Here is a 54,109-nt window from a genome sequence, read left to right as displayed (position 1 = left end):
ACGCCTGTGTCGGTTGCTGAACGGGCGCCAGCTGGTCGTGGAGGGGTCGCGTCACCTCATGATGCTGGATCGTCCGGACGCGGTGGTGTCAGCAGTCGGTGGGATCGCTGGCGCCGATGACGCCCACCACTCAGGATGTGCCGATTGAACCCTCGAAAAGCTCCCCTATTGGGGGCGCAGGACATTGGCGACGCCGGCGAGCAGTTCCCGCTCTGCAGCGGCCCACACGATGGCGTCCATGCCGACAATCCCGGTGCGGCGCAATGGACGTCAACCCCTCGTGCAATGGACGTCAACGCATGTTGACCGACTGCTGCACGTCCCGCGGTGACCGGGAGTCCTCCCATTGCCCGATCACATCCCGGGCGATCGCCTGGCCGGTGAGCCCCAGGCTCTCCAGCAGCTGGCCGCGCGAGGCATGGGGCAGGAACTCCTGCGGGATGCCGAAGTGGTGCACCGGCACGCCCACCCTGGCTTTCGCGAGCGCCTCGGCCAGATGGGAACCCGCCCCGCCGACGACCATCGAGTCCTCGATGGTGACCACGAGTGCGTGCCGGCTGGCCATCTCGACCAAGGCGTCGCTGACCGGTAGCGTCCAGACCGGGTCCACGACATTCGCGTCGATGCCTTGCTGATGGAGCCGTTCGGCCACGTCGAGGGCCAGGCCCATGAACTGCCCATAGCCGACCACGAGCACCTCGGGACGCTCGGCGACCCGGAGCAGGTCGAGCCCGTCCTGGGTGCGGACTGCCGCGATCGGGTCGGGCAGCTTCTCCTTGGAGTAGCGCACCACGGTTGGGGCGTCGTGAACGGTGACGGCGACGTCGAGTGCTTCGGCGAGGCGCTGCCGGTCCCGGGGCGAGGCGAGCCGCAGCCCCGGCACCAGACCCAGCATCGAGACATCCCACATGCCGTTGTGGCTGGCACCGTCCGGGCCCGTGACCCCAGAACGGTCGAGGGCGAAGGTGACCCCCTGACGATGCAGCGCCACATCCATCAACACCTGGTCGAAGGCGCGGTTCAGGAAGGTCGAGTAGACGGCGAAGACAGGGTGCAGACCACCGGCGGACAGGCCAGCGCAGGAGGTGACCGCGTGCTGTTCTGCGATGCCGACGTCAAACACGCGGTCGGGGAAGACATTCGCGAAGCGGGCCAGGCCGACCGGGTGCAGCATGGCGGCCGTGACAGCGACCACCTCGGGATGCTCGGTGCCTATCCGGATCATCTCGTCGCCAAAGGCGTCGGTCCAGGTGCTCTGCAGCTGCGCGGACAGCGGCTCGCCGGTGAACTCGTTGATGGGAACGACCGCGTGGAAACGGTCCTCCTCGTGCTTCTCGGCCGCCTCGAAACCGCGTCCCTTGCGGGTCAGGGCGTGGACGATCACCGGCCCGCCGAAGTTCTTGGCCGACTCCAGCGCACGCTCCACAGCGCCCAGGTCATGGCCGTCGATCGGGCCGACGTACTTGAGGCCAAGGTCAGCGAACAGGCCCTGGGGGGCCAGGACATCCTTCAAGCCTGCCTTCATTCCATGCAGGACGTCGTAGGCGCCGCGTCCGAGCAGCGGGGTCTTGTTGATCTGTCGCTTCGCGACGTCGAGGATCTGCTCGTAGCGACGATCGGTGCGCAGCGCAGCCAGGTGCGTGGCCAGACCACCGACGGTTGGCGTGTAGGAGCGCCCGTTGTCGTTGACGACGATCACCATCCGCAGGTCCTCCTGGACCGCGATGTTGTTCAGGGCCTCCCACGACATGCCACCGGTCAGGGCACCGTCGCCGACGAAGACGACGACCGTGCGGCGCTCCCCCTTCAGCCGGAAGGCCTTCGCCAGGCCCTCACCCCAGCTCAGCGAAGTGGACGCGTGCGAGTTCTCGACCCAGTCGTGCTCCGACTCGGCGCGTGATGGGTAGCCCGACAGACCGTCTCGCTGACGTAGGCCGTCGAAGGCGTCGGCCCGTCCCGTCAGGATCTTGTGCACATAGCTCTGGTGGCCGGTGTCGAAGACGATCGGGTCGGTCGGAGAGTCGAAGACCCGATGCAGCGCGATCGTGAGCTCCACCACGCCGAGGTTCGGGCCGAGGTGTCCGCCGGTGCGAGAGACATTCGTGATCAGGAAACGCCGGATCTCGTCGGCCAGCTGTTCCAGCTCGGCGCGCGACAGACCACGTAGGTCACTGGGCTGCTTGATCGAGCCCAGCAGGGTGCTCCCGTCCGAAAGGGTCATGAGGGATATCGTAGTGCGGCAAACCTCACAGTCGCCCCAACCTCGCGGGGGGCTCCGGCCCCACGGGTGTCCACAGTCACCCGTCCCGCACTCACAGGCGACGCAGGAAGACCCGTCCACGCAAGGACTCCTCCACCAGCATCACGGCCCGGCGCACCCGGACCAAGCGAGCCCCCTCGGCCTGGACCACCTCCGTGGCCCGGTCGAGCACATCATGGTCGACAAAGTCGGACAGGCTCGCCCGAGTGGTGGCGAGCGCCTCCCGCGAGGACCGGATCTGGCCCTCCACGAACTCCGCTGCATAGCGGGCCAGCACCACCGGATGGTTCCGCAACACCGGGTAGGCCCGGTAGTCGGCCGGGCACTGGTCGAGCAACCAGGCAACCGCGGACTGCTCCCAGTCGCTGGCACCGGCCGGCAACACCTCCTCGGGCCAGCCGGGCGGGGTATAGATCGCATCGCTGGGCGCACCGCCACCCTGGAGGGAGTTGCTCAGTGCCGACCTGAGCCCTCCCCCGGCATGGAACTGTTGCTGACCGTTCGCGCGTCCGTGCTGCTTGAAGGCCACCGCCGCCATAGCACCCTCCTCGAATTATTTCAGTTCGATTATAGGTCGATGCAGATGCCCCGGCAAGAGGTCCTTCCAAGCACCGACACCCAGACCATCGCAGCGCCCTCCGACAGTTCTGGGGCGACGGTCCGCCCCGGCGTTCGAATGCGGCACACTGCCCACATGAGCCAGAACCAGGACCTGTTCTGCCGGATCGCCGCCGGCGAGGAGCCTGCGCACGTCGTCCACAGCGACGAGCTGCTGGTGGCCTTCCTCGACATACGTCCGGTGTTCAAGGGGCACGTCCTGCTCTGCCCGCGCACGCACGTCAGCACCTTGCTGGACCTGCCGGACGACATGACCACTCCCCTGCTGAGCACCGCACGCACCATAGCGGCGGCCATGGGTCCGGCGCTCGGCGCCGAAGGCACCTTCGTGGCCATGAACAATGTGGTGAGCCAGTCGGTACCGCACCTCCACGTCCACGTGGTGCCGCGCAGCAAGGGTGACGGCCTGCGGGGCTTCTTCTGGCCTCGGACGAAGTACGCCGACGAGGCCGAGGCTGCCGACTACGCAGACCGGTTGCGCGCACAGATGCTCAGCGGTTTGCGCTGATCGTCCTCGCTACCGACTCCAGGGCAGTGGACAGCTGTTCTGCCGTGGCGGTGCCGCCCATGTCGGTGATCTGGATGCCGACATTGCCCACAGTGCCCAGTGCGGTGACGGTCGAGGAGGTCTTGGAGTCGGTGGTGGCACTGGCGACCTGCCCCACCTCGACACCCGAGCTGGCTGCACTGACCTCGATGACCTTGGCAGTGCCCTTCATCGTCGAGCCATTGATCTCGGCGCTGTAGCTGGCGCACGCGACCGCAGCGGCGCGGTTGGCGGCGACCAGCTGCTCGGCCTGGTCGCTGGACCCAAAGGTGCGCAGCAGCACCAGGTAGTCGTCCGTGCCGGCCAGACTCACGCCACCCGAGTCGGGCAGCAGGTGCGCTGCCGCCAGCGTCGCCTGCTTGCAGGCAGCCGGGGAGTAGGTGACCTGCTCCAGGCTCGCGGCCAGCTGGTTGCCATAGGCACCCTGCTTGGCCTTGGTCTGATACTCGCTCGAGGCGACCTCCACGGACTGGCCGTTGATGGTCGCACCCTTCAGCAGGCCTGCCAGTTGGGCGTCGGTGTAGGCCTGCTCGGAGATGGCCGCGGTGCTCGCGTCATTGGTGGACGCCGAAGGCTTCTCGGTGGCCCGATAGGTGGCCTGGCCGGATGTGGTTGCTGCCGGAGCAGTGGAAGCGGGGACGCTGGAGGCGGAAGCGCTCGAGGACGTGGGTGCCGAAGTGTCGTCGTCCGTGCCACCGCAGGCGCCGAGGGCAAGCACGAGCACTGGCAGCAGAGCCAGGACGGGACGACGGGTGGCAACCATGCGGCACTCCTCAGTTCGGCGTTGGGACGACTCTACTTGCCGGCATGAAACAGGGGCCGCACCGGATTGGTGCGGCCCCTGTCGGGCCCTGTCGGGCGGCTACCGAGGCTGGTGGCTCAGTTCGCCATCAGCTGGCGCAGCACGTACTGCATGATGCCGCCGTTGGTGTAGTAGCCGCGCTCCCCGGGGGTGTCGATGCGCACGACCGCGTCGAACTCCACGACGGAGCCGTCGGCCTTGGCGGCAGTGACCTTCATCGTCTTCGGCGTGCGGCCCTCGTTGAGCTCCGTGACACCGACGACCTCGAAGGTCTCCGAGCCGTCGAGGCCCAGCGAGTCGGCATTCTGGCCCTCGGGGAACTGCAGCGGGAGGACGCCCATGCCGATCAGGTTCGAGCGGTGGATGCGCTCGTAGCTCTCGGCGATGACGACACGAACACCCAGCAGCGCGGTGCCCTTGGCGGCCCAGTCACGCGAGGAGCCCGAGCCGTACTCCTTGCCAGCCAGCACGACCAGCGGGATGCCGGCTTCCTGGTAGGCGACGGAAGCGTCGAAGACCGTGGTGACGGGGGCGTCGGGCTTGGTGAAGTCCTTGGTGAAGCCACCCTCGGTGCCGGGCGCGATCTGGTTGCGCAGGCGGATGTTGGCGAAGGTGCCGCGGATCATCACCTCGTGGTTGCCGCGACGCGAACCCAAGGAGTTGTAGTCCTGGCGCTCGACGCCGTGTTCGGTCAGGTAGCGGCCCGCAGGCGAGTCGGACTTGATCGAACCGGCCGGGGAGATGTGGTCGGTGGTCACCGAGTCGCCCAGCTTCAGCAGCACGCGCGCGGCATGGATGTCCTCGACGGGGGTCGGCTCGGCCGGCATACCGTCGAAGTAGGGCGCGCGACGGATGTAGGTCGACGCGTCATCCCAACTGAACAGCGCCCCCTCGGGGGTGTCGAGGTTCTTCCAGCGGTCGTCACCGGCGAACACGTCCGCGTAGCGGGACTTGTACATGTCGGAGCTGATGGACGAGTTGATGACCTCGTCGATCTCCTCGGTGGTCGGCCAGATGTCGCGCATGAACACGTCCTCGCCCTCGGGCGTGGTGCCCAGGGGCTCGTTGTCCAGGTCGATGTCCATGGTGCCGGCGAGCGCGTAGACGATCACCAGCGGCGGGGAAGCCAGGTAGTTCATCTTTACGTCGGGGCTGATGCGGCCCTCGAAGTTGCGGTTGCCCGACAGGACGGCGGTGACGGCCAGGTCGTTCTCGTTGACCGCGGCGGAAACCTCGGGGATCAGCGGGCCAGTGTTGCCGATGCAGGTGACGCAGCCGTACCCGACCGTGTTGAAGCGCAGCAGGTCGAGGTAGGTCTGCAGGCCCGACTTCTCGTAGTAGTCGGTGACGACCTGCGAGCCGGGGGCGACGGTGGTCTTGACCCACGGCTTGGGCATCAGGCCCTTCTCGATGGCCTTCTTGGCGACCAGCGCAGCGCCGATCATCACCGAGGGGTTCGAGGTGTTGGTGCACGAGGTGATCGAGGCGACGGTCACCGCACCATTGGCGAGCTCGAAGGAGGTGCCATCGGCCAGGGTCACAGGAACCTTGGTGGTGGGGTTCGACGAGTAGGTCGGAAGGACCTCGTTGAACTTCTCCTTCGACTCGGCCAGAACGATGCGGTCCTGCGGACGCTTCGGGCCGGCGATCGAGGGGACGACCGTGGTGAGATCGAGCTCGATGTACTCGGAGTAGACCGGCTCGCGCTCGTCGTCGTGCCACAGGCCCTGGGCCTTGGAGTAGGCCTCGACCAGCGCGATCTGTTGCTCGTCACGACCGGTCAGGCGCAGGTAGTCGGTGGTCTTGTCGTCGATCGGCCAGATCGCGATCGTCGAGCCGTACTCGGGCGACATGTTGCCGATGGTGGCGCGGTTGGCCAACGGCACCTGGGAGACGCCGGGGCCGTAGAACTCCACGAACTTGCCGACGACCTTGTGCTCACGCAGCATCTCGGTGATGGTGAGCACCATGTCGGTGGCGGTCACGCCGTCGTTGAGCTTGCCCGACAGCTTGAAGCCGACAACCTTGGGGATGAGCATCGAGATGGGCTGGCCAAGCATGGCCGCCTCGGCCTCGATGCCGCCCACGCCCCAGCCCACGACGCCCAGGCCGTTGACCATGGTGGTGTGCGAGTCGGTGCCGACGCAGCTGTCGGGGTAGGCCTGCAGCACGCCGTCGACGGTGCGCGGGAAGATCACCCGGGCCAGGTTCTCGATGTTGACCTGGTGGACGATCCCGGTGCCCGGGGGGACGACCTTGAACTCGTCGAAGGCGCTCTGTGCCCAGCGGAGCAGCTTGTAGCGCTCGTTGTTGCGCTGGTACTCGACGTCCACGTTCAGGTTCAGGGCGTCCGGGGTGCCGAAGTACTCGGCGATGACGGAGTGGTCGATGACCATCTCGGCTGGGGCCAGCGGGTTGACCTTGTCGGCGTCGCCACCGAGGTCGGCAACGGCCTGGCGCATGGTGGCGAGGTCGACGACGCACGCGACGCCGGTGAAGTCCTGCATGATCACGCGGGCGGGGGTGAACTGGATCTCCTTGTCCGGCTCACCCTGCGGGGCTCCGGCGGCGAGCGCCCTGATGTCGTCCGCGGTGATGTTGGCACCATCTTCGGTGCGCAGCAGGTTCTCGAGCAGCACCTTCAGGCTGAAGGGCAGCTTGTCGTGCCCGTCGACCGCGTCCAGGCGGAAGATCTCGTAGTTCTGGCCGTTCACCTCGAGGGTGGACTTGGCCCCAAAGCTGTTGACGCTCATGCATCACTCCTGATCGGGCTCTGCTCGGCATCGCCGCCGAGGTGTCTTGACATCAAGATATCACCGAAACAGCCACCACGGAAGGCGACCGGGCCGACAACTCGTCACCAGTCTGCTACACCACATCCAGCCTTGCCAGCGCGCCCACCCCGTCCGCAAATAGGCGCACGGATCGTGCCGTAAATGCCCGCCTCGGAACCGAGATCAGGAGGCCTTGGGGTGCCCCTCGGAAGTCTGACGACGCTGCTCGTCGTAGAGCTCGCGAAGTTCCGGGTCGCCCATCACCAGGTAGACGAGGCCGCAGTCCTGCGGCCCGGTGACGCCCATGTGGCACAGGGTGCAGGGCTCTCCGGCACGGATCGGGCACTTTGGCGTGGGCTTGGACACGCCCTACATTCTGCTCCCCCGGCAATCCTTCCTCGCGGGCGGGGTGGCCGGGCTCAGCGGGGCTCGAGGATCGCGACGCACTCCACGTGGTGGGTCATCGGGAACAGGTCGAAGGCCCGGATGGAGCTGTGCCGGTATCCCACGTCTGCAAAGGTGGCCAGGTCACGGGCCAGCGCTGCTGGGTCGCAGGCAACGTAGGCAATGGCCCGCGGCGTGAGACCGGCCACGTGGCGCACCACCTGCTCCCCCGCCCCATTCCTGGGCGGGTCAAGGACGACGATGTCGGCGCGGTCGAGCTGCTTGAGCGCCTTCGCCAGGGGGGAGGCGATGAATCGGGCCTTGGGGACGTTCTGGCGGGCCAGCCGGATCGCCGAGCGCACCGACTCCACGCCGGTCACCCGCACCCCGCGGTCGGCCATCGCACCCGCGAAGAGGCCGACGCCGCAGTAGAGATCGAGCCCGAATTCTCCCTCGCGGGGTTGCAGTCCGGCCAGGGCGACGTCGACCAGCAGCGCGGCCGCAGCCGGATGGACCTGCCAGAAACCGTCCGCCCGAACGCGGAAGTCGCGGCCACCAGAGCTCTCCAGGACCAGGTCATCACAATGCCGTTCGTCCCCGACGAGGGCCAGCGGTGCGCCTTTGGCCGGCACCACGACGCGGATCTCATCGCCGGCCCGCTGCGCCAACTCGTCCAGCTCGCTGCGCGAGGGGCCCCGGTCAGAGGCGATCAGGCAGCCCTGCTCGGGCAGTTCCACCACCTCGTGCGAGCGATGGGCCCGCATTCCGACTCTCGCGCGCCCCTCGCCGTGGTCGACGGCGTAGCGGGCGCGGGTGCGCCAGCCCCGCAGGGGGTCCACCTGTTCGACCGTTCCGGTCCACTCGATGTCGGCGAGGCGATGCAACTGTTCGGCGACGACCTGGCGCTTGAGCTCGAGCTGCCTGGCGGCGCTGACATGCTGGAAGTCACAGCCACCGCAAACCCCGGCAATCGGGCACGGTGGGGTGACCCGGTCGGGCGAAGGGACGATGACCTCGACCGCGTCACCACGCCAGAAGTTCTTCTTGGAGTCATCGCTGACCCGCACCATCACCGTCTCGCCGGGGATGGCCTGGCGGACGAAGATGACCCGTCCGTCATGACGCGCGACGCAGTGGCCGCCGTGGGCGACGGGGCCCACTTCGAGCGGGCCGACCAGTGCCCCGGAGGGAGGCTGCACCGACTCCGCGCTCACTCCTGGGCTCCGGTACCGGCCAGCCGCCAGGCGGTCGGGTCGTCGCGCTGGAACTTCTCGTCGGCACCGGTGGAGCTGCGTAGCTGGTAGGGCACGGAGGTGACCATCACGCCCGGCACGAAGTGCAACCGGGTACGCACGATCAGGGCTGTCTGGTTGTGCAGGAACTGCTCCCACCAGTGGCCGACCACGTACTCGGGGATGTACACACAGACGACGTCGCGGGGGTTGTCGGAGCGCATCTTCTTGACGAAGTCGACGAAGGGTCCGGTGACCTCGCGGTAGGGCGACGCGATGACCTTGAGCGGGAAGTCGACGTCCTCGACCTGCCACTGGTCGATCATCTGCTGCGACTCCTCATCGTCCACGGCGACCATCACTGCGTCGATGCTGGAGGGGTTCGTCGCCCGGGCGTACGCGATGGCGCGCATCGTCGGCTTGTTGATCCCCTCGGTGACGAAGACCACCGCCCGCACGCGGGAGGGCAGCACCTTGTCCATGGAACCGGTCAGCGCGACCTCGCGGGAGACGCGGTCGTAGTGGCGGCGGATGGCCTTCATCATCAAGAAGACGCCGATCATCGCCAGGATCGCCAGGTAGGCGCCGTGCAGGAACTTGCTGAGCAGGACGATGACCAGCACGACGCCGGTCATGGTGAGACCGATCGCGTTGATCAGGCGGGAGCGCTGCATCCGCTGACGACGGTTGGCATTGGTCTCGGTCTTGAGGTGTCGGGTCCAGTGGCGCAGCATGCCGAACTGGCTGACGGTGAAGGAGACGAACACACCGACCACGTACATCTGGATCAGCGCCGTGACCGAGGCGTTGAAGATGAGCACCAGGAGCACGGCACCGAGGGCGAGGGTGACGATGCCGTTGGAGTAGGCCAGGCGGTCGCCGCGGGTGTGCAACTGACGCGGCAGGTAGCCGTCCCGGGCGAGGATGGAGCCGAGCGTCGGGAAGCCGTTGAAGGCCGTGTTCGCTGCCAGGAACAGGATGATCATCGTGAACACGACGATGAAGTAGAAGCCCGGCCGGAAGGAGTCGTAGAAGACCGCACGGGCCAGCTGGCCGACGACGGTGGTGGCCTCGGAGTGGATCTCCCGGCCGTCGGGGGTGACGAAGTAGGCGCCGCCCTTGATGTCGAGCATCCGGACGTGGGTCAGGTTCGCCAGCGCGATGATCCCGCCGAGCATGGTGATCGCGATCAGGCCGAGCAGGCCGAGGGTGGCGGCCGCATTGCGGCTCTTGGGCTTCTTGAAGGCGGGGACGCCATTGCTGATGGCCTCGACACCGGTCAGCGCCGCACACCCGGATGAGAAGGCGCGGGCCAGCAGCGCGATCATCAACATTCCGGTGAAGTTCTGGGCATAGGTGGCGGTGGAAACGACGGTGTAGTCGGACGTCTCGGCGCGCACGGTGTCGCCGAGCACGAAGATGCGGAACAGACCCCACAGGGTCATGCTCATGATGCCGAACATGAACAGGTACGTGGGGATGGCGAAGATCGTCCCGGACTCGCGGACACCGCGCAGGTTCAGCACCATCAGACCCAGGATGACCAGCGCCGCCACGGTGCCCTCATGCCCCTCGAGCATCGGGATCATCGCCTTCGCGTTCTGCACTCCGGAGCTCACCGAAACCGCCACCGTCAAGACGTAGTCCACCAGCAGGGCGGAGGCCACGGTCAGGCCAGCGGTGGGCCCGACGTTGACGGAGGCGACCTCGTAGTCACCGCCGCCGGAAGGGTAGGCGTGCACGGTCTGGCGGTAGCTGAGGACGACCACCAGCATCACCAGGGCGACCGCCACGCCGACCCACCAGCTGAAGACGAAGCCGGCCATACCCGCCAGTGAGAGGGTGAGCAGGATCTCGTCCGGGGCGTAGGCCACGGAGCTCAGCGCGTCGGACGCGAACACCGGCAACGCGATGCGCTTGGGGAGCAGCGTCTCGCCGAGCTGGGCACTGGCCAACTTTTCGCCGACCAACAACCGCTTGACGGTCTGGGAGAAACTCACGACCGAACTGTAGTCGCAGCCATCGGCAAACCAGCTCATCGCACCGATCACGCGGTGCGATAGCGTCGGGCAGTACACAACCTGCTGGAGACCAGCGGCTGAATGGAGGGTCGGGCGTGCACATCGTGATCATGGGCTGCGGCCGCGTGGGGTCCAGCCTCGCGCGGAGCCTGGAGAGGCGGGGTCACAGCGTCGCAGTGATCGACGTCGACGTGGACGCCTTCCGGCGTCTGGGGCCGGAGTTCCGGGGCCGCACCGTCAAGGGCGTCGGCTTCGACCGGGACGTCCTGGAGCAGGCCGGCATTCGAGAGGCGGATGGTTTCGCCGCCGTCTCGTCCGGCGACAACTCGAACATCCTGGCCGCGCGCGTGGTGCGCGAGGAGTTCGGTGTGCACAATGTCATCGCCCGCATCTACGACCAGGGTCGCGCCGAGGTCTACGAACGGCTGGGCATCCCGACGGTCGCGACCGTGCGTTGGGCAGCGAACCAGGTGCTGCGCGGCCTGCTGCCCGAAGGCAGTGAGCCGGTCTGGCGGGATCCGTCCGGCAATGCCCGTCTGGTGCAGGTCCACACCCACAAGGGCTGGGTCGGTGAGCCGGTAGGGTTCATCCGTCGCCAGCTGGACACGCCCGTGCCGTTCATCGTCCGATTCGGGATCGGTCTGGTTCCCCATGACGAGACCGTTCTGCAGGACGGGGACCTGCTCTACCTGGCCATCGAGAACGATCGGACCGACGAGGTGGAGCAAATCCTCGCCGAGCCACCCGTCAAGCACTGAGGAATCCACCATGCGCGTAGTCATTGCCGGGGCCGGAAATGTCGGCCGTTCCATTGCCCGCGAGCTGATCGTCAATGGTCACCATGTGCTCCTGATCGACCGTAATCCAAAGGCGATCAAGCCCGACTCGGTCCCGCAGGCCGAGTGGCTGCTCGCCGACTGCTGCGAGATGGACACCCTCAAGGAGGCCCGCCTCGACACCTGCGATGTCTGCATCGCCGCCACCGGTGATGACAAGGCCAACCTGGTGCACTCGCTGCTCGCGAAGACCGAGTTCGGCGTCCCGCGCACCGTCGGACGCGTGAACCACCCGGGCAATGAGTGGATGTTCGACGACGTGTGGGGCGTGGACGTTGCCGTCTCCACACCCCGCCTGATGTCGGCGCTGGTCGAGGAGGCTGTCAGCATCGGCGAATTGGTGCGGATCTTCACCTTCCAGCAGGGCTCGGCCAACCTGGTCGAGATGACCCTGCCGATGGAGAGCCCCGTGGTGGGTCTGCCATTGCGCGACCTGGAGATGCCCGGGGACGCGGTGCTGGTCGCCATCCTGCGCGACGGCAAGGCCCGTGCGCCGCTGAAGGATGGCGCGCTGGAGGGCGGGGATGAGCTGCTGCTCATCGTGTCCCCTGACCACGAGGCGGAGCTGTCGAAGCTGCTGGCCCCGAAGGCCTTCGACGCGCAGGGTTGAGCCCGCGCCCAAGGCGTGCGGCAGCAGTCGTCAGGGCCCGAGCAGTTCGTACTTCGGGTTGTAGATCACCCGGCGTCCCTTGTCGATGGTGATCACGCCATCCACCCGGACGCGCCGGCCCGCGTCGATCCCTGCGAGGGTGCGCCGACCCATCCAGACCAGCAGCACCTGACCTGTGCCGTCGTCGAGCTCAGCCTCGAGCCAGCGGTGGGAACCGGCCGGATTGACCGTGACCATCGAGAGGGTCCCGATGACCCGGACCGGGCATCGAAGGGGGCACTGGTCAAGGTTCCGGACGTCCGGAACCTCTTCTTCGCCCTCCTTCACCTGCTCCGGTTCAAGGCGATTCAGCAGCCGCTGCAGGCCGCGCAGCAGACCGGGCGCCATGGTCAGAGTGTCTGCTCGTCGATCGGGGGCACGGTGCCCTCGGGCATCGTGGGCACCATGTCGGCCGGCATCTGCATCGGGATCAGGTCACCGGGGACGCGCGGCGAGGCATCACGACGCACGACGATGTTGCGGAAGAACTCCAGCAACACCTCGGCCGGTCCGTCGATCCCGTCGTACATGCCGGCCTCTCCCATCAGCACGCCCCGCAGCAGCCAGCGGGGGCCCTGCGCGAACCACGTGCGGGAGACGTGGTACATCGTCTCACCGTCGGGGCCCTCCATCGGGATCACCCGGCGGATCTCGGTGCCGAAGGGGCCCTCGGCCAGCGAGGGGGTGCCGCCCTGCTGAGCGGTGACCTGGACCATTTCGGTGCGGATCTCGCCGGACATCGGGCTGGACGCGGGTGCGGCGAACAGGGCCACCTCGAGCGCGGAGTTCTGGTGCATGACCAGCGCGGCATTCACCTGCTGGGTGTTCTCGTCGATCTGAAGCTGGAGTTGCATCTCGTCAAAGGGGGTCATGATGACCGATCCGAAGTCGAGGCGGTCGATGTCGTCGGCATCCAGGTCGACCTCGTTCAGGTCAAAGGGGCCGTCGTCGCGGAAGTCGGTGCGCTCGTCGAGGGCGACCCAGCGCTCGGCATTGGGGTCGAGCTCCTCGGGAAGCTGGTCGGGCAGCTGCTCGCCGGAGGCCTCGTCGCTCGCCCGCTCGTCAGTGGTCTCGACCTCGGCCTGCTCGTCGACCTCGTCGCGATTCATGTCGCTCACGGTGTGTGCCTTTCCGGGTGCCCGGACGACCCTCGTCCGCGCCGGATGCGAGCCTACCAATCCCCCACGCTCGGGCCACACCGGCACGGGGGATCGCACTGGACCGCGGCCCAGCAACGAGAACGGTAACGACCTGATCCGCGATTTCCACACAGGTTCCACGAGCTGGGGCGACACTTCCAGCATCGGGGTCAGGATGTCGGCGGCTGACCCCAGGCGGCGACGCCGCCGCTGGAACCGTGGCCGCGATCACCGCGGCTGGTCTGGTCCAGTTCGTCGACGGCCACAAAATCGACCTGTTCAACCCGCTGGATGACCAATTGTGCGATCTTGTCCCCACGGGCCAGCTGCACCGACGTGGTTGCATCCGTGTTCAGCAGGCAGACCTTGATCTCGCCACGGTAACCGGCGTCGACGGTGCCCGGCGTGTTGACGATCGTGAGCCCGTGCCGCGCTGCCAGTCCCGAGCGTGGGTGGACGAAGCCCGCGTAGCCCTCGGGCAGAGCGATCGCGATCCCGGTGCCCACCAGCACCCGCTCCCCCGGTTCGATGACGACGTGGGACGTCGTGCAGAGGTCGGCTCCGGCGTCGCCCGGGTGGGCGAAGCGCGGTAGCTCCATTCCCGGGTCGAGCAGCTTGACGCGCAGTTCCATCACGCCTCCCGGCGGGCGTTGACCAGCTCGGCAACCCGTTGCGGGTGCCGGGTGCTGATCAGCCAGTAGGGGTGCGGGTCGGCGGCATCCTCAACGTCGATCCGCACCGCGCCCCGGGTGTAGGAGCGGGTGAGGAAGTAGGCGGCGGCATTGGCCTGCGGACCGAGGGCACGGGCTGCCGCGTCCGCGTCGAGCGCCTCGGCGGCGCCGACATAGGGCCACTCCAGCACGGCGCTTCCGGCCGTCACGCCGCGATCGTCGATCCGCACCGGCGTGCGGCCCCAGGGCACGAAGACGACTGCAGCCAGCACGACCGTCGCCAGGGCAGTGGCCAGGCCCCAGCCCATTCCCAGGTAGGCCCAGACTGCGACGACGAGGCTTCCCGCGAAGGTGAGCACCATCAGCCACCAGATGATCGGGATGGACAGGTGCTCTTCGTACTGATCATCGGTTGTGGGCATGGCGCCAAAGCTACCAATGGCATCGCCACGAGCGGAAAGCTCCCCCGCGTCTCGTGCGGCGCGTTCCCGAGTGCCTAGCATGGCTTTCGTTCGAGCAGACGAGAGGACTACCCATGGCTGCACCTGCAACCCAGAAGATCACGTTCAAGGTCTACGCCCTGGCCCTGGGCGCCGTGGCCACCTTCGCGAGCCGCAAGCTCGTCGAAGCTGGCTGGCGCGTGGCCACCGGACGTCCGGCACCCACCAAGGACGACCAGGAGACGAGCTCCACCCAGGCCGCGATGTGGGCCGTTGCCAGTGGCGTCGGCATCGCCGTGAGCCAGGCCTTCGTCAACAAGTACCTGGCCGAGCGCTTCGAGACGCTCACCGGCGAGCCAGCCCCGGAGAAGATGCGTCAGGTCAAGATCAAGGCCTGACCCCTCGACAGGCTCGGAGGACCTTTCCAGTTCGGGGGCGTACTCGACCTCGGGGGGACGATCTCCAGCCGGAGCGAACATGGCACGAGGGCGACCCCCGATGGGGTCGCCCTCGTCGTGCGTGCTGGATTGCTGCTCAGACGCAGTCGACGCAGTAGTCCTTGCCGCCTCGGGTCTCGGCGACCTGCGTCCGGTTCTTGACGAGGAAACAGGACGCGCAGGTGAACTCGTTCGCCTGGCGCGGCAGCACCCGAACGGTGAGCTCCTCGTGCGAGAGGTCAGCGCCGGGCAGCTCGAAGGCTTCGGCAGCCTCGACCTCGTCCTCGTCGACCTTGCCCGAGTTCTCGTCGTTGCGGCGAGTCTTGAGCTCCTCGATGGAGTCCTCGCTCATCTCCTCGTCGGTCTTGCGCGGGGCGTCGTAATCGGTCGCCATGACTTCCTTCCACAGATGATGATCCCCGGACCGTCAGGAACCGGTCGGGCTGACTGGTCCGGCGAGGGCTGAACACCGGTGGCCCGGCGGACATTCCCGCAGTTGGGGGCTGGCCCCCGCCGCTGTTCGGCCTAATGTTTAGCACACCTGTCAAGTGGGCCCCCGGCACGGGGTGGCTTTGGCCGACCATCCCCGCCGGAACGGCTCACAGCAGGCTGGAACGGATGAAGGCCAGACCCTCCGCGTGGGTCTCCAGGAAGGCCCGGACGGTCTCGTACCAGACCATCGCGTGCTGGGGCGTGAGCACCCAGTGGTTCTCGTCCGGGAAGTACAAGAACTTGTGCGGCATGTCCGCCGGATCGCCCGACCAGTGCGAGTTGAGCTCCCACCACAGGCCCAACCCCTCGCCGATCGGGACGCGGTAGTCCCGATCGCCATGGATGACGAGCATGGGGGTGGTGATCTGGTGTGCGAACTGGTGCGGCGAGTTCTCGGCGGCCATCTGCGGGCTGAGCTCGCGCGCCCAGTACCACGACGCGTCGGTGGTCGGACCAAAGCTCGTCAGGTTCCACAGCGAGGCATGGGTGACGATCGCCGCGAAGCGGTCGGTGTGCCCGGCCACCCAGTTGGCCATGTAGCCGCCGAAGGAGCCGCCCATCGCGACCGTCCTGCTGGCGTCAATGTCGTCGCGAGACTCGATCGAGTCGGTCATCGTCATCAGGTCGGTGTAGGGCTCCGCGCCCCAGCGCCCCCAGCCGCGCTGGACCATCTGCTGGCCATAGCCGGTCGACAGTGCGGGGTCGGGCAGCAGCACCGCCCAACCCTGGCTGACCAGCAGCCACGGGCACCAGCGCCAGCTCCACGCATTCCACGAGCCCAGCGGCCCACCATGGATCCACAGGGCAAGGCGGGAGGGGTTCTGGGCGCTCGTCCCCGCGGGCAGACAGAGCCAGCCAGCCACCCGAGTGCCGTCCGCGGCGGTGGTCTCGACCCTCTCCAGGGTGCCCGGCAAGGCGGTACGCTCCCCCGGGACCCGCAGTTCGGTCAGCTCACCGGATGCGACGTCGATGCGGACGACACTGCCCTGGTCGTCGTAGGCGCTGCGGATGGCGAACAGGGTGCCGCCGTCACGGCTCACCCGTACGGAGGAGAAGGCCCCATGCCCGGTGAGCCGACGCACCTGACCGCTTGCGACGTCCACGGCGAAGATGGGCGACTCGCCGTCCTCGTCCGCGACGCAGTACAGGACGTCCGCGCTCGGCGACCAGGCGACCGGGTGCGGCCAGCGATCCCAGTCGGCTGCCAGGTCGCGGCCCTGGCCGGTGCCCAGGTCGAGCAGGTGAAGGAACTCACGTGGAGCCTGCTCGGTCGTCGAGTTCTCCGACCGGACGCACGCCAGCCAGCCACCGTCGGTGGACAGCACCGGCGAGCCGAACTCCTGGCCCGCAGCGTCCAGCAGGACGGTGCGCCCACCGCTCTCGACGTCGATGCGCACGAGCGTCTCGCGGGAGGACCCATGCGGTTCGGCCACATTCTCGCCAACCACCAGAAAGGTGCCGTCGTCGCTGAGGACGCCGTGCGAGGTGAGGCCGCGGCCGAGGTCGTCGTGCAGGTAGCGGATGTCGTCGCTGCTGACGCTCGGCTCTCCTTCGGCGGGAAGGTCGACGCGGACGAAGCGGGTGGTCTGTGAGTCGAGGTCGTGGTCCCAGTAGCGCACCGGGTAACCCTCGTGCAGGATCGCGCGGACCTTCTTCTTGGTGCGCTCGGCGCGCAGCTTGGCGTCCTGTTCGGGATCGTCGATGCCTCCGCGCAGCCCCACTGCGCAGACGAGACGGTCGGCCTCCCGGGCAGCCCAGACCTGGTCCCAGCCGCCGTCGCGGCGAGCCAGCACGTAGGCCTCGCCGCCGACCGCAGGCAGGCACCACAGTGCCTGCTCCGACTCCTTGGGCGCCTCACCGGCCGGCGGCAGCGGACGCTTGGCGCTGAACACCACCGATCCGTCGCGCAGGAAGGCGTTGGCGCTCTCCCCCTCCACACCGCGGGTGAGACGTCGCGGGGCACCACCCTCCAGGTCGATGCGCCACAAAGCGGTCTTCCAGGCGGTCTGGTCGGCGTCCAGTTGCTGCACCCCGGCCAGCAGCCAACTGCCGTCCGGAGCCAGGTCGAGGCTCGCGAGCCGCGGCAGGGCGATGTAGGCGCGCAGGTCTTCCCAGGGGCTGCCGAGGGCTTCGTCGACCTCGTCCGGGACGGTGATGTCGGTCATCAGGAATCCATTCGGTGTGGGGAAAGCGGAGTCTGCGAAGGGGCAGGTGTCAGTCGATGGCGGGCTTGGTGGGCACCCGCAGGTTGGGGCAGCAGGTGGCCCCGGGGCAGGCCATGCACTCACCGCCGCAGCCCGGGTCGGTGATTTCCCCCCGGGCCAGCGCGGCGCGGCGAGCCATCCGCTCGACCAGGGCGGAGACGAAGGCGTGGTGGGTGCCGACGGTGGCCGCTCGGACCATCTGGATGCCGAGCCGGTCGCAGGTCTCGCGGGCCTGGGTGTCGAGGTCGTAGATGACCTCCATATGGTCGCTGATGAAACCGATGGGTGCGAGCACGACGCGGTCGATGCCGGCGGCCTTGAGTTCCTCGAGGTGGTCATTCACGTCGGGTTCCAGCCAAGGGTCGCTTGGGCGCCCGGAACGGGAGCAGAAGACCAGGTCATGGTCGTCTTCGTGGCCCGCCTCGGCCAGCACCCGGGTGGCGACCTGGCGGTGCCAGTCCAGGTAGGCATTGCCGCTCGGCCCGGAGTTGTCGTTCATCGGGGTCGGGATGGAGTGGGTGACGAAGACGACGCGCGCGCCCGGGAGCTCGTCCAATGCCGCGCGCAGGGACTCGGCATTGGCGGCGACGAAGCCCTCGTCCAAGGCGTAGTTGCCGATGCGGTCGACGCTGACGCGTCCCTCGGCGACTGCGGGTTCGGCGGCGAGGTTCTCGCGGTACTGGCGGCATCCGGAGTAGGAGGGATAGGCGGACGTCGTCACCATCAGCAGGCGCTGCTCCCCCGCGGCGGTGGCCTCGGCCAGGGCGTCGGCGATGAAGGGACGCCAGTTGCGGTTGCCCCAGTGAATCGGCAACTCACAGCCGCGCGCGCGCAGTTCGTCGGTGAGCGCACCCAGCAGCAGCTGGTTCTGGTCGTTGATGGGGCTCTTGCCGCCGAAACCGAAGTAGTGCTCCCCCACCTGTTCCAGGCGCTCGACCGGGATCCCGGAACCGCGGGTGACGTTCTGCAGGAAGGGGACGACCTCGTCGGGGGCCTCGGGCCCCCCGAAGGAGATCAGCAGGACGGACTCGTAGGGGGACAGGTCCAGGGTCTGGTCGGCAGCGCACATACTGCCGATCAAACCACGTCCTCCCGCACCCTTCCAGCCACCGCCGCGGGCGGTGAGGCGCGTTGCCAGATGAGCTCTTGCATGTCGCACGGTAGATTGCCGACTAGCATCCTTCGTCCCTTGGAGAACCGCCGATGACCAGTGCCTTGAGCCCCCGCGACATCCAGAGCCGCATCCGCGCCGGCGCCACGCTGGAGGACGTCGCCGCCGAGGCCGGGGTGGAGGCCGACAAGGTTGAGCCCTTCGCCGCCCCGGTGCTGGCGGAGCGGGAGCACGTGGCCGGCACCGCGCTGCAGTGCCCGGTGCGTCGTCGCGGCGAATCGAGCTCGGCACGCTCGCTGCGCGCCACGGTCGAGGAGAACCTGCTGGAGCAGGGCGTTGACGCCGAGGCCGTCGCGTGGGATGCCTGGCGCGAGGAGGACCGCTCCTGGACCGTCAAGGGAACCTGGCGCCAGGATGAGCAGCACGAGGCGCTGTTCAAGTTCGACCAGAAGGCGCGGTTCTCGCTGGCCCGCAATGACGATGCTCGTCGGCTGATCGGCGAGGCGCTGCCGGGTGAGGTGCGCCCTCGCGACGTGGACGCCGAGCCCACGATCGACCTGAACGACGAGCTGGCGCTCGTTCGCGCCGTGCAGGGCGATGCCCCGATCGTGGACGAGGAATTGGCGATGCAGATGCTCGCCGATGCCGATGCCGATGCCGGTGCCGATGCCGATGCCGAGACCATCCGCTTGCCGCGACCGACGCCGCAGCAAGTGGCCGAGCGCGACGAGCCGGTGACGGCGCCGACCGCCGAGGTCGATAGCCCCATTGCCGCCCCGAAGCCGGCGGTCGAGCTGGAGGACGTCGACGACTACTCCGAGGTCGAGCTGGAGCAGGTGGACGGCGTCTACGACATCGTCCCCAAGAGCATCGGCGAGATGGACGTTCTCTACGAGATGCTCAGCTCATTCAACGAGGACTCGGTCAACATCTACGCGGGCCTGACCGATCCGATCGCCCCGCAGGCGCAGGAGCTCAGGGGCGCAGCCGTCGACATCGACGAGGCGGTCGAGGCGTCTGGGGCCGGGGAGCCTGCTGCCGAAGTTGTCGAGGAGCCCGTGGCGGGTTCGTCCGCCGCGCAGGGGTCCGCTGCCGAGCCGCTCGACGTTGTCGAGGACGAGCACATCGAGGCTGTCGACCCCGAGTTGGGTGATGCCGATGAACAGGACCTCGACGAGGATTCCACGGGAGACCTTCCGGATCTCACCGCGGTCGTGCTGCCCGGGGCCAGCCAGGATGCGGACTCCCCCGATTCGCCGGACTCGCCTGATTCGCCGGATTCCCCCGATTCGCCGAACTCCCCCGCGTCCCCCAACTCGCCCACCGAGGACGACGAGGAAACCGCTGCCGATCCAGAGGGCAGCGCACCCGCCGCCATCGCAGCGCAGGCCAGCGACCTGGAGGCCGATCTCGAACAGGACCACCTCGAGGGCATGACCGATGCCGAGGTGGCCGTCGAGCACAAGATCGAGGACGAGGACGTGGAGACTTCAGCCCCCGAGCCGGCCGAGGCCCCCGACCCCCTGGAGCAGGACCCCCTGGAGCAGGACGCCCTGATCGATTCGCCAGAACCACTCAAGCCCGCTGCCAAGAAGCGCTCGCGCAGCAAGCGTGCGTCGGTCCCGAGCTGGGACGAGATCATGTTCGGCTCACCCATGCCCGGCCAGAAGGGCTGACCCCTCGGCTGGTTCGGATCGTCGGGCCGCGCGGGGACCGCTGGGCACTCGCTCAGCGACACCACTCGAGCAGTTCGTCCACCGGCCAGGTGGTGATGATCCTGGCCGGGTCGATCCCAGCAGCCTCGGCCCGGGCGCATCCCAGCGCGAGGAAGTCCAACTGGCCCGGGGCATGCGCGTCCGTGTCGATGCTGAACAGGCAGCCGACGTCGCGGGCCAGCGCGAGCAGGTCGTCCGGCGGGTCCTGACGCTCCGGACGAGAGTTGATCTCGACCGCGACCTCGAACTGACGGCAGGCCTCGAAGAGCACTTCCGCGTCGAAGTCCGATTGCGGACGCGTCCCGCGGTTGCCCTCGACGAGACGTCCGGTGCAGTGGCCCAGCACATTCGTGTGCCGGTTCGCGACGGCCGCCACCATACGCGTCGTCATGGTCTCGCTGTCGGACCGCAGCTTGGAGTGCACCGAGGCGACGACGACGTCCATCCGGTCTAGCAGGTCATCGGCCTGGTCGAGCGCCCCGTCGTACAGGATGTCCACCTCAATGCCCTTGAGGATGCGGATCTGGTTGGTGGCCTGCACCTCGTCGATCAGCTCCCACTGGGCCAGCAGCCGTTCGCGATTGAGGCCGTTGGCCACCTTGAGCCGCGGTGAGTGGTCGGTGATGGCCAGGTACTCATGCCCCACCCGCTGCGCTGTGGCCACCATCTCCCCCAACGGCGAACCCCCGTCCGACCAAGTGGTGTGGGAGTGCAGGTCGCCACGCACCAGCGACCGCAAGGAGGACGCTGCGAGCGGTTCGTCTGAGGTCAACCTGGCAATCTCGGCGACCTCGTCACCGGCCAGGGCCTGCCGGATCACGGTGGCGGTCTTGGGCCCGAGCCCCGGAACGGAGGTCCACGCGTCGGCATCGGCGAGCGCATCCACCTCGTCGGGCTCCAGCCCGGCCAGGGCGTCCGCCGCCTTGCGGTAGGCCTGGACGCGATAGGTGTCGGCGCGGGCACGCTCGAGCCAGAAGCCCACCTCACGCAACGCATCCACTGCCGGACGCACCCGCTCACACCCCAGGTGGAATCGCTGGTCTGCCACCCGGACACCCTAGCCCGCGACCACTAGGCTGAGGCCCCTAGGAGGCAACAGATGGCTACACCCGATCGCGGCTCGGCAGTCACCGGACGAGTTCTCGTCCCGTCCGACCGCACCCGGGCCGGCATCGTGAAGCGGCTGGGGCAGGCGACCGCGAAGATGACAACGGCGACGCTGGCGGCCATGGAGGAACGCCATCCCTGGTTCAGCGACCTTGATGCCGAGCACCGCTCGTGGATCACCGTCGTCGCCCGGTCGGGCATCGACGGCTTCGTCCAGTGGTTCGCGGACGACCCCGAGAACCCCTTCGACCCCCTCACGGTGTTCAACGTGGCCCCGCGCGCCCTGGCCCGCAACATCACCCTGCACCAGACCGTCGACCTGGTGCGCACCACCATCGACGTGGTCGAGGAACAGATCGCCCTGCTGGCCGCGCGCGGCGACCGTCCCGTCCTCGAGACGGCCATCGTCCACTATTCCCGCGAGGTCGCCTTCGGCGCCGCCGAGGTCTACGCACAGGCCGCCGAGGTGCGCGGCGCCTGGGACGCCCGCCTCGAGGCGCTGGTCGTCGACTCGATCATGCGCGCCGAGGCGGACGAGGCGATGGTCTCGCGCGCGTCCACACTGGGCTGGACCTCTGGACAGAAGGTCTTCGTCGCGGTCGGGCACGTCTCCAGTGAGGCGGGCGACCCGACCCAGGCCGTGCGGCACCGGGCGGGGAAGTTGGGTGTGGACGTGCTGACGGCGATCCAGGGCGACCGGCTGGTGCTGGTCGCCAGCTCGCCCGGGATCACCGAGGAACACGCAGCAGTCGGTCTGGTCGACCAGTTGCAGGACTTCTTCGGGCCCGGACACATCGTCGTCGGTGAACTGGTGGACGACCTGGTGGAGGCGCCCCGTTCGGCTCGTTCCGCGTCCAGCGGTTTGAAGGCCTCCCGGGCCTGGCCCGAGGGTGCCCGCGCGCTGGCCGCGGCTGAACTGCTCCCGGAACGGGCGCTGTCGGGTGATGGCCACGCACGTCGGATGCTCGCCAACGACATCTACCTCCCGCTGCAGGCGGCGGGTGGTGACCTGTTGGAGACCGTGGTGGCCTTCCTCGACCACTCGGGTTCGGTTGAGGCCACCGGCAGAGCGCTCTACGTTCACGCCAACACCGTGCGTTACCGCCTCAAGCGCATCCAGGATGTGACGGGTTACTCCCCCACGGACGCACGCGACGCCTACGCGCTGCGGCTGGCGATCACCCTCGGACGACTCCTCTGACCCGGGCCGCGACGCTCAGCTCCGTGTGGTGAACCGACGAATCGCATGCGTGTGATTCAGCTGCTCCGACAATCGGGGCAGGGATCGCCGCTGGACGACCTGGGCGCCGGTTGTGGGGACCCGACAAATGCGCTGCGGTTGATTTCGTGGTGTCCGCCCGCGCCCACGGGCCGTGCAGCCGCAAGAGTTGGACCGTGCTTGCAATCGTTGCCCCCGGACAGGGCGCCCAGACCCCCGGCTTCCTCGCGCCCTGGCTTGAGCTGCCCAGCTTCGCCGAGCGCCTTGCAGCGTTCAGCGCGGTGACTGGTCTCGACCTCGCCCACTACGGCACCACCGCCGACGCCGACACGATCCGGGACACCGCCATCGCCCAGCCGCTGCTGGTCGCCGCAGCCATCACCACCGCCAAGGAACTTCTCCTGGGCGCCGAGGGTGCTGCCGGCGTCGTCGCCGGCCACTCCGTCGGCGAGTTCGCCGCCGCCGCCATCGCCGGTGCCCTGCGCGACGAGGACGCACTCGTGCTGGTCCGCGAGCGGGGACGCGCCATGGCAGAGGCCTCGGCGATCCGTCCGACCTCGATGACCGCCGTCGTCGCCGGCGACGCTGCCGAGGTGCAGGAAAAGATCGCCGCCGCCGGCCTGACCCCTGCCAACAACAACGGCTCCGGCCAGATCGTCGCCGCCGGCACGGTCGAGCAACTCGCTGCCTTCGCCGAGAACCCGCCCGCCCGTGCCCGGCTGGTGCCGCTGAGCGTCGCGGGTGCGTTCCACACCGTCCACATGGAGCCCGCGGTCGCGCACCTCACCGAGGTTGCCTCATCCGTCGCCCCCACCGATCCCAGCGTCGCCCTGATCAGCAATCGGGATGGCCAGGTCGTCCCCGGCGGTACGGATTACCTGCAGCGCCTGATCAGCCAGGTCGCCAACCCAGTGCGCTGGGACCTGTGCATGGAGACCATGCGTTCTCTGGGCATCAGCGGGCTGCTGGAGCTCACCCCCGCCGGGACGCTGACCGGCATCGCCAAGCGCAACCTCAAGGGTGTCCAGGTGTTCAACCTGAACACCCCCGACCAGTTGGACGAGGCCCGCGAGTTCGTCGCCGAGCACGCCAACGCCAACCAGGCGTCCACCAACCAAGAGTCCACCAACCAGGAGTCCACCAACCAGGACGGGACCAACGCATGAGCGGCCAGATCAAGACCCTCCAGGAGAACCGCTTCGCCCGGATCCTCAGCGTCGGCTCCGAGCGTGGCAACCGCGTGGTGACCAACGAAGAGATGTGCACCATGATCGATTCCACCCCGGAGTGGATCGAGCAGCGCACCGGCATCACCGAGCGTCGCTGGATCGACGAGACCCAGACCCCGCTGTCGATGGCCGTCGGTGCGTCCCGCACGGCGCTGGAGCGCGCGGGCATCACGCCGGAGCAGGTCAGCGCGATCGTCGTCGCCACCGTTTCACACTTCCAGCAGACCCCGGCCCTGGCCTGCCACATCGCCTTCGAGCTCGGTTGCCCTGACCCGGCAGCCTTCGACCTCTCTGCTGCCTGCGCGGGCTTCGGCTTCGGCCTGGCCACAGCCGAGACGCTGGTGCGTGGCGGGACGAGCGAGTACGTGCTGGTGGTCGGCGTCGAGGCGCTGTCGCTGATGCTCGACAAGTCCGACCGCTCGACGGCCTTCATCTTCTCCGACGGCGCCGGTGCCGTCGTGGTCGGCCCGTCCGAGACCCCCGGTATGGGACCGGTTGTCTGGGGCACCGACCCCAAGGCCACCGACGTCATCATGACCGACGACTGGACGATGACGATGCCCAAGGGCGAGTTCCCCTTCCTCAAGATGGAGGGCCGTCAGGTCTTCCGCTGGGCGACCACCTTCATCGCCGAGAAGTCCGCCGAGGCGATCGCGGTGGCGGGGCTGACCCCCGACCAGTTGGACGTCTTCATCCCGCACCAGGCCAACAACCGCATCACCGACTCGATGCTGCGCCACCTGAAACTGCCCGAGAACGTCGTGGTCAGCCGTGACATCTGCACGATGGGCAACTCTTCGGCGGCGTCGATCCCGGTCGCCATGGACGCGTTGCTCGAGCAGGGCCAGGCCAAGTCGGGCGACACCGCGCTGGTGATCGGCTTCGGCGCGGGCCTGTCGTTCGCCGGGCAGGTCATCACCCTTCCCTGACCGACCACCCCCAGAACTCCCGTCGGCTCCCCGCCGGGAAACACCACGAGAAAGAGAGGCCACCATGGCCAGCACCGAAGAGATCCGCACCCAGCTCGCCGAGATCGTCAACGACGTCGCCGGCGTGGCCGCCGAGGACGTGCAGCTCGACAAGTCCTTCTCCGACGACCTCGACGTCGACAGCCTGTCGATGGTCGAGATCATCTACGCCTGCGAGGAGAAGTTCGGCGTGTCCATCCCCGACGAGGACGCCAAGAACCTGAAGACCGTCGGCGACGCCGTCGCCTTCATCGAGCGCGCCCAGGCCTGAGCCACGCACGTGCCCACCGGCCCTGACCACTGACTGGCCCTGACCACTGACTGGCCCTGACCGGTGACTGGCGGGGGCTGACGCTCCGGCTCGGCCCCCGCCCACCCACACACCACCACCGCACACCCTGGAGAATCATGACCACCGTCGTCATCACCGGCATCGGCGCCTACACCCCCCTGGGCGAGGACGCCCCGAGCACCTGGCAGGCGATGCTCGATGGCGTCTCGGGCGTCCACACGCTCCAGCATGACTGGGCAGCCGACCTGCCCGTCACCTTCGCCGCCGAGTGCGCCGGCGACCCCAGCGAGCGCATCGACCGCGTCCAGGCGCGTCGCCTCGACCGCTCCACCCAGCTCTCCCTGATCAGCGCAGAGGAGGCCTGGACCGACGCCGGTTTCGACTTCCACGGCGAGACCGAGGGCCTCGACGGCGAGCGCGTCGGCGTGGCACTGGCGTCCGGCATCGGCGGTCTGCAGACCCTGCTGGGCCAGTGGGACGTCCAGAAGGACAAGGGCCTTCGTCGCGTCTCCCCCTTCACCATCCCGATGCTGATGGCCAACGCCCCCGCCGCGAATGTCGGCCTGCGCGTCGGTGCCCGCGCTGGCATCCACACCCCCATCTCCGCCTGCGCATCGTCCAACGAGGCCATCTCGATCGGTCTGGACATGATCCGGCTGAACCGCGCGGACGTCGTCATCGCCGGCGGCACCGAGGCCGTGCTGCACCCACTGCCGATCAACGCCTTCGCGCAGATGCAGGCGCTCTCGCGTCGCAACGACGATCCCGAGCACGCCTCGCGTCCGTGGGACACCGCCCGCGACGGCTTCGTGATGGGCGAGGGTTCGGTCTGCTTGGTGCTGGAGCGTCTGGAGCATGCCCAGGCCCGTGGCGCGAAGATCTACGGCACGCTCGCGGGTACCGGAATCAGCGCCGACAACCATGACATCGTCGAGCCCGACCCCTCGGGCCACGGTCAGTCGTCTGCCATGGGACGCGCGTTGTCCGATTCCGGTTTGTCCGCCAGCGACATCAAGCACATCAACGCCCACGGCACCTCGACCCCGAAGGGCGACGTGACCGAGGCCGGCTCGATCCGCAAGGCATTGGGTGACGCGACCGATGGCATCGTCGTCACCTCGACCAAGTCGATGACCGGCCACCTCCTCGGTGGTGCCGGTGCGCTGGAGACCTTCGCGGCGCTGATGGCGATCAACACCCGCCAGGTGCCCGCGACGATCAACATCGAGAACCTGGAGCCGGGCCTGCCGATCGACGTCGCCACCACCCAGCGGGAGCTGCCGGCCGGTGACCTCGCCGCGTTGAACAACTCCTTCGGTTTCGGTGGCCACAACGTGGCGCTGGCGCTGACCAACCAGAACCAGACCAACTGATCCACAGTTCCCCGAGTCTGTCGAGGGGCCGCCCCACACCGAAAATGGGTGTGGGGCGGCTTTGTTGTTGTGGCAGGGTCTTCGCCATGCCCATCGCATTGATCGCCCCCGACCCCACCTACCGTGTGAGCCTCCTGGAGGCCTGGGACGAGTTCGACGCCGCCGAGGGCGAGGGCGGTGACTGGACCGGATCCTTTGGCTTCGACCGGGGCACCTGCGCCACCCCCGAGGGCTTCGAGGACATGTGCGCACACCGCGTCCAGGAGGAGACCATCGCCTCCCCCGGTTTCGTCACCGCTACGATGCGCTGGGCCGTCGAGGACGACCAGTGGCTGGGCCGGGTGTCGGTACGGCATGACCTCAACGACCACCTGCTGAACAAGGGCGGACACATCGGCTACGGCGTTCGTCCGAGCGCTCGTCGCCGCGGGATCGCCACCCAGCTGATGCGCGCCGGCCTGGACGTCCTGCGTGATCGCGGCGTGGCGCAGGCTCTGGTGACCTGTGACGACGGCAACCTCGGGTCGGCGACGATCATCGAGCGTGCCGGTGGTGTGCTCGAGGACGTCCGTGATGGCACCCGTCGTTACTGGGTGCCGACGGCATGAGCATCCCCGCCGATCCCGGGACAGTTCCTGAGTTGGTCACGCACCTGGCCGCGGGCCGACCCCTGCAGTGCGTGTGGCGCAACCAGATCGGCGGCACCACCTGGCGAATCGGCACCCGGTCCGCGGACGACGAGTATGTGAAGGTCGGGCCGCCCCATCCCGAGTCCGATCCGGCGGGCGACGCCGAACGGATGGCCTGGGCGGCGCGCTGGCTGCCCGTCCCGAACGTCCTCGGGCACGGTGCGCATGCCGGGCTGCTGTTCCTGCACACCAGGGCTCTGCCCGGGACGAATGCCATCCAGCTGACGGACGACCCTCGCGCCACCGCCCGCGCGCTGGGCGCGGCGTTGAGGCGCTGGCACGATGCGCTGCCGGTCCAGGAATGTCCCTGGCAGTGGTCCGCGGACGTCCGTCTGGCAGCGCTCGATGACGAAGCCAGGGTCGCGCTGGGCGGACCGCCCGCGATCCCGCGCGACGACCTGGTCGTCTGCCACGGGGACGCCTGCAACCCCAACTTCCTGCTGGACGACGACCTGGAGCCGTCCGGCTACGTGGACGTCGGCCTGATGGGGCTCGCCGACCGGCACGCCGACCTCGCGCCCGCCCTGCTGAGCCTTGGCTGGAACTTCGCCGGGGTGCCCTTCGACGACCCGGCAGCCGGTTATGTCCACAAGCCACTGGACGATGACTTCCTCGCCGGCTACGGAAACCCGGTCGATGTGCAGCGGTTGGACTGGTACACCCGCCTGTGGAATGCGGGCTGAGGCGAGATCAGGGTCCTGATCGCTCCAGACGACAGCAGTTCGCGTCGGTCAGCCGATCTTCTCCGTGTCGAGGCGGTCAAGGATCCACGAGCGCACCAGCGTCGATGCAGGCAGGTGCCGTGCGGCCGCCACTGCTTCGACGCGGGCCTGCTCCTCTTCGCTGAGCCTCACGGAGTAGACCTTGGCCCGGTTTGGACGCGCCACCCGGGTGCCAGGGGCATAGGCATCAGTGCGGGTCGTCTCGGACTCGGCACGCAGTCGCGCCGCAAGCTCAGGATCCATCGTCTTCGCCATGGCTGATTCCCTCTCGGTAGAGCCTCAGGTCGGCGCCGGTGGCCGGCCAGGCATTGATCAGGTGGAGGTCGCCGTCCCCGTCCCGGAAGGCGATGACGGTGAGTACACGGCCCGCAGCGGGTGAGCGTCCGATGAATCGCGATGCGCCCATGCGGGACTTGGGATCAGGTTCCAGAGCGGCGAGGTCGGGGTCATCCAGGACCTCTTGTGCCCACTCTGGTTCGACGCTCATTCCACTGGGATATCGCTCCGGTCGAGACCGCACATAGCGCGCAACCACCTCATCCCAGTTGAGGACTTCGCCCATGACCCAAGTGTACTACATCGTCTGACGTGAGGGGTGCGCGCAAGCGCTGACGGGGCCCCGACGGCGGCAGTTGAGTGCGTCCGGCGGGGCGGCCTCTGGCAGGCTGCTGCCCATGAGTGTTGACCCCTCCTTGGTGCCTGAGCTGGCTGTCACCGACTGCGTCGTATCGCTTCGGTTCTGGCGAGACCTGCTCGGGTTCGAGGTCCTCTACGGCCGGCCCGAGGAGGGCTTCGCCTACCTGGTCTTGGGCAGTGCCCACGTCATGCTGGACCAGGCCGACATCGGCCGCACGTGGAGAACGGCCCCCCTCGACCTGCCGCTGGGGCGAGGGATCAACTTCCAGATCTCAGTGTCTGACGTGGCCGTGCAGCTCGACCGACTCACTCGGGCTGGGTGGCCGCTGTTCATGGAGCCAGAGGAGAAGTGGTACCGCGTCGGCCCGCATGAAGAGGCAGGCGTTCGGCAGTTCTTGGTGCAGGATCCGGACGGATACCTCGTCCGCCTCCAGACGCCCTCGGGGCACCGGACGCTGGACCAGTAGCCCAACGCGACATGAGCGAGCGTCGCCTACGGTTCGCGCGGAAGAGCGGCGCGAGTGTCCTCCACGATGGATGCAGCCCTGGCGACGAGCTCGCTGAGGCCCACGTGCTCGCGTGGGTGCAAGGCGACGTGGGCCCTGGCTGCGAAGTCGTGGGTGTCCAGATCGAGCCGGGCCACGTCGACCACGATGCCCTTCTCGTTGGTTACCCATGAACCAGCAGTGGCATGCCAAGCGTGGGCGCAGAGCATGAGTGCGGCCGAGCAGCACAGCATCACGTACGCGCTGTCGTCCTTGGGCAGGCCCTTGCGGGCGGCATCTACCAGGAAGCCGGCCTGCCACAGGTTGTCGACGAACGCGACGCGCAAGGGTTCGGGGTACGGGTCGAGACCGGTGGCCAGGCCGGCGGCGGCGCCGTCGGGGTCGGCGAGCGGACGGCACGTGGCGACCTCGCCGGCGTAGCTGACGTCGAGGAAGCCCAGCGGGTGACCGGGCTGGGGGTGGAAGGCGAACTCGCCGCGGCGGGCGCGGTCGGCCTGTTCGCGCACGCGGTCGAGGTCCCGCAGGATCCAGTCGACAGGGGTGCCGTCGACGGTGAGCCAGCCGCCACCGTTCACCCAGGGGCCCCAGCCGCCTGGCCCGACGATCTCGACCTGCCCGGTGTCACTGAAAGCGCGTGACGCGCGGGTCAGGGCGTCGAGGTCGAGGTCTTTGGCTCGGTAGTACAGGCCGAGGTCGACGTCCGAGCCCGCGTGATGGGTGCCGCGAGCTCGGCTGCCTCCCAGGGCGACGGCCAAGATGCCGGGAACTGATGCGAGCGCATCGGCCATCTGCTGGAGTCGCTCGTCGGTGATCACGCACCAGAGTCTTGCGTTGCCCGTGCGGACCTGCAATGCCATCGCGGCATGAGAGTGCCTTGCGGGATCCGGTCAGTACGGTTTCGGGGTGACGTCTCGTAGCTCGCGAGGGATGCCGTGCGGAAACATTTCCGACCAGCGGTCGAGTGGGCTGTTCCAGTTCTCGGCCTGTGTCTCGTTGCGGAACCCGGACCAGGGCGAGTCGAGCAGGCGCCGAGACCGCTCAATGAACTCGTCTGCGCTGAGACGCACGTAGTGCTCGGTGGCGCCCACACCCAAGGTGTGGTGCATCCCCTTGCGTGACATGTAGCAGGCGATGACGCAGACGGTGTCGGCCGATTCGACGATGCAGGGATGGCCCAGGGCGAACTCGGAGTCCGACGGGCACCAGTCGTGCTGCACGGCGGCGAAGAACGGTGTGCGCATCGTCCATCCGTCTGAGGGCTCAGCTGTGGCGTTCGGGTTGGCGTCCAGCTCCGGGGCCCAATCGAACAGGCGCGGCGCATCCGATCCGATGTCGGTGAGGTCGACCAAGGGTTCGATGCCATAAGGCCAACCGTGCTCGCGGGGCGGAAGCTCGGCCACCACCGTGGCCTGCATGATCCAGCCGCTGAACACCGTGATGATGGTCTTGGGGGTGGCGAGACCGTCGGCGTCGCTGATGGCCTCAGGCGTCGTGAAGTCCATGCCATCGACGGGAACGATGTCGCCACCGTGTGGCGACACCCGCCAGCCGCCACACGGATCGAGTTCCAGCTGCGCGTGGGCCTCCCATAGTCGGTCCACTTGCACGCGCACATGCCGCACATCGGTGCCGGGGGCATGTCGTCCGGCCCGCAGCAGGATGGGCGCACCGACCGCTTGCTCCCACGGTGAGGAGAGGACGTGATCGTCGCCCAGGGTGAGGTCGACGATGTCGTTGAGGTTGACCGGGCTCCCGAAACGCACGAACTCCCGGTGGTCGAACCAGACCAAGACGGTGCGGGGGGCAACATGTTTCATCGCGAGGACGCCTTTATGCGGCAGCGCCGAGCCATCGACGAGGGCATCCAAAGCGCCCCATTGAGCCCAGCATGGCATGGCGGCGAGTTCGGTACAACGCACGCCTCTCGGCATTATGCGGGTGATCGATGTCAAGAGTGCTGGTCGGTCAGTGCGTCCTCTGCTTCCGGTTCTTGACGGCAAGGAGGATGCCGACCAGCATGAGGCACCCAGAGGCAACCGCGAAGAACCAGCGCGCTGAGCTTCCTTGACCGCGAGCGATTGGCAGGGCTTGACCCAGCATGGTGAAGAACTGGGAGAGGGCGATCAGGACGCCCAAGATGAAGTTGCGGCGGCGGGCACTGACATCCATTTCGCGGTCCTTCACGAGGCTTGGGTCGTGTCAATCTCGGTGATGAGTTGATCGTAGATGGCCATGCGTCGGGTCTGTCCTTTGGCGCAGGCGTCGTTGTGTTGGGCCAGCAGGATGGGGCGGAACTCGATACCGGTCTGGAAGAAGGTGCAGGTCTCGCAGATGTTCTCGAACTCGCAGTCCATGACCTTGGGGCGGATGCAGTAGCCGTTGCCGAGTAGGCGGTGGTGTTCGCGGTTGAGGCGGGCCATGTTGGGTCCGAGGTCGTCGGCGGGCAGGACGGGCGGGCTGGTGTAGAGGGCGTCGACCTTCTCGGCGATCTGGAAGTACTCCTCGGCGACGGTGCGGTTGGCGATCTTCGCGTAGACCAGTGTCATGTCGAGGCTCTTGTGGCCGAGCATCGCGGCGATGGCCTCGATGCTCATGCCCCGGTTGATCGCCTGGGTCGCGAGGGCGTGGCGCAGCTGGTGCGGGTGGACGTGCCCGATGCCGGCGGCGGTGGCGGACTTCTGAACCATCCGGGTGATCGAGAACCTGTCCTGCGGGGTGCCGTTCTCACGGGGAAGCAGCAGCGGGTGGTCGCCGGGAACGTAGCGGTCGCGGTAGGCGGTGACGAGCTCGACCAGGTGAGGGTGGAGGGGCAGGTAGCGGTCCTCGTGGAGTTTCCCGACCGGGACGTGGAGCCAGTGGGTGTCCCCGATCAGGACGATCGCGTCGCTGGTCAGCGACATGTATTCACCGATCCGTAGGCCGGTGCGCAGCAGGAACTCGACGGTGAGGCCGACCAGCATCCGCTTGTCAGCCTGGGCGGCGCGCAGCAGTTTCGCGGCAGATGGGTCGTCGAGGGCCTTGGGCAGGGCGTGGTGTTGTTTGGGGACGTCGCCGTGGAACATCGGGACTCGGGCGGGCGCCTCGGGCCAGCCCCATTCGTCGATGCGCAGGAAGAACATGCGCAGGTTCCCCAAGCGGTGGGCCATGGTGGCTGGATTCGTGAGCTGGCCGTTCTTGCCCTTGCGGCTGGCCAGCCATGTCTTGAATCCTTCGATCTCGGGTCGGCCGATCTGGTCAAGTCGGGTCGTGTCGGGGTGATGCGCGATCAGGTAGGTCGCAAAGACCCGCAGCGCCAAGCCGGACTCGGCGGCGGTGCGGGGGCGCAGGACCACGGCGATCTGCTCGACGTAGCGTTCCATGGGGTCGGCGATGTCGGGGATGGTGGCTTCGATATGGGGCCATTTTGCGGTGAAGTCCATGCCGTTGAACCCGCGGGGATTGCCTTGGCTTCGGGGTTTCCTCATCGCAGTCTCCTGAATCCGGGGATGATCGGCCGTTCTGGTGCGGGTGTGGGTGGGATGGGGACGCCGACGAAGACCTGGGCGTCGATGACCTCGGAGGCCTTGCGGTACTGGGTCGCGAGCCAGTCGTCGGCCAGGTGGAGATAGATCCGGGTCGTCTCGATCGACGCGTGCCCGGCCTGCGCTTGGACGGCCTCCAGCGGCATCCCGGCCTCGCGCAGGCGGGTCAAGCAGGTGTGTCGCAGCTGGTGGCAGGTCGCGTGGCGTAGCCCGGCGCGGCGTCTGGCGGAGTCGAGGACCTCGTCGAGTCCGGCCGGGGTGAGGGGTTGGCCGCGTTGCGGTCGTTTCAGGCTGACGAACACGACATCGGTGGTGGTGTCGGCGGGTCGTTCGGTGTCGAGGTAGGCGGCCAGGTGCTCGAAGAACACCGGCGAGATCGGGACCAGGCGCTGGTGTCCGCCCTTGCCGGCGCGGACGAAGATGCGCCTCGTGCCGGGATGCAGGTCCTCGAGGCGGAGGCCGAGGACTTCGCAGCGTCGCAGCCCGCCGAGCAGCATCGCGGAGACCATGGCGCGGTCGCGGTGGGTGCGCAGCGCAGCCGTGAGGGCGTCGACCTCGGTGGCGGTCAGGATCGTCGGCAACGTTCGCGGTGGCCGGACCAGCGGGACGCCCTGGCGGGGGCGGTTGCGTTCCCGCCGGGTCGGCAGGCCGCGTGGGACCGGGTTGGTGGTGATGTCGCCGCGGACGGTCAGGAAGGCGTAGAACCCGCTGATCGTGGACAGCCGGCGGTGTATCGTGCGGGCCGAGACCGGCTTGAGCGGGCCGGTGGTGACCGGTCGGGCTGGGAGGTGGTCCTGGCCGGTGCGCTGGGCGGTGATGAACGCCATCACGTCGCGGGGCGTGACCTCGACCACGGACTTGTCGACGAGGCGGGTGAACACGAGCAGGTCGTACCAGGCCGCCAGCACCGAGTTCGGGCTCACACGGACAGCGAGGAAGGCCAAGTAGTCGTCGACCAGCGGGTCACCGAACCGACCCGGCGGATGGCCTGGGGCGCGTTGCACGACAGGGAACAGGCGGGGCGTGGCAGCGGCCATGGGACACCTCCATTGGAGCCCGGGATGCCAGCCAGCCTCGACACCCCGGTGATCCGAAGATCACCCACATATCAAGCAGTTGAGGATGCTCACGCACCTGGTCGATTGCAGTGACAACTGCAACGAGGACACTGACGGCGCCACAACAAACCTCTGTTCACAGCCTCTCGGATATCGGGGGATCTGGCCGGAGGCCCCTCGACAGGCTCGGGGAACGTGATTGCTGGCTCGGGGAACTCAGACCACCTGGTGCAGCCACCGGACGGGGGCACCCTCGCCTGCGTGGCGGAAGGCCTCGAGCTCGTCGTCCCACGGGCGCCCGAGCAGTTCGTCAAGCGCCAATGACAGGGGCTTGCCCCCCAGCGCCTCGCCGACGACTGCGGCCTTGAGTCGTTCCTCGGGCACCAGCACGTCCCCGTGGACGCCGATCACCGCCTGGAAGATGCCGAGCGACGGCGTGTAGCTCCAGCGCTGCCCGTCCGAGCCGGTGCTGGGTTCCTCGGTGACCTCGAAGCGCAGCCGTTCCCAGGCCCTGAAGGCCGACGCAATCTTGGCGCCGGTGCCCGTGGCGCCCGCCCAGGACAGCTCGGCTCGCCACGCCCCGCGCTGGGCGGGCTGGGGTGTCCAGTCGAAGTGCGTGGGCACGCCAAGGGCACCACCCGCGGCCCACTCGATGTGCGGGCGCAGCGCGGACGGCGCGGAGTGGATGAAGACGACTCCACGGGTCGATGCCATCTCGGTTCCTCCTGACCAGGCCCAGTCGTGCCTTCCCCAGCAGCTGGACGATCATCCGGATTCACCCGATACGGCGTTGAGTTGTTGGCGCCATTGTGCCCCACGCTGGACGCCCGGCCAAGTGCCCGGACGGGGCGAAGCTCCCGCGCCCGGCGGCGGCTAGGGTCGGACCATGACCACAGCCCCCCATGGTTCCTGGAAGTCCCCGATCGGCGTCGATGAGGTGCTCGGGTCAGCCGTCGGGCTCTCATGCCTCGGCCGCCTCGGCGAGGGCGTCGGCTGGTTGGAGTCCCGTCCGGGGCAGAACGGACGCCTCACCCTCGTCCAGGACGGTGACGAGATCACGCCCGCACCCATCAACGTCCGCTCCCGGGTGATGGAGTACGGCGGTGGCGCCTGGCATGCCGACGGCGATGTCGTGGCTTGGTGCAATGACGACGACGGACGCGTCTGGGTCCGCGACGAGACTGGCGACCGCCCCGTCACTCCCGAGACCCGCGACCTGCGCTACGGCGACCTGCGGGTACATGCCGACCTCGGCGTCCTGCTGGCTGTCCGCGAGGACCATCGAGACGACGAAGAAGAGGCCGAGACGACGATCGTCTCGCTGGACCTCGCCACCGAGAACTCCGACGGCGGCACCGTGCTCGTCGCGGGCGCCACCTTCTACGCCCACCCCGCTCTGGCGCACGGCCAGCTGGCCTGGGTCGAGTGGAACCACCCCGACATGCCATGGGACGCCACGCGCCTGCTCGTCGGCCCCTGTGACGGGCACGACGTCGGCGACGTGACGGTGGTGGCCGGCGGCGAGGACATGTCGGTCGTCCACCCGCAGTGGTCGCCCGACGGGACGCTCTACTTCCTCAGCGACACGAACGGCTACTGGACGCCGTGGGTGTGGGACGGCAGCGAATGCCGCGAGGTGTTCAGCGCCGAGGGCGACTTCGCCCGTCCGACCTGGGTGCTGGGATCGGACCGCTTCGCCGTCGTGGACGACGATCGTCTGCTGGTCACCTGGTACGAGGACGGGTACGCGCGTCTCGGCGTGCTCGGCACCGACGGAACCATGCGCGAGGTGCCCGGTCGCTTCGCGGACGTGGATGGCCTCGCCGTGGCTTTCGGGACCGGCTGGGCGCTGCTCGCGCACGCGGATCGTCCCGCTGAACTGGCCCGGCTGGACCTGGAGACGCTGCAACTAACCACCGTCCGGTCCGGGGGTGAGGCGCCCGACCCGGCCTGGGTATCGGTGCCGGAGTCGATCTGGTTCGACGGAGACCACGGCCCGACGCAGGCGTGGTGGTACCCGCCGACCAACCCCGACTTCACCGCCCCCGCAGGCGAACTGCCGCCGGTCATCGTCAACACCCACGGCGGACCCACCGGGATGGCGCCGTGCGACTACTCCCCCGCCTTCGCCTACTGGACCAGCCGTGGCTTCGGCATCATCGACGTCAACTACTCCGGCTCGGCCGGTTTCGGACGCGCCTACCGCAACCGCCTGTACGGCAACTGGGGCGTGGCCGACGTAGCCGACTGCGTCGACGCCGTCGAGGAACTGGTCGAGCGAGGGCTCGTCGATCCCGACCGGGTCGTCATCCGGGGCGGATCGGCTGGCGGCTACACGACCCTGCAGTCGCTGGTCAGCTCAGACGCCTTCGCGGCCGGCGTCAGCTCTTACGGGATCGGCGACCTGGAGATGTTGGCCACCGACACCCACAAGTTCGAGTCCCGCTACCTCGACCGGATCGTCGGGCCCTACCCGGAGGCGCAGGAGGTCTACCTGCAGCGCTCACCCATCCACCACGTCGAGCGGCTCAGCAGCCCGATGCTCATCCTGCAGGGGCTGGAGGACAAGGTGGTCCCGCCGAACCAGGCCGAGGCGATGGCGCAGGCAGTCCGGGAGAAGGGGCTGCCGGTGGCGCTGGTGATGTTCCCCGGTGAGGGGCATGGGTTCCGGCAGGAGGCCACGCGGCGCACGGTGCTGGAGGCGCAGCAAAGCTTCTTCGCGCAGTTGTTCGGCTACACGCCAGCGGACGAGGTTCCGGTGCTCGAGGTGGAGAACCTGGACTGATTTGTGGTGCGGCTGGCCGGAGGGACCCCTCGACAAGCTCGGGGAACGTCCTTGGCGGCTCGGGGAACATGATTCGCGGCTCGGGGAACGTTGGGGGGCACAGGCTCGGGGAACGTGGGTGCGGCTGGCCGGAGGGACCCCTCGACAAGCTCGGGGAGCGGGCGTCTCCGCAGATGCGGTTGAATGACCGCATGGACTACCGCATTCGCGAAGCCGCTGCCCTGATCGGGGTCAGCGACGACACCTTGCGTCGGTGGGTCGATTCCGGACGGGTGGACAGCTCGACGGACGAGTCCGGCCGTCGGGTCGTGGCCGGGAGCGCGCTCGCCGAGCTGGCGGTCGAGCTGGCCGAGCCGGTCGAGTTGCCCGGGCACGCCGCGCCGACGCCCCGCAGCGCCCGCAACTCCTTTACCGGGATCGTCACCCGGGTGGTGCGGGACACCGTGATGGCGCAGGTCGAGATGCAGGCGGGTCCGCACCGCGTCGTCAGCCTGATCAGCCGGGAGGCGGCCGACGAACTGGGCCTCGAACCCGGCGTGCTGGCCGTGGCCAGCATCAAGGCCACCAATGTCGTCGTCGAGACCCCTCGCCGCGCATGAGCCGCAGAGCCCTAGCCGGTGTGGCAGCGCTCGCGTTGGCCCTCACCAGCGTGCTCACCGGGTGCAGCGGCAGCGCGTCCCCCAACTCCACCATCACCGTCCTGGCTGCGGCCAGCCTCAGCGACACCTTCGACACCTTGGCCGCCGACTACGAACAGGCCCATCCCAGCGTCGACGTCCAGGTCTCCTATGGCGGGTCGTCCGCCTTGGCCCAGCAGGTCAACGACGGCTACCCGGCTGACGTGCTCGCCAGCGCTTCGACCAAGACCATGGACACGGTCGTGGCCTCTGGCAAGGCCACCACGCCAACCACCTTCGCCACCAATGTGCTCGAGGTCGCGGTGCCCAAGGACAATCCGGGAGGCGTCCGAGCTCTGGCAGACCTGACCAAGCCCGACTTGCAGATCGCGTTGTGCCAGTCGAGCGTCCCCTGCGGTGCGGCCAGCGCGACCCTGCTCACCCGACAGAACTTGACGGTGCGCGCCGCGACCGAGGAGGCGGACGTCCGCTCCGTGCTCACCAAGGTCAGGCTCGGCGAGGTGGACGCCGGTCTGGTCTACGCCACCGATGTCCGTGCCGCGGGCGACGACGTGATCGGCATCGAGATCCCCCCCAACCAGAACGTCTCCACGAGCTACCCGATCGCCACGCTGACCGGTGCGCAGAACCCGGACGGCGCGGCGGCCTTCATGGGCGAAGTCCTGTCCGACCACGGACGCGCGGTGTTGCGCGAGGCAGGTTTCACGCTCCCGTGAGCAGCCGTCCCCGCCCCCGGTCCAGCTTCCCGCTGGGTGCCCTGGCACTCGTCGCAGCGCTGTTGCTGGCGCTCCCGCTGGTCAGCCTGTTGCTTCGCGCACCGTGGGCATCATTCGCCCACCTGTTGCGCGGGACCACCGTCGTGTCTGCCCTCGCCCTCTCGCTCGGCACCGCCACTGCCGCCACGCTCGTTGCGCTCGTGCTGGGCGTCCCGCTGGCGTGGTGGCTGGCGGCTCCCCACTCCCGAGCCTGGGCGAGCATCGCGGGAATCGTCCGGGCGTTGGTGACCCTGCCGCTGGTGCTACCGCCGGTGGTTGGTGGCGTCGCGCTGCTGATGGCCTTCGGACGGATGGGGGTGTTAGGACGTCCGCTGGGAGCCCTCGGACTCTCGCTCCCCTTCACCACCGCGGCCGTCGTGCTGAGCCAGGTCTTCGTCGCGATGCCCTTCCTGGTCGTCGGTGTGGAGGGCGCGCTGGCGCAACGGGACGTCGAACTGGAGGAGGCCGCCGAAACGATGGGGGCCAGCGCCTGGCAGGTGTTCCGCCACGTCACGCTCCCCCTCGCGGCACCGGCCGTCGCCGCCGGAACCGTGCTGTGCTGGGCCCGGGCATTGGGCGAGTTCGGCGCCACCATCACCTTCGCGGGCAATGTCCCCGGACGGACGCAGACGACGCCGCTCGCGGTCTACCTGGCGATGCAGGACGACCCGGACGCCGCGGTTGCCCTGTCGGTGGTGCTGTTGGCCGTGTGCACGCTCGTCCTGGTGGTGCTGCGGGGTCGCTGGCTGGGCCAGCTGGCACGGCTGCGGGGCTGATGCGCTAGCGTGCTCGAAGGACGCGGGGTGCCACCGATTGGTGGCTGAGAACAGACCCGTTGAACCTGATCTAGTTCGGACTAGCGAAGGGACGTTCTCGTCATGAGCACACCCATACCCACTGCCCCTGCAACCATCACGCCCGCCGCGCTCGCGGACGCCCTGCGCCAACTGCGCGAACACACTCCCCTGGTGCAGTGCCTCACCAACATCGTCGTCGCCCAGTGGACGGCCAATGTGCTGCTCGCCGCCGGTGCAGCTCCCGCCATGGTCGACAACCCCGAGGAGGCGGGCGGCTTCGCCCAGTTCGCCTCCGGCGTGCTCGTCAACACCGGCACCCCCTACCGCGAGACCTATGAGGCGATGCGGGTCGCCGCCCGATCCGCACAGGAGGCGGGGACGCCGTGGGTGCTGGACCCGGTCGCCGCGGGTGGGTTGCCCGTCCGGACGGCCTTCGCGGTCGAGGTGCTGGAACACCGCCCGACGATCATTCGCGGCAACGCGTCCGAGATCTCCGGCCTGTCCGGCGGTGCCGGCGGACGCGGGGCGGACTCCACCGCGTCCCCGGAGGAGGTACTGGACCTCGCGCAGGAACTGGCCCGCACCCACGGCTGCGTGGTGGCCGTCTCGGGTGCGGTCGACCACATCACCGACGGCGAGCAGGTGGTGCGCATCAGCAATGGGGACGCGATCATGACCCGCGTCACCGGCGTCGGCTGCAGTCTGGGTGGGCTGATGGCTGGCTTCGCGGGCGTCGTCGAACCGTTGCTCGCGGCCAGCGCCGCCACCGCCTTGATGACGGTTGCCGCCGACAAGGCGATGGAAACCGCCAAGGGTCCCGGGACCTTCGCCGTGGCCCTGTTGGACCAGTTGGAGCTGACCACCCCGGAGGAGCTCGCGGAGAGGGTCCGGCTGTGAGGGACGCCCAGACCATGCAGCGTGAGCTTGCCATCTATCTGGTCACCGACACCGGACAGTGCGGCGGCCTTGACGCCGTCGTGGCCACGGTGGCTGCGGCCGTCGAGAACGGGGCCACCCTGGTGCAGGTGCGCGACCCCGACGCCAGCGACGAGGACTTCCTTGCCCTGTCCCGGGCCGTCGTCGACGTCGTCGCCGGACGCGTACCGGTGGTGCTGAACGACCGCGTCCACCTGGTCGCCGATGCCGGGGCTGACGGCGCCCACATCGGACAAGGGGACCTGCCACCGCTGGAAGCCCGCGCCGTCCTGGGGCCGGACGCGATCCTCGGACTCTCGGTGGAACGCCGGGAGCACGTCGAGGCGGCCAACGCCCTGCCCGCCGGAACCCTCGACTACGTCGGCATCGGGCCGGTGTGGGCACAGCAGACCAAGCCCAATGCGGCTCCCCCACTCGGCCCCGACGGCCTGGCCGAGCTCGTCGCGCTCAGCGATCTTCCTGCGGTCGCGATCGGCGGCGTGGGTGGCCCGGGACGGATCGCCCCCATCAAGCCGTCCGGTGCTGGCATGGCGATCGTCAGCGCCATCTGCTCCGCGGACGATCCGGGTGCTGCCACCGCTGCGATCGTCCGGGAGTGGCATGCCGAGGAAGGGGACGCGCGATGACCATCACCACCTTGTCGATCGCGGGCGTCGACCCCAGCGGCGGTGCGGGCATCTTCGCCGACGTGAAGACCTTCAGCGCGCTCGGCGCCTACGGCATGGGCATCGTCACCGCGTTGACCGCGCAGTCGACCCAGGGCGTGACCGGCTTCGTCGCCACCGACGCGGGTTTCGTCACCCAGCAGTGGACGACGCTGGCCGACGACATCCTGCCGGACGCGATCAAGATCGGGATGCTGGCCAATGCCGAGGTCGCCCGCGCCGTCGGCGAGATCGTCGACGACTACCGCGCCCGCGGCGGGCAGCACGTCGTCCTGGACCCCGTGATGGTCGCCACCTCGGGCGACCGGCTGCTGGACGCGGACTCCGAGGCGGCGGTGCTGTCGCTGGTGCCGAAGGCCTCGCTGATCACGCCGAACCTGCCCGAGGCGGCAGTGCTGCTGGGCATCGACGAGGCCCGGTCGGACGACGAGATGCCGGCGCAGGCACGGGCGCTGCTCGACCTGGGCGCCGAACGGGTCCTGCTGAAGGCCGGGCACCTGGCCGGACCCGAGTCGGTGGACGTCTACGGCGACGAGACCGGGCTGGTGCGGCTCAGCGCGCACCGCGTCACCACGACCAACACCCACGGGACGGGCTGCACCCTGTCGTCCGCCATCGCTGCGCTGCGTCCGCGACGCGACGACTGGCTCGCGGCGGTGACGGACGCGAAGGCGTGGCTGACCCACGCCCTCGAGCACGCAGACGAGCTGGCGGTGGGTCAGGGACACGGGCCGGTGCACCACTTCTGGGACATCTGGGACGACGAGCAGGAAGGACGCTGACGATGGGATTCACCGACGAGGTCTGGCAGGCCAACCAGGACCTGCTGGCCGCCATCCACGAACACCCCTTCGTCGCTGGACTGGGCGACGGCAGCCTGCCGCGCGAGGTCTTCGACGGCTACATGACCCAGGACGCGCTCTACCTGGCCGACTACGCCCGGGCGATGGCGATGCTCGCCGCGCGGGCCACCGACCCCGACGACATCACCTTCTGGGGAATCGGGGTGCAAGGGGCGATCGTCGCCGAGCGCGAACTGCACGCCGCCCACGTCGAGGTCGGTGCGGGGACGATGTCGCCGAGTTGCCGCGCCTACACCAGCTACCTGCTGGCGACCGCGTCCACGGACGCCTACGAGGTGGGCGTCGCGGCGATCCTGCCCTGCTTCTGGATCTACCAGGACGTCGGGGACGCGCTGTTGGGCGCGGCCGGGAATCTTGAGGGGCATCCCTATGGCGACTGGATCGGCATGTACGCCGACCCGCTGTTCGCCGAACAGACCGCGCGGGCACGCGCCATCACCGATCGGCTCGCCGAGGGGTGTGGTCCGGCGACGAGGGCGCGGATGGCGGACGCCTTCACCCAGGCATCGCGCTACGAGTGGATGTTCTGGGACGCGGCTTGGCGTCAGGAGCGCTGGCCCATCTGATCGTGGTGACGGGTGGCCGGAAAGACCCCTCGACAAGCTCGGGGAACGTACGGGGTCCAAGCTCGGGGAACGGACCCCACCACGCTCCCCGAGCTTGTCGAGGGGTCCCTCCGGCCAGCTCACACGGAATAGTCGCGGGCCCCGAAGATCGCGGTGCCGATCCGCACGCACGTCGAGCCCTCGGCAATCGCGATCGGGAAGTCCCCGGACATGCCCATGCTCAACTCGTCCCACTCCCGATCCAGCGCGTGCACGTCCCGCAGCCGGTCGCGCACCAAGCGCACGCGCTCGAAACAGGCGGCGACCTCGTCCGGCTTCCCGTTGACCGCGACGGTCATCAAACCCCGGACGTCCAGATGGCTGAACCCGCCCAGCTGGTCGACGAAGGCCTCCACCTCGTCCACCGGCAGCCCAGACTTCTGCGGCTCGTCGGAGGAGTTCACCTGGACCAGCACCTGCAGCGTCCGTCCGGCGGTGGCCAGGCGCTTGTCCAGCTCGGCGGCCAGCCGCAGCGAGTCCAGGCACTGGAACTCGTCGACGAGCTCGGCGACCACCTTGGCCTTGTTGGTCTGCAGGTGCCCGATCAGGGCGAACCTCACGTCCGACCCCGCGAGCGCGGCGCTCTTGGCCTGGATCTCCTGGACCTTGTTCTCACCCATCAGGGAGTAACCCGCGCGCTGGCACTCCCGCAGGGCATCGACCGGATGGGTCTTGCTGACCGGCAACAGCCGCACCTCGGAGGGGTCACGTCCGGCATCAGCGCAGGCCTGGTCGACCTGCGCGCGGACGCGTGCGAGGTTCTCGGTGATCATGGCCAGCGGGCGCCGAGCGAGATCACGCCCAGCGCGGCGAGCACCGCGAACAGCAGCGACAACCCGGCGTACCGGTCGGTGACCTCGGTGTAGACCTTCTCGTAGCCAACCGACTGGGCGATGGTCTTGTAGACCGCCTCCAGTTCGGACTTCGACGCGGCGGAGAACTTCTTTCCGCCGGACGCCTTCGCCACCGCCGACAACTCGCCATGGTTCACGGGGACGGGCTGGCGTACGCCGTTCTCCATCACGTAACCGGTCGCCGTGCCGTAGGCGATCGTGTAGACGGGCACCTCGGCCTTCTTCGCGTCCTGGGCGGCGGTCAGCGACGCACGCCCGGAGTTGGTCGCGCCGTCGGACAGCAGGACGATCGCGGCGGGAGCCGTCTCGTCCGGGTGGTCGGGGTCGGCCGGCACCATCTCGAGCGCCTTCAAAGAGGTGTAGATGCCCTCGCCGATGGCGGTGGTCGGGGCAAGTTCGAGGCTGTCGATCGCACGGCTCACCGCACCACGGTCGGTGGTCGGCGGCACCACGACGTCGGCGGTCGCGGCGAAGGTGACCAGCGCGACGTTGAAGCGGTCCGGCAGCAGGGTCGTGAACTCCTTGGCGGCGGTCTGGGCGGCGGCCAGGCGGGTCGGTTCGACGTCCGTGGCCATCATCGAGCGGGACACGTCGATCGCGATGACGATGGTCGCCCGGTCGCGCGGGACGTTCGTGTAGCTCTTCGGCATCGCCCACGCGACCACCAAGGACGCGAGCGAGGCGAGCGCGAGCAGCACGGCACCATGGCGCTTCCAGGCGCGGTCCTTGGGGATCACCAGTGACAAGCGACTGCGGCGCTGGCGCGGGTCGGGACGGAAGCGCGAGTTCAGCAGCAGGTAGAGCCCACCGATCAGCGGGATCAGGGCGAGCCCCCACAGCCGTTCGGGGCGCATGAACTCGATGAACATGGGAGACAAGACGGTCTGGTTCATCACGGCCACCTCGCCGCCATCGACACCGCACCGAGCGCCGCGACCGTCGCAAACGCCAGCGCGTACAGGGCGTACTGGGCGGTGCGCTCCTTGCGCACCTCCTCGTAGCCGAGCTCGCTCTTCACGTCCTTGTAGACATTCTTGAGTTCGGACGCGGAGTCGGCGCCCCAACTCTTGCCGCCGGTGGACGAGGCGATCTGCTTCAGCACCGCGGTGTCCGGTGGGACGCGTTCGCGGGTGCCGTCGACGTCGACATAGCCCGTCGACGTGCCGTAGGCGATCGTGTAGACGGGCACGTTCGCGGCCTTGGCCTGGGCCGAGGCGGTGGTGACGTCCGAGCCGACGGTGTTCGTCCCGTCCGAGAGTAGGACGACCAGGCCGGGGGCCTGCTTCTTGTCGTCCCCGACGGGCGCCAACTTGATGGCCTGCAGGCTCTTGGTGATCGCGTCACCGATGGCGGTGCCCTCCTGCAGTTCCATCGCGTCGATCGCGCGCAGGGTGGCGCCGCGGTCGACCGAGGGAGGCATCCGCACCGACGGCGTCCCCGACAAGGAGACGACCGAGACGTTGTAGCTCTCGGGCAGGGTGTTGATGAAGTCCTTGGCGGCGGTCTTGGCAGCCGCCAGGCGGTTCGGCTTCACGTCCGTGGCCTGCATCGACAGCGAGTTGTCGATCACGACGACGACGGTGGCCCGTTCGCGCGGCACCTTCTCCATCCCCAGCGGACGTGCCCACGCCATCGCCAGCGCGACCAGCGAGCACAGGCTCATGGCCACGGCCAGGTGACGGCGCCAGCGCGACTGACGCGGGACGATCGCGCCGAGGACGCCGGTGTTCGTGTAGCGGATGCCGGTGCGGCCCTTCATGCGCAGGGCAATCAGGTACAGCAGGATCAGGATCGGCAGGACGAGCAGCACCCACAGCCGGTCGGGGTTCTTGAACTCCGGAAATCCGAGCAGCGGGAGCAGGAAGGTGGCGAGGGCGGGAGTGATCACTTCATCACCCCTTGCGGCGGCTGGTGCAGCATCGCGGCGGTGCGGCGGTAGCCGAGCACGAAACGGGCGATGTCGGCGACCCAGTCACGGTCGGTGCGCAGCTGCAGGTGGCCGACCCCGGCGCGACGCATCGCGATGGCGACGCGCTGGCGCTGGGCCGCGGCGGCGGCATTCATCCGCTCCCGGGCGGCCGGGTCGGAGGTGTTCACGTAGCGGGCGAAGTCGGTCTCCGGGTCCTTGATCAGCATCTCGCCGACGTCGGGGAACTCGAGCTCGTGGGTGTCGACCACCTCGATGCACAGCACCTGGTTGCGCACCGCGAGACGACGCAGCGGACGCTCCCACTCCGGCGGGACATTCGGGTCGAGCTCAGCGTCTCCAGGGGTCAGGAAGTCACTGACGACGACGCGCATGCCGCGGCGGCGCTGGGTGCGCGCCAGCTGCTCGATGCCGCGGGCGAGGGTCATGTTGCCGGGCGCGTGGTCGGGGACGATCGGCTCGTTCAGCATCTTGCGCAGCAGGCCGTACAGGGCGGTGCGCCCGGAGTTGGCGGGCAGCATCTTGACCTGGTCCTGGCGCATCACCATGCCGCCGAAGCGGTCGCCCATCTTCTGGGAGAGGAAGCCGATGGTGGCGATCGCGGCGATGCCGAGGTCTCGCTTGGTGATGCCCTCGGTGCCCCAGTTCATCGACGGGGTCACGTCCAGCAGCGCCCACACCTCGAGCTCCCGGTCGGCGATGGTGTCGCGGACGTGCGGGACGGTGGTGCGGGCGGTGACGGCCCAGTCCATCTTGCGGACGTCGTCCTGGCCGGGCTGGTAGATGCGGGCGTCGTTGACGTCCGAACCGGCGCCGGGCAGCAGGCCGAGGTGGTCACCGTGCAGGAAGCCCTCGAGCCGACGGACGATCGTCAGCTCGAGCCGACGCAGCGCGGCCTCGGGCGCGAGCTGGTTCAGGGGCAGGGTCGCACCGGTCGGGGGCGCCAGCACGGAACCGGCGGCGCCCACGTCCGTGACCGGCGCGGCATCCCGCGGCGGTGGCGCGAAGCTGGGCTGCTGGCTCATCGGCCCTGGTTCTGGCCCCACTGGCCGTCAGGTGCCGGCGGGTTCCACTGCTGGTTGGGTGCCTGCTGGACTGGTGCCTGCTGGGTCGGAGCCTGCTGGACGGGCGCCTGCTGGACCGGAGCCTGCTGGGCGGGCTGGTTCATTGCGGGCTGCGAACCGCGGCGCGGCTGGCCCGACTGGGCGTCGTTCCACACGGGGGTGGGCGGCGGAACCATGGCCAGGATGCGCTCGATGACCTGCTGGGGCGCGATGTTGTCGGCGACGGCGTCGAAGCCGAGCACCAGGCGGTGGCTCATCACGTCCAGCGCGACCGCCTGCACGTCGGTCGGCAGCACGTAGTCGCGGCCGTGGATCAGGGCCAGCGCGCGAGCGGCGGCGACCAGGCCGAGGGTGGCTCGCGGGGAGCAGCCGATCTGGATCACCGGGGCGAGGTCGGGCATGCCGAACTCGGCCGGGTTGCGGGTGGCCAGCACGAGACGGACGACGTACTCGGCCACCAGGTTGTGGACGAAGACATTGGTCGCCATGTCCTGCAGCTGCAGGGTCAGCTCCGGGTTGAGCACGGGGCTGGGCTCGGGCGCCTTCACCGACATGCGGCGCAGGATCTCGAACTCCTCGTTGCCGCGCGGGTAGGGAACGTCCACCTTGAGCAGGAAGCGGTCACGCTGGGCCTCGGGCAGTGGGTAGACACCCTCGGACTCGACCGGGTTCTGCGTCGCGATGACGATGAACGGCTTCTTGGCCGGGTAGGTGACGCCGGCGATGGAGGCCTGCTTCTCGGCCATCAGCTCGAGCATCGCGGACTGCACTTTTGCGGGCGCGCGGTTGATCTCGTCCGCCAGCACGAAGTTCACGAACACCGGGCCGAGCTCGATGTCGAACTCCTCCTTGGCGGCGGAGTAGATGCGCGTGCCGACGATGTCGGAGGGCACCAGGTCGGGGGTGAACTGGATGCGGGCGAACTCACCGCCGACGACGGTGGCGAAGGAGCGCACCGCCAGCGTCTTGGCGACGCCGGGCACACCTTCGAGGAGGATGTGGCCCTTGGCCAGCAGCGCAACCATCAGCTGCTCGACCATGTGTTCCTGCCCGACGATGACGCGCTGCACCTGGTTGATGGCCTCGCCCAGCACCTTCGCTGCCTCGGCGGTGGTCATCGTGGACTGCTCGGGGCGCTGGGCCTCGTCATGCGTCGTGCTCAAGGTGGTCTTCCTCTGCTTCTGCGGTCGCGACCCGGCCCACGATACCGTGCGGACAAGCCATTGCCCTGCCCGCGAAGGGTGTTTCTGACCGCTGGTGTGGGTCGATGTGGAACCATGGGTGGCGATGTCCGAACCAACCAGCGTTCTCGCCACCCCACTCCAGGTCACCGACCCACCCAAGGTCGGCGACTTCTGGCTTGACGCGCGCCTGACCGCGAGCCCCGCCGGTGTGGCCTATCTCGGCCACGGACGCGACAACGCTCCCGTGATGCTGGTGCTGCTCAGCGATGGCGCCGCGACGGACGCCAATGCGCGCCACCGCCTCGCTGGCGAGGTCAACAAGATGCACGTCGACACCGTCGTCGCCCGCGGCGGCCAAGGGCAGGATGACGGCCGCATGGGCGACCGCTACCGCAGCGAGGACGACGACCCGGTCGGCCCGGACGAGGCGCCGATGGCCCCCTGGGTCGCGCTGGCGTGGGACGGCTCCCGCGCCGCGGTGGCCGAGGCCGACCGTTTGCTGGCGCAGATCGACCTGTCCACCACCGCCCAGCTGGGTTCAGTCAAGGGTCCCGAGTACAAGCTGCACTGGCTCGACAACACCGAGCCCGGCGTCACGCGCCTGTGGCCGTTGCCCTGGCCGGGCCGTCACGACCGCGCTGGCTGGGTGACGATGGCGGTCAGTTGGCTCCTGATGATCGCCTTGTCGGCGCTGGCCCTGCTGATCGCGGTGCTGCTCTTCCAGAACCAGCCGCCCCAGCCGCCGCCCCCGCCGCTGCCCACGACTCCCCCGCCGTCGAGCTCGCAGTCGCAGAGCCCGCCGCCATCGTCGTCCCCGTCCTCGGGTTCGCCGTCCTCGGGCTCACCCAGCTCCGGTTCGCCGTCGTCCGGGTCGCCGAGTTCCGGTTCCCCTTCGTCTGGTTCACCCTCCTCGGGTTCGCCATCGTCAGGTTCGGCTTCGGCGTCGCCGTCGAGCGCATCCCCGTCGCCCGATGACGGACGAAACCCCTCCGACAGCCCGTCGATGGAGTCCCCGAGCCCCGGCGGCACCGCAACTGGCGAGGGTGGGCCGACGCCCAACAAGAAGCTGTGATGCGACCCGCGCTGGTCGCGACCGACCTGGACGGCACCTTCCTCGGGGCGGACGGCAGGCCCAGCGAGGAGAACGTTCGAGCCGCCCTGCGCTGCCACGAGCTGGGGATCCCCTTCGTGGTCGCGACCGGACGTCCGGCGCGCTGGCTCGACTGCCTCGACCCGATCCGCGAGGCAGAACCCTTCGTGCTCATCAGCAATGGTGCGGTCGTCTTCGACCTGACCCACAGGCATGTTGTGGAAAGCTTCCCGATCGAGGCGGACGTGGCCTTGGAGGCCACCCAGTTGATCCGCGAGGCCGTCCCCAGCGCGCACGTCTGCGTGGAATGGGGTCTGGGCTGGGGGCACGAGGAGGGGTACCCGAGCGAGGGCCGAATCGAGGACGCTGGCGTGGTCGCTCCCGTCCACGAGCTCGTCCGCCGGGCACCGGTGGTCAAGTTGATCGCCGTCAGCGACGACCACACCTCCGAGGAACTCGGGATGGCGGTCGCCCCGGCGCTCGGGGACCTGCTCACGTGCACCTGGTCGTTCAATGGGCCCTTTGGGCTGCTGGAGATCAGCGCGCGCGGGGTGACCAAGGCGCACACGCTGGCACTGTTGTGTGCCCAACTCGGCATCGATCCGGCGCATGCAGCGGCCTTCGGCGACATGCCCAATGACCTGGCGATGCTTGAGCTGGTCGGCATGCCCTATGTCATGGCTGACTGCCACCAGAGCCTCGCCAACGCCGGGTATCCCTCCGCGGGACGCCACGACGAGTCCGGCGTGGGACGAACCATCGCGTCATTGCTGGACAAGAACTGAAGACCCGTCCCTTCACTTCGTCACATCAGGCCGGTGAGCACGCTGGTGGCAAGCACCGCCGTGGCGGCCATCGCGAAGCACAGCTCGAGCAGCATGCCCGTCCCGATCGCCTTGACCGCGACCACGCTGGTGCGGGCAGCCTCACCGGCATCTCGGACGCGGTAGAGCTCGGCGCAGAACAGGCCGGCGACGAAACCGATCGGCAGGCCGAGAGCCGGAAGGATGAAGGCGCCGACCAGGCCGCACACGATGCCGACGATGACTGGCCACTGCGGGATCTCGCGACGTCCGAGGTCGCGACGGGTGCGCAGGGCGGACGACGCCATCCCGATCGTCAGCAGCACCACGGCTGCTGCGAAGGCGTACCAACCCCACGAGGAGTTGCCCCACAGTGCCCACAGCAGGGCGCCCAGGCCCACGGTGAGGCTGCCTGGCAGGGCGGGGACGACGATCCCGCACAGGCCGACGAGGGCGAGCGCGGCGACGAGGATGGCGATCAGGGTGGGGGTCACGCGTTGAGGTTAGCGTGGGCTCGCAGTGCGAGGTCGACGATGTCCGCCACCGCTGGTTCGTTGGCAACCCGGTCGATGGGCAGCCAGGCCGCGTGGTCGGTGGAACCACCAACCTCGAGGGTGCCGAGCGAGCCCCCGGTCACCTGGGCCTCGAAGATGACCCGGACCGCCTTCCACGGACGGCCATCCGGTCCCTCGCCCGTGAAGGTGGACGTGGTCAAGGGTCGTCCGACCGCAACGAGGTAGCCGGACTCCTCGTGCACCTCCCGGGCCACGCCCATGGGAAGGTCCTCGTCGTAGTCGATCCCGCCCCCGGGAAGGCTCCAGCACGGCGTCCCGCTGCCGCCCATGCCGTTGTACCAGCTGAGCAGCACCTGCCCGTCGCGGACGATCAGCGCGTAGCCCGCCAAGCGGGTCGAGTACTCGGTGAAGTGCAGCGGTTCCGTGCTCACCACTCAGGCCTGACCGGCGGGCGGGGCGATGGACGTGTCCCCCTCCTCGGTCTGGTCGGCCTCGTGCATCGCGTGGCCACCCAGCCGTTGCAGGGTGACCGAGACCTGTTCGTAGACCTCGTCGGGCACCGCGATGCTGGGGCCGGCGGGGTCCACGTGCACCTGGACGCCCTGGTCGGCCAGCTCCATCGCTGCCTCGCGGGCATCGTCGACGTCACGGAAGATGAAGACCACCTCGTTGCTCATGACTCGACCCTAACCCCGCTCCCCTCGTCCGGACCCCAGTCGTCCGTCCCTCCGCCTGTCCGCGATGATGGGGCCATGGGCGCACGGGTCGAGTCATTGGGATGGAGCCCGGTGAAGGGCACCACCTGGCACCAGGAACACTCGCTGGATCTCACCATCGACGGTGTTCCGGGCGACCGGCTCTGGTCGCCGATCACCCCCGACCTGACCTGCGTGAAGGCGACCGATGTGCCCCAACTGGCCGGCGTGCGCGTCGAGGTGGAGAACCTGCCATCCGAGGGCCAGGCCCTCTTCGATGGCGCCGAGCAGACGATCCGTTACTACGACCGCACCTTCCCCGGCCTGGTCTTCGACGGTGCAGTGGCTCAGAGATTGTCCGAGGCAGCCGGACGCCAGCTGCTGCTGGCACGCACGTCCGCGTCTCGTGGATTCATCTGGTCGTCCCCGGTCAGCGTCCTGCTGCGCTCCGAACTGGACGGCCTGCCCACCGACACCGGGCGCTACCGACCCAACGTCGTCATCGACGACCGCGACGCTCCCCTGCTGTTGGCACCGGGCGAACTGGTGCTGGTCGGCGAGGCGGTGCTCCAGGTCGAGCGGGAACTGGATCGCTGTCTGGTGATCAACCATGACCCCCTGACCGGACGCAAGGACGCCAACCTGCTCAAGCATCTCCGCACGGGCGCGCTGCTCGGCTTTGGCTGCCGCGTCGTGAGTCCGGGCAGGATCAGCGTCAGTGATGACTGCGCGCGGGTGGTGGGGCGTGCGGGGCTCGAACCCGCGACCCAGGGATTATGAGTCCCCTGCTCTGACCGGCTGAGCTAACGCCCCGGCGGTGGTCCACCCTAGCGGTCCTGCGACCCGCCGCGACCAACGCCTCGCCGTGGTCAGACGCGCGTTGGGTTCAGGTAGGTCCACGGATCGACGGCGGACGAGTAGCGCGCCCCCGCCGGGCGCACCTCGAGGTGCAGGTGCGGGCCGTCCTCGGTCTCGACGCCGCTCATGCCGGAGTAGCCGAGCAGTTGACCTGCCTTGACCCACTGCTTGTCCCGCACGACCAGCTTGGACATGTGGCCCAGTGCGTAGTCCTTGGTGCCGCTGCGCACGAGCATCCGGTTGCTGCCGTAGGCCGTCCCCATCGTCGCCGGACGGACGAGGACCTTGCCGGAACGACGGCTGTAGATGGGCGTCCCGACCGGCATGTCGATGTCGATGCCGTGGTGCACGTGGGACGCGTACCACGGCGCACTCGTCCATCCATAGGACAGCATCACCGCGTGCTTCCCCTTGTACCACTTGGACGTGAAGCAACCGTAGTTGGCGGCGGTGGAGACATAGAAGCGCCGGTTGCCGTTCCACGTCCTGGCTGACAGGGAGCACTTCGCGGGGTCGTAGTGGGCGCCGTAACTGGTGTGCACCATCGCAGCCGCCGCGGGGCGAGACGCCGTGACCGCTGGCGCGAGCGCTGCGGATAGGGCCACCACCGCGACGAGGGTGGCGCGAGGCTGGGACATTGCTTGCTCCTTACGGCTGGAGGGTCGTGCGGTGTTCCAACGCTGACAGCGCGCCCCGCGTGCGGCAATAGGCCGCAAGTGCCGTTGCCACGAGGGGTTGCAAGCCGAAAGGAGAGAATTTTCGTCAGCGCGTCGCTTCGGCCAGCGCCTGCAGGAAGGCGGCGACCCCCTCGGGGCCCTCGCACAGCACGTCCGCATGTTCGGCGACCTGCGGCTGCTCGGGGCTGCCGGAGACGACGCACACGCCGCCCGGCAGTTCATGGAGCAACTCGAAGGCGGGGATGTCGCCCAGGTCGTCCCCGCACATCACCACGATCCGCGGCTGTTCGGCCTCGACCACCGAGCGCAGGGCATCGCCCTTGCTGGTGGACGCCGACCGCAGCTCCAGCACCATTCGTCCCGGTTCGATCGGGAGCGCGTGCCGTTCGGCGATCTCGGTCACCGGTCCGGTGAGCCAGTCGAGGGCCGCGGCAGGGTCTGCCGCACGACGGGTGTGGACGCCGACCGCGCGCCCCTTGTCCTCCAAACTGGTGCCGGCCACGACGGCAGGCAAGTCATCGCGTGACAAGAGTCCCTCCAGCTCGGCGATCGCCTCCCGCACCGCGAGCGGTTCCGGTGGGACGTCTAGGGTGCCGGTGGCAGCGTCCCAGCGTTCCTGCCCGTACTGGCCCAGGACGAGGACGCGCTCGAGGCCGGCTTGTCCGTCAAGTCGTCCGAGTTCCCGGACCGCCGCGACGGGACGTCCGGTGACGATCGCGACCCGCCCGAGCCGCGGGCCAAGTTCCGAGAGCGCGGCCCGGCTCTCGTCCAGCATTCGGGAGGTGGTGGGCTCGGCGACGATGGGAGCCAGCGTGCCGTCGAAGTCGCAGGCCAGCAGGGTTCCGGTCGGGTCGGCGACGATGGCGGCGATCGCTGCCTGACCAGCCGGGGTCACCGCCCGAAAGGGTGCGTTGGCGCTCGTGGAGGTGGTCACGAATCCCACTCTGCCACGGCAGGTGGCTAGGTTGGAGGGGCAGGAAGTCCCCAACGGCGCGTGGTGGCGCCAGCAAGGAGTGGTCGTGAACACGAGCCCAGCAGGTGCAGTCGCAGCAGAACAGGTGACTGCCGACTTCGTCGTCGTGGCGAACCGCCTACCGGTTGACCGGGTGGTGGCCGAGGACGGGCGCCAGAGCTGGCGAACCTCCCCGGGCGGGCTCGTGACGGCGCTCGAACCGGTGATGAAGAGCCAAGGCGGCGCGTGGGTCGGCTGGCACGGCGCACCGGACGAGGAGATTGACGGCTTCGAGTTCGACGGCTACCAGGTCGTCCCCGTGCCGCTCAGCGCCAAGGATGTCGAGGACTTCTACGAGGGCTTCTCCAATGCGACGCTGTGGCCGCTCTACCACGACGGCGTCGCCTTCCCCGAGTATCACCGCGAGTGGTGGGACAGCTACCGCGACGTGAACCGCCGCTTCGCCGAGGCCGCCGCCGATGTTGCGGCCGAGGGCGCGCGCGTGTGGGTGCAGGACTACCAGCTCCAGCTGGTGCCCAGCATGCTGCGCAAGCTGCGACCCGACCTGCGGATCGGTTTCTTCCTGCACATCCCCTTCCCGCCGGCCGAATTGTTCAAGCAGATACCGTGGCGTCGCCAGATCGTCGAGGGCCTGCTCGGCGCCGACATCGTCGGCTTCCAGACCCCGGACGCGTCGGTGAACTTCGTCCGGCTGGCTCGCAGCCTGACCCGCTTCCCCACGAACCGGGAGCGCATCTCCCTGCCCGATGGACGGACGAGCATCGCCCGCTCCTACCCCATCTCGATCGACTCGGTCGGCTTCCGAGAGCTGGCCCAGACCCCGGAGGTGATCGCCGAGGCCGAGCAGCTGTTGGCCGATCTCGGCAACCCGAAGAAGGTCTTCCTGGGCATCGACCGGCTCGACTACACCAAGGGCCTGCGAGAGCGGGTAAAGGCCTTCGGGGAGCTGTTCACCTCCGGGGAGTTGGACCCCGAGGAATGCGTCTACCTGCAGGTCGCCACCCCCTCGCGAGAGCGGGTCGAGGAGTACAAGAAGCTGCGTGACGACATCGACCTGATGGTCGGGCGGATCAACTCCCAGACCGGACGGATCGGCAACCCGCCGATCGTCTACCGGCACGAGGGTTTCCCGCGCACCACGATGGCGGCGATGTACCGGATCGCGGACGTCATGGTCGTCACCCCGCTGCGGGATGGCATGAACCTGGTCGCGAAGGAGTTCGTCGCTGCCCACCCCGGTGACGACGCCGCCTTGGTGTTGAGCGAGTTCGCGGGCGCCGCGCTGGAACTGAAGCGCGCGTATTTGGTCAACCCTTACGACACCAATGCCCTCAAGGCGACACTGGTGAAGGCGGCGAACGACCCCAAGGACAAGCGCGCCCGCAGGATGCGCGCGATGCGCAAGCAGGTGATGACCCATCACATCGACCGCTGGGCCCAGAACTTCCTGGGCGACCTCGACAGCGTCAAGCCGCCCGAGCCCAGCGAAACTGACGCTGAGGCGACCGAGCGCCCAAACCCCTCCAGAGGAGACGAGATGACCGACGAGAACATCCGCACCGAGAGCTTCTACGTGGACGACCCCACCCACCTGCAGGCCGAGCTGGTGGCCCTGCAGAACCAGTACCCGGGCTGGACCGGTTCGGTGCAGCAACAGCTGGACGAGCCTGACGGTCGCGTCCGCGTCGTGGTCCGCTACACGCGCACCGGCGGGTCCGAGGAGCTGAACCCCCTCAACCGCGTCTGAGCGCTGATCCTGCTGGGATTGGGTGA

Annotated in this window: 58 protein-coding genes, 1 tRNA gene, 1 pseudogene and 1 riboswitch (1 of these 61 cut by a window edge); of the genes and pseudogenes, 26 read left to right on the top strand and 34 right to left on the bottom strand. The window is 68.6% G+C overall.

What is annotated here, in order from left to right; genetic code table 11:
* A protein-coding gene (locus ABD089_RS03535; RefSeq protein ID WP_343884821.1) for an alpha/beta fold hydrolase crosses the window boundary here: on the top strand, positions 1-148 show its 3' portion. 713 nt of this gene lie to the left of the window's left edge; the window shows 148 of its 861 coding nt (coding positions 714-861); its start codon lies off the left edge, out of view; the stop codon is at positions 146-148.
* A 144-nt stretch (positions 149-292) separates the two neighbouring features.
* Here ABD089_RS03535 and dxs read toward each other — a convergent pair whose 3' ends face one another.
* Positions 293-2,221: a 1-deoxy-D-xylulose-5-phosphate synthase gene (gene dxs, locus ABD089_RS03530; protein WP_343884820.1), complete on the bottom strand. Its 1,929-nt coding sequence runs from the start codon at positions 2,219-2,221 to the stop codon at positions 293-295.
* Positions 2,222-2,312: 91 nt separating this feature from the next.
* Complete coding sequence (locus ABD089_RS03525) at positions 2,313-2,798, bottom strand: hypothetical protein (RefSeq protein WP_343884819.1); 486 nt, start codon at positions 2,796-2,798, stop codon at positions 2,313-2,315.
* A 156-nt stretch (positions 2,799-2,954) separates the two neighbouring features.
* On the opposite strand from ABD089_RS03525, the gene ABD089_RS03520 reads away from it, so the two are divergent.
* Entirely contained in the window at positions 2,955-3,386 is a 432-nt protein-coding gene (locus ABD089_RS03520) for an HIT family protein (protein ID WP_343884818.1), read from the top strand.
* Here the strand turns inward: ABD089_RS03520 and ABD089_RS03515 are convergent.
* From ABD089_RS03515 to ABD089_RS03495, 5 genes are all read right to left on the bottom strand, one after another.
* Positions 3,370-4,188: a hypothetical protein gene (locus tag ABD089_RS03515; RefSeq protein WP_343884817.1), complete on the bottom strand. Its 819-nt coding sequence runs from the start codon at positions 4,186-4,188 to the stop codon at positions 3,370-3,372. The two genes, ABD089_RS03520 and ABD089_RS03515, sit on opposite strands and share 17 nt — an antisense overlap.
* A 116-nt stretch (positions 4,189-4,304) precedes the next feature.
* Complete coding sequence (gene acnA / locus ABD089_RS03510; RefSeq protein WP_343884816.1) at positions 4,305-6,980, bottom strand: aconitate hydratase AcnA; 2,676 nt, start codon at positions 6,978-6,980, stop codon at positions 4,305-4,307.
* A 204-nt stretch (positions 6,981-7,184) separates the two neighbouring features.
* Complete coding sequence (locus ABD089_RS03505) at positions 7,185-7,367, bottom strand: DUF6767 domain-containing protein (RefSeq protein ID WP_343884815.1); 183 nt, start codon at positions 7,365-7,367, stop codon at positions 7,185-7,187.
* A gap of 53 nt (positions 7,368-7,420) precedes the next feature.
* Positions 7,421-8,599 carry a class I SAM-dependent RNA methyltransferase gene (locus ABD089_RS03500; RefSeq protein WP_343884814.1) on the bottom strand — a complete coding sequence of 393 codons (1,179 nt, stop codon included), beginning with the start codon at positions 8,597-8,599 and terminating at the stop codon, positions 7,421-7,423.
* Positions 8,596-10,617 (bottom strand): APC family permease, encoded by a 2,022-nt coding sequence (locus tag ABD089_RS03495; RefSeq protein WP_343884813.1) that lies wholly within the window; start codon positions 10,615-10,617, stop codon positions 8,596-8,598. The genes ABD089_RS03500 and ABD089_RS03495 overlap by 4 nt, the downstream gene beginning before the upstream one ends.
* Positions 10,618-10,748: 131 nt before the next feature.
* Between ABD089_RS03495 and ABD089_RS03490 the strand changes: the two genes are divergently transcribed.
* Both ABD089_RS03490 and ABD089_RS03485 read left to right on the top strand, forming a co-directional pair.
* Positions 10,749-11,396: a potassium channel family protein gene (locus ABD089_RS03490; RefSeq protein ID WP_343884861.1), complete on the top strand. Its 648-nt coding sequence runs from the start codon at positions 10,749-10,751 to the stop codon at positions 11,394-11,396.
* 10 nt (positions 11,397-11,406) lie between these two features.
* A complete protein-coding gene (locus ABD089_RS03485; protein WP_343884812.1) occupies positions 11,407-12,084 on the top strand; it encodes a potassium channel family protein in 678 nt (225 codons plus the stop codon).
* 30 nt (positions 12,085-12,114) lie between these two features.
* Here the strand turns inward: ABD089_RS03485 and ABD089_RS03480 are convergent, their stop codons facing one another.
* From ABD089_RS03480 to ABD089_RS03465, 4 genes are all read right to left on the bottom strand, one after another.
* Positions 12,115-12,471: an OB-fold nucleic acid binding domain-containing protein gene (locus ABD089_RS03480; RefSeq protein WP_343884811.1), complete on the bottom strand. Its 357-nt coding sequence runs from the start codon at positions 12,469-12,471 to the stop codon at positions 12,115-12,117.
* A 2-nt stretch (positions 12,472-12,473) separates the two neighbouring features.
* On the bottom strand, positions 12,474-13,232 hold the full coding sequence (locus ABD089_RS03475; RefSeq protein ID WP_343884860.1) for a DUF3710 domain-containing protein: 759 nt from the start codon (positions 13,230-13,232) through the stop codon (positions 12,474-12,476).
* Positions 13,233-13,432: 200 nt separating this feature from the next.
* On the bottom strand, positions 13,433-13,894 hold the full coding sequence (gene dut, locus ABD089_RS03470) for a dUTP diphosphatase (RefSeq protein ID WP_343884810.1): 462 nt from the start codon (positions 13,892-13,894) through the stop codon (positions 13,433-13,435).
* Entirely contained in the window at positions 13,894-14,355 is a 462-nt protein-coding gene (locus ABD089_RS03465; RefSeq protein ID WP_343884809.1) for a DUF3093 domain-containing protein, read from the bottom strand. Before ABD089_RS03465 ends, dut begins: the two co-directional genes overlap by 1 nt.
* A 113-nt stretch (positions 14,356-14,468) precedes the next feature.
* Between ABD089_RS03465 and ABD089_RS03460 the strand changes: the two genes are divergently transcribed.
* Complete coding sequence (locus tag ABD089_RS03460; RefSeq protein ID WP_343884808.1) at positions 14,469-14,771, top strand: DUF4235 domain-containing protein; 303 nt, start codon at positions 14,469-14,471, stop codon at positions 14,769-14,771.
* 136 nt (positions 14,772-14,907) lie between these two features.
* Here the strand turns inward: ABD089_RS03460 and ABD089_RS03455 are convergent, their stop codons facing one another.
* From ABD089_RS03455 to ABD089_RS03445, 3 genes are all read right to left on the bottom strand, one after another.
* Complete coding sequence (locus ABD089_RS03455; protein ID WP_343884807.1) at positions 14,908-15,204, bottom strand: DUF4193 domain-containing protein; 297 nt, start codon at positions 15,202-15,204, stop codon at positions 14,908-14,910.
* 205 nt (positions 15,205-15,409) lie between these two features.
* Positions 15,410-17,467: a S9 family peptidase gene (locus tag ABD089_RS03450; RefSeq protein ID WP_343884806.1), complete on the bottom strand. Its 2,058-nt coding sequence runs from the start codon at positions 17,465-17,467 to the stop codon at positions 15,410-15,412.
* A 49-nt stretch (positions 17,468-17,516) separates the two neighbouring features.
* Positions 17,517-18,575: a ferrochelatase gene (locus ABD089_RS03445; protein ID WP_343884805.1), complete on the bottom strand. Its 1,059-nt coding sequence runs from the start codon at positions 18,573-18,575 to the stop codon at positions 17,517-17,519.
* Between the two features lie 134 nt (positions 18,576-18,709).
* On the opposite strand from ABD089_RS03445, the gene sepH reads away from it, so the two are divergent.
* Positions 18,710-20,293 (top strand): septation protein SepH, encoded by a 1,584-nt coding sequence (gene sepH, locus ABD089_RS03440; protein ID WP_343884804.1) that lies wholly within the window; start codon positions 18,710-18,712, stop codon positions 20,291-20,293.
* 52 nt (positions 20,294-20,345) lie between these two features.
* Here the strand turns inward: sepH and ABD089_RS03435 are convergent, their stop codons facing one another.
* Positions 20,346-21,380, bottom strand: coding sequence for a PHP domain-containing protein (locus ABD089_RS03435; RefSeq protein WP_343884803.1), 1,035 nt, complete (start codon positions 21,378-21,380; stop codon positions 20,346-20,348).
* Between the two features lie 156 nt (positions 21,381-21,536).
* Here ABD089_RS03435 and ABD089_RS03430 point away from each other — a divergent pair, with 156 nt between their 5' ends.
* The 7 genes from ABD089_RS03430 to ABD089_RS03400 all read left to right on the top strand — a co-directional run bounded on the left by ABD089_RS03430 (position 21,537) and on the right by ABD089_RS03400 (position 27,892).
* Complete coding sequence (locus ABD089_RS03430) at positions 21,537-22,640, top strand: PucR family transcriptional regulator (RefSeq protein WP_425560019.1); 1,104 nt, start codon at positions 21,537-21,539, stop codon at positions 22,638-22,640.
* Positions 22,641-22,834: 194 nt separating this feature from the next.
* Positions 22,835-23,824 carry an ACP S-malonyltransferase gene (locus ABD089_RS03425; RefSeq protein ID WP_343884801.1) on the top strand — a complete coding sequence of 330 codons (990 nt, stop codon included), beginning with the start codon at positions 22,835-22,837 and terminating at the stop codon, positions 23,822-23,824.
* Positions 23,821-24,816: a beta-ketoacyl-ACP synthase III gene (locus ABD089_RS03420; protein ID WP_343884800.1), complete on the top strand. Its 996-nt coding sequence runs from the start codon at positions 23,821-23,823 to the stop codon at positions 24,814-24,816. Before ABD089_RS03425 ends, ABD089_RS03420 begins: the two co-directional genes overlap by 4 nt.
* Before the next feature lie 64 nt (positions 24,817-24,880).
* Complete coding sequence (locus ABD089_RS03415; RefSeq protein ID WP_343884798.1) at positions 24,881-25,126, top strand: acyl carrier protein; 246 nt, start codon at positions 24,881-24,883, stop codon at positions 25,124-25,126.
* 137 nt (positions 25,127-25,263) lie between these two features.
* A complete protein-coding gene (locus ABD089_RS03410) occupies positions 25,264-26,520 on the top strand; it encodes a beta-ketoacyl-[acyl-carrier-protein] synthase family protein (protein WP_343884797.1) in 1,257 nt (418 codons plus the stop codon).
* A gap of 86 nt (positions 26,521-26,606) precedes the next feature.
* A complete protein-coding gene (locus ABD089_RS03405) occupies positions 26,607-27,128 on the top strand; it encodes a GNAT family N-acetyltransferase (RefSeq protein WP_343884796.1) in 522 nt (173 codons plus the stop codon).
* Positions 27,125-27,892 (top strand): phosphotransferase, encoded by a 768-nt coding sequence (locus ABD089_RS03400; protein WP_343884795.1) that lies wholly within the window; start codon positions 27,125-27,127, stop codon positions 27,890-27,892. Before ABD089_RS03405 ends, ABD089_RS03400 begins: the two co-directional genes overlap by 4 nt.
* A 48-nt stretch (positions 27,893-27,940) precedes the next feature.
* Here the strand turns inward: ABD089_RS03400 and ABD089_RS03395 are convergent, their stop codons facing one another.
* On the bottom strand, positions 27,941-28,186 hold the full coding sequence (locus ABD089_RS03395) for a hypothetical protein (RefSeq protein WP_343884794.1): 246 nt from the start codon (positions 28,184-28,186) through the stop codon (positions 27,941-27,943).
* Entirely contained in the window at positions 28,164-28,493 is a 330-nt protein-coding gene (locus tag ABD089_RS03390) for a hypothetical protein (RefSeq protein WP_343884793.1), read from the bottom strand. The genes ABD089_RS03395 and ABD089_RS03390 overlap by 23 nt, the downstream gene beginning before the upstream one ends.
* A 112-nt stretch (positions 28,494-28,605) precedes the next feature.
* Here ABD089_RS03390 and ABD089_RS03385 point away from each other — a divergent pair, with 112 nt between their 5' ends.
* Positions 28,606-29,034, top strand: a complete 429-nt coding sequence (locus tag ABD089_RS03385; RefSeq protein WP_343884792.1) for a bleomycin resistance protein — start codon at positions 28,606-28,608, stop codon at positions 29,032-29,034.
* Between the two features lie 26 nt (positions 29,035-29,060).
* On the opposite strand, the gene ABD089_RS03380 is transcribed toward ABD089_RS03385, so the two are convergent.
* From ABD089_RS03380 to ABD089_RS03355, 6 genes are all read right to left on the bottom strand, one after another.
* On the bottom strand, positions 29,061-29,888 hold the full coding sequence (locus tag ABD089_RS03380) for a nucleotidyltransferase domain-containing protein (RefSeq protein ID WP_343884791.1): 828 nt from the start codon (positions 29,886-29,888) through the stop codon (positions 29,061-29,063).
* 72 nt (positions 29,889-29,960) lie between these two features.
* Entirely contained in the window at positions 29,961-30,890 is a 930-nt protein-coding gene (locus ABD089_RS03375) for a hypothetical protein (RefSeq protein ID WP_343884790.1), read from the bottom strand.
* A gap of 148 nt (positions 30,891-31,038) precedes the next feature.
* Positions 31,039-31,257 carry a hypothetical protein gene (locus tag ABD089_RS03370; RefSeq protein ID WP_343884789.1) on the bottom strand — a complete coding sequence of 73 codons (219 nt, stop codon included), beginning with the start codon at positions 31,255-31,257 and terminating at the stop codon, positions 31,039-31,041.
* Positions 31,254-32,537, bottom strand: a complete 1,284-nt coding sequence (locus ABD089_RS03365) for a tyrosine-type recombinase/integrase (protein ID WP_343884788.1) — start codon at positions 32,535-32,537, stop codon at positions 31,254-31,256. The genes ABD089_RS03370 and ABD089_RS03365 overlap by 4 nt, the downstream gene beginning before the upstream one ends.
* Positions 32,534-33,631, bottom strand: coding sequence for a tyrosine-type recombinase/integrase (locus ABD089_RS03360; protein ID WP_343884787.1), 1,098 nt, complete (start codon positions 33,629-33,631; stop codon positions 32,534-32,536). Before ABD089_RS03360 ends, ABD089_RS03365 begins: the two co-directional genes overlap by 4 nt.
* Positions 33,632-33,868: 237 nt before the next feature.
* On the bottom strand, positions 33,869-34,366 hold the full coding sequence (locus ABD089_RS03355; RefSeq protein WP_343884786.1) for a DUF3145 domain-containing protein: 498 nt from the start codon (positions 34,364-34,366) through the stop codon (positions 33,869-33,871).
* A gap of 172 nt (positions 34,367-34,538) precedes the next feature.
* Between ABD089_RS03355 and ABD089_RS03350 the strand changes: the two genes are divergently transcribed.
* The 8 genes from ABD089_RS03350 (at position 34,539) to ABD089_RS03315 (ending at position 41,657) form a co-directional block, all read left to right on the top strand.
* Positions 34,539-36,437, top strand: coding sequence for a S9 family peptidase (locus ABD089_RS03350; RefSeq protein WP_343884785.1), 1,899 nt, complete (start codon positions 34,539-34,541; stop codon positions 36,435-36,437).
* A 191-nt stretch (positions 36,438-36,628) separates the two neighbouring features.
* A complete protein-coding gene (locus ABD089_RS03345; protein ID WP_343884784.1) occupies positions 36,629-37,036 on the top strand; it encodes a TOBE domain-containing protein in 408 nt (135 codons plus the stop codon).
* Positions 37,033-37,791, top strand: coding sequence for a molybdate ABC transporter substrate-binding protein (gene modA, locus ABD089_RS03340; protein ID WP_343884783.1), 759 nt, complete (start codon positions 37,033-37,035; stop codon positions 37,789-37,791). The genes ABD089_RS03345 and modA overlap by 4 nt, the downstream gene beginning before the upstream one ends.
* The gene (locus ABD089_RS03335) at positions 37,788-38,606 is read left to right on the top strand and encodes an ABC transporter permease (protein ID WP_343884782.1); all 819 of its coding nucleotides are present in this window, start codon (positions 37,788-37,790) and stop codon (positions 38,604-38,606) included. Before modA ends, ABD089_RS03335 begins: the two co-directional genes overlap by 4 nt.
* Before the next feature lie 13 nt (positions 38,607-38,619).
* A riboswitch (TPP riboswitch) is annotated at positions 38,620-38,715 on the top strand.
* Positions 38,709-39,524, top strand: a complete 816-nt coding sequence (gene thiM, locus ABD089_RS03330; RefSeq protein WP_343884781.1) for a hydroxyethylthiazole kinase — start codon at positions 38,709-38,711, stop codon at positions 39,522-39,524. Its footprint overlaps the riboswitch before it by 7 nt.
* Positions 39,521-40,189, top strand: coding sequence for a thiamine phosphate synthase (gene thiE, locus ABD089_RS03325; protein ID WP_343884780.1), 669 nt, complete (start codon positions 39,521-39,523; stop codon positions 40,187-40,189). Before thiM ends, thiE begins: the two co-directional genes overlap by 4 nt.
* Positions 40,186-41,010 (top strand): bifunctional hydroxymethylpyrimidine kinase/phosphomethylpyrimidine kinase, encoded by an 825-nt coding sequence (gene thiD, locus ABD089_RS03320; RefSeq protein ID WP_343884779.1) that lies wholly within the window; start codon positions 40,186-40,188, stop codon positions 41,008-41,010. Before thiE ends, thiD begins: the two co-directional genes overlap by 4 nt.
* 2 nt (positions 41,011-41,012) lie before the next feature.
* Positions 41,013-41,657, top strand: a complete 645-nt coding sequence (locus tag ABD089_RS03315) for a TenA family protein (protein ID WP_343884778.1) — start codon at positions 41,013-41,015, stop codon at positions 41,655-41,657.
* Positions 41,658-41,776: 119 nt separating this feature from the next.
* Here ABD089_RS03315 and ABD089_RS03310 read toward each other — a convergent pair whose 3' ends face one another.
* Genes ABD089_RS03310 through ABD089_RS03290 form a run of 5 tightly spaced genes read right to left on the bottom strand, consistent with a single transcriptional unit; the run spans position 41,777 to position 46,659 of the window.
* Positions 41,777-42,469, bottom strand: a complete 693-nt coding sequence (locus tag ABD089_RS03310; protein WP_343884777.1) for a YggS family pyridoxal phosphate-dependent enzyme — start codon at positions 42,467-42,469, stop codon at positions 41,777-41,779.
* Complete coding sequence (locus ABD089_RS03305; RefSeq protein ID WP_343884776.1) at positions 42,466-43,443, bottom strand: VWA domain-containing protein; 978 nt, start codon at positions 43,441-43,443, stop codon at positions 42,466-42,468. The genes ABD089_RS03310 and ABD089_RS03305 overlap by 4 nt, the downstream gene beginning before the upstream one ends.
* Positions 43,443-44,411: a VWA domain-containing protein gene (locus ABD089_RS03300; protein ID WP_343884859.1), complete on the bottom strand. Its 969-nt coding sequence runs from the start codon at positions 44,409-44,411 to the stop codon at positions 43,443-43,445. Before ABD089_RS03300 ends, ABD089_RS03305 begins: the two co-directional genes overlap by 1 nt.
* A 23-nt stretch (positions 44,412-44,434) precedes the next feature.
* Positions 44,435-45,502, bottom strand: coding sequence for a DUF58 domain-containing protein (locus tag ABD089_RS03295; RefSeq protein WP_343884775.1), 1,068 nt, complete (start codon positions 45,500-45,502; stop codon positions 44,435-44,437).
* On the bottom strand, positions 45,499-46,659 hold the full coding sequence (locus tag ABD089_RS03290) for an AAA family ATPase (protein WP_343884858.1): 1,161 nt from the start codon (positions 46,657-46,659) through the stop codon (positions 45,499-45,501). Before ABD089_RS03290 ends, ABD089_RS03295 begins: the two co-directional genes overlap by 4 nt.
* A gap of 169 nt (positions 46,660-46,828) precedes the next feature.
* On the opposite strand from ABD089_RS03290, the gene ABD089_RS03285 reads away from it, so the two are divergent.
* Together ABD089_RS03285 and ABD089_RS03280 are read left to right on the top strand one after the other, a co-directional pair.
* On the top strand, positions 46,829-47,797 hold the full coding sequence (locus tag ABD089_RS03285; protein WP_343884774.1) for a hypothetical protein: 969 nt from the start codon (positions 46,829-46,831) through the stop codon (positions 47,795-47,797).
* The gene (locus ABD089_RS03280) at positions 47,797-48,600 is read left to right on the top strand and encodes an HAD hydrolase family protein (protein WP_343884773.1); all 804 of its coding nucleotides are present in this window, start codon (positions 47,797-47,799) and stop codon (positions 48,598-48,600) included. Before ABD089_RS03285 ends, ABD089_RS03280 begins: the two co-directional genes overlap by 1 nt.
* A 20-nt stretch (positions 48,601-48,620) precedes the next feature.
* On the opposite strand, the gene ABD089_RS03275 is transcribed toward ABD089_RS03280, so the two are convergent.
* From ABD089_RS03275 to ABD089_RS03265, 3 genes are read right to left on the bottom strand one after another with little or no spacing between them, the layout of a single operon-like run.
* On the bottom strand, positions 48,621-49,112 hold the full coding sequence (locus ABD089_RS03275; protein WP_343884772.1) for a DUF456 domain-containing protein: 492 nt from the start codon (positions 49,110-49,112) through the stop codon (positions 48,621-48,623).
* A complete protein-coding gene (locus tag ABD089_RS03270) occupies positions 49,109-49,564 on the bottom strand; it encodes an NUDIX hydrolase (RefSeq protein ID WP_343884770.1) in 456 nt (151 codons plus the stop codon). Before ABD089_RS03270 ends, ABD089_RS03275 begins: the two co-directional genes overlap by 4 nt.
* Positions 49,565-49,567: 3 nt before the next feature.
* Positions 49,568-49,810, bottom strand: a complete 243-nt coding sequence (locus ABD089_RS03265; RefSeq protein WP_343884769.1) for a hypothetical protein — start codon at positions 49,808-49,810, stop codon at positions 49,568-49,570.
* 75 nt (positions 49,811-49,885) lie between these two features.
* Between ABD089_RS03265 and ABD089_RS13790 the strand changes: the two genes are divergently transcribed.
* Entirely contained in the window at positions 49,886-50,608 is a 723-nt protein-coding gene (locus ABD089_RS13790) for an MOSC domain-containing protein (protein WP_386769464.1), read from the top strand.
* On the opposite strand, the gene ABD089_RS03260 is transcribed toward ABD089_RS13790, so the two are convergent.
* The 3 genes from ABD089_RS03260 to otsB form a co-directional block, all read right to left on the bottom strand.
* Positions 50,565-50,641, bottom strand: a tRNA-Ile gene (locus ABD089_RS03260). The genes ABD089_RS13790 and ABD089_RS03260 overlap by 44 nt on opposite strands.
* A gap of 56 nt (positions 50,642-50,697) precedes the next feature.
* The gene (locus ABD089_RS03255; protein ID WP_343884768.1) at positions 50,698-51,324 is read right to left on the bottom strand and encodes a M23 family metallopeptidase; all 627 of its coding nucleotides are present in this window, start codon (positions 51,322-51,324) and stop codon (positions 50,698-50,700) included.
* A 124-nt stretch (positions 51,325-51,448) separates the two neighbouring features.
* Positions 51,449-52,297: a trehalose-phosphatase gene (gene otsB, locus ABD089_RS03250; protein ID WP_343884767.1), complete on the bottom strand. Its 849-nt coding sequence runs from the start codon at positions 52,295-52,297 to the stop codon at positions 51,449-51,451.
* 85 nt (positions 52,298-52,382) lie between these two features.
* Here otsB and ABD089_RS03245 point away from each other — a divergent pair.
* Positions 52,383-53,798: pseudogene (locus tag ABD089_RS03245) on the top strand (alpha,alpha-trehalose-phosphate synthase (UDP-forming)); the annotation flags it as partial.
* Between the last annotated feature and the right edge of the window lie 311 nt (positions 53,799-54,109).

It is taken from the genome of Luteococcus sanguinis, from assembly GCF_039527675.1.
In the GTDB taxonomy this organism is placed as follows: domain Bacteria; phylum Actinomycetota; class Actinomycetes; order Propionibacteriales; family Propionibacteriaceae; genus Luteococcus; species Luteococcus sanguinis.
The sequence above is the reverse complement of the archived record's forward strand: the minus strand, read 5'-3'. Positions and strand labels throughout refer to the sequence as shown.

What these genes read in the sequence shown, in the direction of transcription:
- ABD089_RS03475 (WP_343884860.1), bottom strand. Translation starts at nt 13,232, where the DNA reads ATGAATCGCGACGAGGTCGACGAGCAGGCCGAGGTCGAGACCACTGAC.
- ABD089_RS03400 (WP_343884795.1), top strand. Translation starts at nt 27,125, where the DNA reads ATGAGCATCCCCGCCGATCCCGGGACAGTTCCTGAGTTGGTCACGCAC.
- ABD089_RS03355 (WP_343884786.1), bottom strand. Translation starts at nt 34,366, where the DNA reads ATGGCATCGACCCGTGGAGTCGTCTTCATCCACTCCGCGCCGTCCGCG.
- ABD089_RS03310 (WP_343884777.1), bottom strand. Translation starts at nt 42,469, where the DNA reads ATGATCACCGAGAACCTCGCACGCGTCCGCGCGCAGGTCGACCAGGCC.
- ABD089_RS03455 (WP_343884807.1), bottom strand. Translation starts at nt 15,204, where the DNA reads ATGGCGACCGATTACGACGCCCCGCGCAAGACCGACGAGGAGATGAGC.
- ABD089_RS03480 (WP_343884811.1), bottom strand. Translation starts at nt 12,471, where the DNA reads ATGGCGCCCGGTCTGCTGCGCGGCCTGCAGCGGCTGCTGAATCGCCTT.
- thiD (WP_343884779.1), top strand. Translation starts at nt 40,186, where the DNA reads ATGACCATCACCACCTTGTCGATCGCGGGCGTCGACCCCAGCGGCGGT.
- ABD089_RS03465 (WP_343884809.1), bottom strand. Translation starts at nt 14,355, where the DNA reads ATGCCCACAACCGATGATCAGTACGAAGAGCACCTGTCCATCCCGATC.
- ABD089_RS03285 (WP_343884774.1), top strand. Translation starts at nt 46,829, where the DNA reads ATGTCCGAACCAACCAGCGTTCTCGCCACCCCACTCCAGGTCACCGAC.
- acnA (WP_343884816.1), bottom strand. Translation starts at nt 6,980, where the DNA reads ATGAGCGTCAACAGCTTTGGGGCCAAGTCCACCCTCGAGGTGAACGGC.
- ABD089_RS03430 (WP_425560019.1), top strand. Translation starts at nt 21,537, where the DNA reads ATGACAACGGCGACGCTGGCGGCCATGGAGGAACGCCATCCCTGGTTC.
- ABD089_RS03255 (WP_343884768.1), bottom strand. Translation starts at nt 51,324, where the DNA reads ATGTCCCAGCCTCGCGCCACCCTCGTCGCGGTGGTGGCCCTATCCGCA.
- ABD089_RS03390 (WP_343884793.1), bottom strand. Translation starts at nt 28,493, where the DNA reads ATGGGCGAAGTCCTCAACTGGGATGAGGTGGTTGCGCGCTATGTGCGG.
- ABD089_RS03360 (WP_343884787.1), bottom strand. Translation starts at nt 33,631, where the DNA reads ATGGCCGCTGCCACGCCCCGCCTGTTCCCTGTCGTGCAACGCGCCCCA.
- ABD089_RS03290 (WP_343884858.1), bottom strand. Translation starts at nt 46,659, where the DNA reads ATGACCACCGCCGAGGCAGCGAAGGTGCTGGGCGAGGCCATCAACCAG.
- ABD089_RS03515 (WP_343884817.1), bottom strand. Translation starts at nt 4,188, where the DNA reads ATGGTTGCCACCCGTCGTCCCGTCCTGGCTCTGCTGCCAGTGCTCGTG.
- ABD089_RS03420 (WP_343884800.1), top strand. Translation starts at nt 23,821, where the DNA reads ATGAGCGGCCAGATCAAGACCCTCCAGGAGAACCGCTTCGCCCGGATC.
- ABD089_RS13790 (WP_386769464.1), top strand. Translation starts at nt 49,886, where the DNA reads ATGGGCGCACGGGTCGAGTCATTGGGATGGAGCCCGGTGAAGGGCACC.
- dxs (WP_343884820.1), bottom strand. Translation starts at nt 2,221, where the DNA reads ATGACCCTTTCGGACGGGAGCACCCTGCTGGGCTCGATCAAGCAGCCC.
- ABD089_RS03350 (WP_343884785.1), top strand. Translation starts at nt 34,539, where the DNA reads ATGACCACAGCCCCCCATGGTTCCTGGAAGTCCCCGATCGGCGTCGAT.
- thiM (WP_343884781.1), top strand. Translation starts at nt 38,709, where the DNA reads ATGAGCACACCCATACCCACTGCCCCTGCAACCATCACGCCCGCCGCG.
- ABD089_RS03385 (WP_343884792.1), top strand. Translation starts at nt 28,606, where the DNA reads ATGAGTGTTGACCCCTCCTTGGTGCCTGAGCTGGCTGTCACCGACTGC.
- dut (WP_343884810.1), bottom strand. Translation starts at nt 13,894, where the DNA reads ATGGAACTGCGCGTCAAGCTGCTCGACCCGGGAATGGAGCTACCGCGC.
- ABD089_RS03315 (WP_343884778.1), top strand. Translation starts at nt 41,013, where the DNA reads ATGGGATTCACCGACGAGGTCTGGCAGGCCAACCAGGACCTGCTGGCC.
- ABD089_RS03485 (WP_343884812.1), top strand. Translation starts at nt 11,407, where the DNA reads ATGCGCGTAGTCATTGCCGGGGCCGGAAATGTCGGCCGTTCCATTGCC.
- ABD089_RS03395 (WP_343884794.1), bottom strand. Translation starts at nt 28,186, where the DNA reads ATGGCGAAGACGATGGATCCTGAGCTTGCGGCGCGACTGCGTGCCGAG.
- ABD089_RS03445 (WP_343884805.1), bottom strand. Translation starts at nt 18,575, where the DNA reads ATGTGCGCTGCCGACCAGACCCTGGACCTGTCCCCCTACGAGTCCGTC.
- sepH (WP_343884804.1), top strand. Translation starts at nt 18,710, where the DNA reads ATGACCAGTGCCTTGAGCCCCCGCGACATCCAGAGCCGCATCCGCGCC.
- ABD089_RS03520 (WP_343884818.1), top strand. Translation starts at nt 2,955, where the DNA reads ATGAGCCAGAACCAGGACCTGTTCTGCCGGATCGCCGCCGGCGAGGAG.
- ABD089_RS03450 (WP_343884806.1), bottom strand. Translation starts at nt 17,467, where the DNA reads ATGACCGACATCACCGTCCCGGACGAGGTCGACGAAGCCCTCGGCAGC.
- ABD089_RS03265 (WP_343884769.1), bottom strand. Translation starts at nt 49,810, where the DNA reads ATGAGCAACGAGGTGGTCTTCATCTTCCGTGACGTCGACGATGCCCGC.
- ABD089_RS03280 (WP_343884773.1), top strand. Translation starts at nt 47,797, where the DNA reads ATGCGACCCGCGCTGGTCGCGACCGACCTGGACGGCACCTTCCTCGGG.
- ABD089_RS03365 (WP_343884788.1), bottom strand. Translation starts at nt 32,537, where the DNA reads ATGAGGAAACCCCGAAGCCAAGGCAATCCCCGCGGGTTCAACGGCATG.
- ABD089_RS03410 (WP_343884797.1), top strand. Translation starts at nt 25,264, where the DNA reads ATGACCACCGTCGTCATCACCGGCATCGGCGCCTACACCCCCCTGGGC.
- ABD089_RS03295 (WP_343884775.1), bottom strand. Translation starts at nt 45,502, where the DNA reads ATGAGCCAGCAGCCCAGCTTCGCGCCACCGCCGCGGGATGCCGCGCCG.
- ABD089_RS03415 (WP_343884798.1), top strand. Translation starts at nt 24,881, where the DNA reads ATGGCCAGCACCGAAGAGATCCGCACCCAGCTCGCCGAGATCGTCAAC.
- modA (WP_343884783.1), top strand. Translation starts at nt 37,033, where the DNA reads ATGAGCCGCAGAGCCCTAGCCGGTGTGGCAGCGCTCGCGTTGGCCCTC.
- ABD089_RS03405 (WP_343884796.1), top strand. Translation starts at nt 26,607, where the DNA reads ATGCCCATCGCATTGATCGCCCCCGACCCCACCTACCGTGTGAGCCTC.
- ABD089_RS03375 (WP_343884790.1), bottom strand. Translation starts at nt 30,890, where the DNA reads ATGAAACATGTTGCCCCCCGCACCGTCTTGGTCTGGTTCGACCACCGG.
- ABD089_RS03490 (WP_343884861.1), top strand. Translation starts at nt 10,749, where the DNA reads ATGGGCTGCGGCCGCGTGGGGTCCAGCCTCGCGCGGAGCCTGGAGAGG.
- ABD089_RS03305 (WP_343884776.1), bottom strand. Translation starts at nt 43,443, where the DNA reads ATGAACCAGACCGTCTTGTCTCCCATGTTCATCGAGTTCATGCGCCCC.
- ABD089_RS03525 (WP_343884819.1), bottom strand. Translation starts at nt 2,798, where the DNA reads ATGGCGGCGGTGGCCTTCAAGCAGCACGGACGCGCGAACGGTCAGCAA.
- ABD089_RS03460 (WP_343884808.1), top strand. Translation starts at nt 14,469, where the DNA reads ATGGCTGCACCTGCAACCCAGAAGATCACGTTCAAGGTCTACGCCCTG.
- ABD089_RS03345 (WP_343884784.1), top strand. Translation starts at nt 36,629, where the DNA reads ATGGACTACCGCATTCGCGAAGCCGCTGCCCTGATCGGGGTCAGCGAC.